Below are 54,964 nucleotides of genomic sequence, written 5' to 3'. Positions count from 1 at the left end.
AGGTTATGTTTTATTGGCCAACTGACCGCAAGCGGCATCAATATCTTTTCCGCGACTTCGGCGTACGTTAACCACAATATTTCTTTTTTCTAAAGCATTAATATAATTGGTAACCGATTCACTTGATGCCTGTTGAAATTCGCCATCATCAATAGGATTATATTCAATTAAATTTACTTTACATGGCACATACATGCAAAATTTAACCAATGCATCAATGTCCTTCTTTTTATCATTAATGCCTTTCCACACCACATATTCATAAGTGATCCGACTTTGGGTTTTTGCATACCAATATTGTAACGACTCCTTTAAATCTGCTAGAGGAAAATTTTCATTAAAAGGCATAATTTTAGTCCGCACCTCATCAATTGCTGAATGTAAGGAAACTGCCAACTGAAATCTAACCGCATCATCAGCCATTTTTTTGATCATTTTTGGCACGCCCGAGGTAGATACCGTAATTCTTTTAGGCGACATTCCTAACCCTTCGGGCGAGGTAATCATAGCAATAGCTTTAGTGACATTGTTATAATTCATTAAAGGCTCGCCCATCCCCATAAAAACAATATTCGAAAGCGGATGATTGTGATACAAACGGCTCTCATTATCAATAGCAACCACCTGATCATATATTTCGTCTGGATTTAAATTCCTCATTCGTTTCAGTCGAGCGGTGGCACAAAACTTACAATTCAGGCTACATCCAACCTGGGACGACACACAAGCTGTAGTCCTTGTTGCAGTAGGGATTAAAACCGACTCCACCACTAAACCATCATGCAAACGTACCGCATTTTTAATAGTACCATCGGCACTACGCTGCATTTGATCCACACGTATATGATTAATAACAAAATGAGTTTCCAAAAGCGTACGCGTTGCTTTGGATAAGTTAGTCATACCCTCAAAACTATGCGCACCCTTACCCCATAACCATTCGTACACCTGATTCCCCCTAAAAGCCTTATCCCCTTGCTCCACAAAAAAATCGCGTAATTGCTCTTTAGTCAATGCACGGATATCTTTCTTTTTGTTTGGCTTATTTTCTGTCATAAACACCGTTTTGTATCTGCCTACAAAGTTCGCCAATTTATTATAAATTATGGCTTTGGTTTTTTATGTAAATTAATCATCTAAAAACATACAAACTTTTCAATGATTTATATCATTACAATTGCTGTAATTGCAGGTATATTATTTGCTATTCTATATAAAAAGAAACCAGTGGAAATAGAAACTCCACCAAAGCATTGGCATCAAATTTTGGACACTCATGTCCTATATTATCATAAGCTTACCCCTAGCGAACAACACCTTTTTCAACAAAAAATGATAGATTTTTTAAGCTACATTACTATTGAAGGCGTACAGCTTACGCTAGAAGATAAAGACCGTATTTTAGTTGCCGCAAGTGGGATTATTCCAATTTTTAAGTTTGATCATTGGCGCTACCCTAATTTAAATACCGTACTATTATATCCTGATTATTTTAATGAGGACTTAGAGTTTAATGCTTCCGCAGAAGGTAAAAAAATAGCTGGCTTAGTAGGAACTGGTCGGTTTAAAAATCAGATGATACTTTCCAAAAAGGCATTATACCATGGTTTTTCAAACAAAACTGACAAAAATAACACTGCTGTGCATGAATTTGTTCACCTATTGGACAAATTAGATGGTGCCACTGACGGCATTCCGGAACGTTTACTTGAGCAAGAAAACATCCTCCCTTGGCTACATATAATGCATTCAAAAATGGAAGCGATCAATAATTATAATTCTGATATTAGAAATTATGGGGGTACTAGTCAAACTGAATTTTTTGCAGTCGCAGCAGAGTATTTTTTTGAAAGACCTCAACTGCTAGAACAAAAACATCCTGATTTATATCAAATGTTATTAAAATGCTTTTCAAAAAGAGAATAATATAAGATTTGCCAACAAAAATGTTAGCTATTAACAGATAGCTAAATTCCAGACAGAAATCAACATATTACTCATCGCCTTTTTTCATAACTTAAAAATTTAAAAACCCTTTCTTTCAGAAAACCAAACTACTTAAAACTTAACATTTGTTGATTTATTCATGTTAAAACTATCACAAAACAAATAATTTTTTTATAAAAAAACTAGTAATAGCCCTCACAAATAGTTAGATTTGTTTAATGTTAAATCGGGAAAGATGAACAAAACGAATCAAGCTTTTAGTATTAAGGATCTGGAGAATATATGTGGGATAAAAGCGCATACCATTCGTATATGGGAAAAAAGGTATCACCTTTTAACTCCGGAAAGAACGGACACGAACATACGTTCGTACAACATGGATAATCTTCAGAAATTACTTAATGTTACGTTTTTAGTAAGTTGCGGATATAAAATTTCTCGCATTTCAAAATTAAAACCTGAAGAAATTTTAGAATACGTAAATAGTATAGTTTCCGACAAAACCACTGTTGACCGCTCAATGAACTCGTTAAAACTAGCGATGTTAAATTACAATACCACTATTTTTTCAGATACATTCAACGAATTAAGTGAACGCTTTACATTTTCGCAAATATTTTATGATGTTTTTGTTCCTTTTTTAGGAGAAGTAGGTATGTTGTGGCAAACCGGCACCATAAATAGTTCGCATGAGCATTTTATTACCAGTTTAATCAAACAAAAACTTTGGGCAAGAACAGATTCATTACAACAACAAGTTACGAAACACGATAAAACATTTGTGCTGTATTTACCTAGTGGAGAAACCAATGATTTGAGTTTACTGTTTATAAATACACTAATATTATCGCAAGGTTATAAAACCATATTTTTAGGTCCTAATGTTTCTATTGACTACCTAAAGGATTTATCTGAATTACAGAACAATCTTGTTTTTGTATCCTACTTTACATTACAACCGCATATTGATGAAGTAAACGAATACATTTCAAACTTTAAAAATGAAATTTGCGCACCAAATGAGCATGAATTATGGGTAATGGGGCGTCAGCTTAAAGAAGTTCCCGTGCCAATTTCCGCTTTAATAAAAATCATACAATCATTTTCTGATTTTGAAAAAATACTAGGTTAGGACTTATATGAAAAAAAGAATTGCTGTATTAGGATCAGGATTTTCCTCATTTTCGGCTGCATGTTATCTTGCTAAAGAAGGATATGATGTTACCATGTTTGAAAAAAATGAGAGTATTGGAGGGCGTGCCAGTCAATTTAAAGCTGAAGGCTTTACTTTTGACATGGGACCATCGTGGTATTGGATGCCTGACGTATTCGAACGCTTTTTTAATGATTTCGGACATTCCGTAGCTGACTTTTATGAGTTAGAAAAATTAAATCCTGCATATTCAGTCTTTTTTTCCGATGGATCATCAATTGATATTGCTGATAATTTGGAAGATATTTTTAACACCTTTGAAACTGAGGAAAAAGGAAGTTCAAAAGCCTTACAAGAATTTATTGCTGATTCTAAAAGTAATTACGATGTAGCTGTCAAAGATCTGGTGTACAGACCTGGAATATCTCCTTTAGAACTTGTTACTCCTAAAACGGTAGCAAAGTTGGGGCAATTCTTTAGTAACGTTTCACGTGAGGTTCGTAAAAAAGTGACTAATCCTAAATTAGTATCCATACTTGAATTTCCAGTGTTATTTTTAGGCGCAAAACCGAGTAAAACACCCGCTTTTTACAATTTTATGAATTATGCGGACTTTGGTTTGGGTACCTGGCAGCCTAAAGGAGGTATGCATCAGGTGATCCTAGGCATGGAAAAATTAGCTAAAAGTTTAGGCGTTTCTATTGTTGTGAATAGTCCTATTTCTAAAATTAATACAAAAAACAACAAGGTTACCGGTATTACCTGTAACGGTCAGGAATTAAAGTTTGACACTGTTTTAAGTGGTGCTGATTACCACCATACCGAAACGTTACTTGAGGAACATCAAAAACAATATTCCGAAAGCTATTGGAATAAAAAAACCTTTGCACCTTCCAGCCTGTTATTTTACGTTGGATTTGATAAAAAATTAAAAAAGTAAATCATCACAATTTGTTTTTTGATACTGATTTTGAAAAACATGCTCAAGAAATTTATGATGACCCACAGTGGCCTACGGAGCCTCTTTTTTATGCCAATTTTACTTCTAAAACCGATCCTAAAATGGCGCCGGAAGGGATGGAAAATGGATTTTTTTTAGTGCCATTAGCTCCAGGATTAAATGATACGGAAGCACTACGAACATCTTATTTTAACAAAATAATAACTCGTTTTGAACATATTACTCAACAAAGCGTTAAAAATAATATTATATTTAATAGGAGTTTTTGTGTAAACGATTTTGTAAGCAGATACAATTCCTATAAAGGAAATGCATATGGAATGGCCAATACCTTGCTACAAACTGCATTTTTACGCCCCAATTTAAAAAGTAAAAAAGTAGAAAACTTATATTTTACTGGGCAGCTTACTGTTCCCGGACCAGGAGTACCCCCAGCACTAATCTCAGGAAAACTTGCTGCTGGTTTAATACTAAATAAAAACAACAATTAATTATGAAGTCTTTATTTGATTCCGTTTCGTACAAGTGCAGTAAAACTGTAACTCAGTCCTACTCCACCTCATTTTCTTCGGCTACAAAAATGTTAGCGCCAAGCATTCGTCAGGATATTTATAACATATACGGTTTTGTCCGCTTTGCTGATGAAATTGTTGATAGTTTTCACGATTATTCAAAAAAAATGCTTTTTGATGATTTTGAACGTCAAATGTACACGGCAATCAATGATAAAATTAGTCTTAACCCTATATTAAATAGTTTTCAGGAAACAGTACACAAATACCATATTGAGCCTGAATTGTATAAGGCTTTTATGAAAAGTATGCGATTGGATTTATCAAAAAAAGTATATCTATCGGATGATGAATACAAGGAATACATATATGGCTCAGCTGATGTTGTTGGACTAATGTGTTTACGCGTGTTTGTAAAAGGCAATAATACTCAATATGAAAATTTAAAGGATAGTGCCATGCGGTTAGGGTCGGCTTTCCAAAAAGTGAATTTTTTGCGCGATTTAAAAGCTGATTTTGAAGGCTTGGATCGTACTTATTTTCCTAATGCAGATTTAAAAAATTTAAATGAAGAAAGTAAGCAACAAATTATTGCTGAAATAGAACTTGATTTTAATGAAGCATTGAAAGGGATTAGTAAATTGCCAATTGAAGCGCGTTTTGGGGTTTATACTGCTTTTTTATATTATCAAAAATTACTTAAAAAATTAAAAAAGACACCATCAGCAGTATTAAAAGAATCCCGTATCAGGGTTCCTGATTATCAAAAATTGAGCTTATTAGCTCAGGGTTACTTAAATTACCGTTTAAATTTAATTTAAATATTTATGGAAATTATTTTTTGGATCATCATATTCATTGGCACATTTGTAGCTATGGAGGGCATGGCCTGGTTTACGCATAAGTATGTTATGCATGGATTTTTATGGTCTTTACATGCAGATCACCATCATAAAAAACACAAAAGCTGGTGGGAACGTAATGATTTATTTTTCGTTTTTTATGCTTTGGTCAGTATTGGTTGCTTTTTATTATGGAAATATGACATTGCTTGGTACGGCTTGCCCATTGGTTTGGGAATTTTAGCTTACGGTATTACCTACTTTTTTGTGCATGACATATTTATACATCAACGTTTTAAAATATTCAGAAACGCAAATAATTGGTATGCAAAAGGTGTACGTAGAGCACATAAAGTACACCATAAACATTTAGGAAAAAAGAAGGCGAATGCTTCGGCATGTTGTTTGTTCCCTTTAAGTACTTTAAACAATAACTAATTATTGGTGAATACAAATACTGATGAAATTCAAACTTTACATTTCGATTATATAATCATTGGTAGTGGTGTTGCTGGTTTGCAATTGGCTGTTGCTATGAGTAAACATCATTTTTTTTGCGCAAAAAAAATTGCCATTATTGATTTTTCTAAAAAAAAAGATAACGATAAAACCTTCTGCTTTTGGGAAAAAGGCATAGGAAAATGGGACAATTTGGTTTCTAAAAGCTGGCATCAGGCGTATTTCTACAGTAGTGAAAACAAAGAATTGCGCATTGATTTAACTCCCTATACGTATAAAAAAATCCAAGCGCTTGACTTTTATAACTATTGTATTAGTGTATTAAAAAAAAACACTCAATTTTCTTTTTTTTATGAAAAAGTTGACACTGTTACCGAAACTGACAACACGGTATGCGTAAATACCAACCAATATAATTTTAGTTGTTCTCATTTGTTTGATAGCCGCATCCCAGAGCATTTTAAAGATCAGAAAAAAGCGTATGCTTACGTAGACCAAAGTTTTAGTGGTTTTGAAATTGAAACCAATACCCCTGTATTTAATAAGGATAATTTTACCATGATGGATTACCGATTTACGTGGAAAAACAGTACAAGTTTTATGTATATTTTACCCGAAAGTGGTTCCAAAGCACTTGTGGAATATACTTTTTTTGCGCCATTTACTATTAGTGCTACTGAATTTGAAACGCAACTAAAAAATTATCTTAACATATTTTTTAAAGGAATTAAATACACTATAAAAAAGAAGGAAACGGGTGTAATTCCAATGACTAATTTTCCATTTAACAAACAACATACTTTACGAACAACGAAAATTGGTACTGCAGGTGGTTGGGTAAAAGCATCAACCGGATATTCATTTAAGCGTTCTGAAAAGTTTGTAAATTCGATTATTCAACAACTTATTGCCCAAAAACCTGTAATTGGACACCAACCAGCCGCTAGATTTCAGTTTTATGATCAACTTTTATTGAAAATATTAGAAAAACAAAATACAAAAGGCCCTGAAATTTTTTATAAAATGTACAAAAACACGCATCCCGCTGTTTTTTTTAAATTTTTAGATGAAGAAACTACCTTATTGGAAGAACTTAAATTGATTTTAAAATTACCATACCTTCCTTTTATAAAAGCATTAATACAATAATCCAGTTCCATGACTCAAATTAAGGCCTTATCAATTTCCGATTTCCAACAAGCAATACATCAAAAAAATACTGTAGTATTAGATGTGCGTCATCAAACAGAATTTGTAAAATCTCATATTCCAAAGTCTATTTTTATTGGACTAGATGGTTTGTTTGAACCTTGGGTGCAACTTTTTATTGACAACAATAATAGTCAAATAGCACTAATTACTCCCGTTGGCAGGGAATTGGAAACCATTGAAAAGTTAGCAAATATTAACTATACAAACATCATTGGGTATTTGCAAGGAGGATATAACATGTGGGAACTGGCACAATTACAAACAGATAGTATTCACTCCATACCTGCTGATGCACTAGAAACACTACTGAAAAAAGATCCCATTACAGTTTTTGATGTTCGAAAGATTAATGAATACAACGATGGACATATTAAAAATGCGAACTTTGCACCATTGAGCGATTTAAAGAGCACTATAAACACTTTTGATCTAAAGGACCAAACTACATATATCCATTGCGGAGGCGGATACCGGAGTGTTATTGCTGCATCCATTTTGAAAAGAAACGGAATTTATAATATTATTGACATTGCCGGCGGTATGGCAGCCATCCGTAAAACCAATATTGAAATACACAAATAAACATACCCTTTTGGTTATTGATTTATTATCAACTGAACAATAAAATTTAGTTTTCAAAATCATGTTTTAGTTTTGCAAATTCTATTTATACCTTCTACCATACCACAATAAAATTCCACTCACAGGTAAGGAAGCACATATTAAACTGGTAAAAAAAGCTATAAACTTTCCTAAAATACCACCTATAGAACCTATGTGTATGTCATAATTCATACGTATAACTTTGTCTGCAAAATCTGCATTTTTGTATTTACCATAAATACTATATGTTTCTATTTCCTCTAAAGTATTTTGATCAAAAAACAGATAGTCCATGTTATAGTATAAGCCTTTAGAATTACTCATCTCTACCAATATTGAAGTACTATCACTAGAGGGATAGTGAAGTTCAAAAGTCTTGGCTTCTTTATATTTTTCATATAATTGAGGTATTAGCTGATCATAAGTATTTTGATTATTTACTGCAAGAATGTTTTTACTATTAGGGGTTACAAAACGAGGATCCTTATTACCTCCAGTGGCTTTGTATGCTATGTAGTAAAACCAATTAAAAGCCATTACACAACCTGTAAAAGCAAAAATTAATGCAAAAGAAGAAATATAAAAGCCAATGATAGTATGTAAATCAAAATTCTTTCGTTTCCAACGGGTGGTTTCTTTCCATTGAAATTTATAACGTTGCGCTCTATTTTTTTTCTTCTTAGGCCACCATAAAAAAAGACCTGTAATTAAAATTGTAAAAAACAGCAATATTGAATAAGATACTATTCTAGATCCTACTGCCTCAGGCAACCATAATCGTATATGTCCCTTCAATACAAAGGCAAAAAAACCAGAATCGTGATTTATACGTTTCAGAATTTCACCTGTATAAGGGTTTAAAAATAAACTTTGATAAAAAAGTTTAGGGGTAGCTTCATAAAAAATTACTTCTAAGGCTTCATTTTTAGCACCATAAACCACTCCATGAATTTCTTTATTAGGAATTTCTTTTTCGGCAATAGCCTTAATTGTAGATGCTGATAAAAAATTCGCTTTTTTAGGAGTTACATTCTTGTATGTGTCGCTAAAACCTTCGATTTCTTCTTTAAAAGCCCATAAGCAGCCTGTTATAGCCACTATAAAAAGAACTATGCCTGTTACTAATCCTAAAATTTTATGGATGTTTAAAATAGTTTTACGTAGGTTCTTTTTTTTCATAGTAAAATTAAAAATAGAAGCAAGTACCATAAAAAAAGTACTTGCTAAAATTATTGATTGATGTAAGTTTATGTTTAGGTGTTCTAGTTTTGATTATCAATCTTAAAGATTCCTTTAACATACAATCCATTGATCTTTGCGCCTTTTGTAGCTGTTGCCGTTGCTGGATCAATAATGTATATGTGTGCTTCTCCATCTGCAACTGTAGTGGCTCCAATACCAATAGGATTACCAACACGTGCGCTTAAATAGGCTTTACCATCTTCAACAAAAAGAGGTGATGTATACCTATTAGCATGTGCCGAAATACCTTGAACATCCGTAACTGTTTTGTTATTAAAATCGATTATTGCTAATTTGAAAAAAGGACCTTGTTCAGCAAAAAACGCCCATTCAGGTAAACTATCGTCTTGAATAATTCTTGCTAATGCTTTCCCATTACCTATGTAATCCATCCAAAATATTTTTCCTCCGTTAGGTGCATTTTCAACATCAAAAAAGTAATCTTTATCAAAGTCTGTACTTCCGTTCTTTATCCTAATAATTCCAGATGGTTTTGTTCCGTCTGCTTTAGCTCCTTTTGAAGATGCTGCATAAGCATAAATATCTCCTGTCTCTGTTTTTTCTATTCCTGTACTGTGACCATTTATACCTAGTACACTTAATCGGTCATCTTCAATTAATTTATCAAGTTTAAAACTAGGGTAATCAAATACAGCTATACATGCTTTATCTGGAGCAGCCTGATTGTATTTATTATCTGGAAATAGTTTATGATAAGAAACGAACAGTTTTCCATTTCTTAAAACCATTCCAGTTACCCATGGTAAATAAGGAGGATTTTCTAAAGTTCCATCTCCTAAATTACTATCGATAGGATGTTCGACTGTTTTCTGTAGCTTACCTGTCTTAGCATCTACAATATAAAAAGTACGATCTGGAACAGACGTAAACATAGTTCCGGCCTCATTTGTAGGAGCAACACCGCTTAATTCAACCCCTATTAAGGTTTCATCATCTACAGCTGAAAAATTATCAAGAGTAGCTTGATAGGTAAAACTAGAAACCTCTTCTAACTCACCATTATTGTCAAGTTGAAAAGCTATTGCTTTTTTATCTTCAGAATAACCTGGAGAAAAAACAGTATTCCCTGCTTGATGAAAAAACCTCCAAGCTTTTAATGGAGTACCTTTTCCTTCTATTGATATTTCTCCTTTGGTAAGAGATTCTATATTAGGCAAACTTAATATATAGTCTACTGAATTAGAACCTCCTATTGGTAAGGCCGAAAAACCTAAAACATACTTAGAAATTTTATTTCCTGCTGTAGGTGGTGTTTCTGGTGGGTTCCCATTATTTATAATTTCACTTTTTTCGTCTTCACAAGCTATAAATGCTATAAGCAATAATGAAAACAACATTGCTTTTTTTGTTAATTCTATAATTTTCATGGTATTAATTTTTAATTGTGTACTTGTTAATTTTAAAAAAGGTTATGTCTGAATTTTATAAAGAAAGCCCTACCTGGCTTTTGTATTGCAAAATTGTCGTAAAGTCTTTCGTTTGTGAGATTACTTATTAGAAATGATATATTGTACCGACCATCTTTTAAACTGTATGAAACATTCAAATTATGTGAAAACTGTCGAGGTATAAATAATCGTTCTTCTGAACTACCATCTATAAAAGACTGAAACGGAAACTCTTCTACATAAAAACTATTTAAATTTATATTGAGAATACCTGAACTCTGAAATAGCTTTTTTAAAGTATATGCTAAACTAAAATTCCCAAAAGTATACGGAATATTGGGAATCCTTTGATCTATGTTTTTATCTTCTATATATTGATAGGTTATATTACCACCTACAGATAATTTATTAAATATTCTTATTAAAATTTCTGTTTCAAAACCTGTATTTAAAACTTTTGATAAATTGATGTATTGAGCTACATTTCCTCTAGAAGACAGGAATAATAAATTATCCGTATCTCTTCTAAAAAAATTAGTATCTAAATTTACCTTAATAAGCCTATTTGAATAATTAAATAATAGCCCCGCATTTGTGTTTTTACTTTCTTCTGGTAACAAATTTGGATTAGCAATTAAGTTATTACCATCTCCAAAAAACTCATACCCTTCTGGTACTCTAATCGTATTTTCATGTGATAATTTCACTTGAAGTCCTTTGGTAATTTTATAAGAAGAAGCAAATCCATAACCAAAATCTTTGTATCGATTTTTAACAATAGAAAATCGAGTATCAATATCATCATTAAATACATCTTCATTTACACTTATAGTATTAATGAAAAAACTTTTACCAAAAGCAGTTAGCTGTAGATTTTGGTTGAAAAAATTAAATGTATGTGAAGCTCCTATAATATGTTTGTTAATTTTATGTGGGGTTTTAAAGGGTGTTGTAAAAGTATTTAGTGGATCATTACCGCTTCTTTCTAAATAGTTATAAGTATAGTTAATACTTGAAGTATTATTCTTATCCAATTTATAGGTAGAAGATGTATTTATTAGTCTTCGACTATCATCTAAACTTAAAATACTTTTAGAACCACCTCTTTCTCCTCTTGTCTTATCGTTTCTTATGATAAACTCACCAAACCAATTGTATTGCCTAGATGAAGTATCGATATTTATAGCTTTTATACTTGCAAGTTCTCCGTATGCTTTTACTTTTAGTTTTCCATTTAATAATGAATCCTTAAGGAAATTAATAGATGCTCTAAATACCTCTTCGTTTCGTTCCATTTCACCAAAAGGGATTTCAGGATCCTGAGAATGCTGAATCTCATTTTCATTAGCTGCAGCTGTAATCCCCACAAGAATTTTATCGGCAAACTTTTTATTAATAAATCCTACTCTGGCCTGTATCATTTGCGATTCGTAGGCGTCATGAAAACGTTTCGCTGTTTTTCTTCTTAATCCCGTATTGTTACCCAACTCATCACGAATAGCAAAACCTTCTTTTCCGAATTCATTTCCATTAATGGTGTAATCATTATCTGAATAATTAAAAAATGATGAAAGCTGGAATGCAAATCCTTTATCGGTGTAATAATGCCCATTTAACGTGGCGCGATGTGTGTTAAAAGAGCCTATATCGTAAGAAACATCCAGAAAGTTTTTTTGCTCTTGATTGCTAATAATATTAATAGCTCCTCCTAAAGCGTCAGCACCTAAAAACACAGGAACTACACCTTTGTAAACTTCAACACGATCTATTAAAGTGGCAGGAAAATTATTAAAACTCAAAGCCGTTCCAAGATTATCCTGTGGTATTCCATCTATAAAAAATTTCACCTGATTTCCTGAAAATCCATTAAGCGAAAAATTAAAGTCAGAACCAAGCCCTCCATTTTGTCTAATGTTAACACCTGGTATCGTTGCTAATATGCCATTAATATCTACACTTGCATTTTTAAGTTGTTTTATTTCTAACGCTTCTACTTCAAAAGCTTGTTCTTTAATAAGATCTACTTTTGTTTTTCCATTAATCACAACTTCATCTAAAGCAGTAATATCTTGTTGTAAAACAATTTTTAAAAAATTATTAGAAGAGGTAACTTGAAAAACTACATTTTTACTTTTATAGCCGATAGCTTTAATTTGAAAGATGTATTTCTTTAATTCTAAATTTTGAAAATTAAACTTTCCGTCAAAATCACTAACTACATAGTTGTTTTGTTGCTCTAAAACCTGAATTGTAGCACTTGCAATAGGTTGAGATTTTTGATCTAAAATCTGCCCCTTTAATACTGTTTGACTAAACAAAAACAGAGGACTTAATACAATAGTTATGAATACTAACCCTTTGTTAATTTTCTTGTTGTTAAGGCACATTTTTTTGAAAATCATTCGCTTTAAATAAAGTATTATTTATATTTGATCTAAATAAATACAGGTACAAAATTAAGCCCTATAAAAGGATAAAAATGACGTATGCAGGATAAAAAAAGACGTAATAATTACAATGCTACACTCTTAAAATCAGAAGGAGATTGTAGGGGTTTTTGGTCCTCTTTACTGTTCGAAATTAGTGCTACATCCACTTGTGGTATCACTCATAAAAAGTATCGGTTTAAAGAAGCTTACGGTAAAGGGTATTTTGAGTTTTATACGTTTGACGGATTGTATTTAAGTGTTACTGATGTAAATCTTGTAAAAGACATCAATGTATTAGGACTTAGAGCATACAGTACACTTGAATTATCTTTTTTATTAGAAGGAGAGCAAATAATTACCTTTGATAATAATTTTGAAGATTTAATTTACGAAAGTGAAGAGTGTTACTTATTGTACATTTCTGAAAATTCAGGGGCAATTTCCTATCATAAGAATAAACCTTTTAGAGAAGTTAAAATCCGAATGGATGACAATTTTATTGATAAGTATAATTTAAATGGAGCATATGATCTCAAAGAAAAATTTACACTAAGTAAGATAAAAAACTTTACAACAACAATATGCTCCAAAAAACAAAGCATACTGTCTGAAATTTTAACTGATACTAAGGAAGGCCTGTTAAAAAGACTATTCTTAGAATCAAAAATTTTAGAGCTACTCACTTTACAACTTGACACTAACGAACGATCTTTAATTAAAAATATAAATAGAAACACGATTAAAAAAATGTATGAAATTCAGAAAATCATTCTTTCTGACCTTTCTACTCAACTCTCCATACAAGAATTGTCTCGCAAAGTGGGTTTAAATGATTTTGTAATAAAAAAAGAGTTTAAGCGTATTTTTGATCAAACGATTTTTGAATATGCTTCAGATCAACGTATACTTCTTGCCAAAAAATTATTAAAACATAGCAAAAAACCCATTTACGAAATTTCAGAAACTGTAGGGTATAAAAATGCAACTCATTTCACCGCTTTCTTTAAAAAAACAACAGGGAAAACTCCTAAAAAATATAGGGATGCTTTGTTATAGAAAATTTCAAAGTTTTCTCTTGTTTTACTTTTATTGCTTGCGGCAGAAAAAAATCACATATCTTAATTACGCTTTCCTAATAAAATTTATACAAAAAAAATATTTTTTTGTAGTTGGTTTGTAAATATGAACATGAAATATCTGATTAACCTTAAATTTAATGTATAGTCATTGCCTTAGATTTTCTTAATTGCGTATTGCCGAGTATTTCCATTCTTCGCAAGTCAAACTTTTTTATTTTAAAACAAGCTTCCACCCAGATATTAGTAATTTCAAGGAGTTCTTTTTTATCTAACGGAAATATTTTCTTTGTACATAGAGCATGATGATATTCAAAATTAAAATGTTCATTTAATCTTGATACGAAATTGAATGCTGCTAGCTCTCCTTCTTCTTCTTTTTTAGAAAAGACAGTATTTATAAGCCCTAAAGATTTTAAATAATTGACTTCAAGAATACGTCCACTTTTTAAAATTTCTGATGCATCACCAGTACTTAGTTTTCTGTGTAATAAACTATAAGCACCCATACCTGGGAAAAGATTAAATTTATTTTCAGGTAAACCAAATTGCGCATCATCCACAGCTAGGATATAATCATGAGCTAAAGCACATTCAAAACCACCTCCGTAAGCTTTCCCTTCGACCAAAGCAATGGTTAACACAGGGAGATCGAAAGAAGTGTAAATATTATAAATAGCATCAACACATAAATGTGCATATTGTCTTAAGTTTTCAATATCCCCTGATTGAATATTCTCAAGAAAAAAAGGAAGATCTCCACCCATATTATAAATACCTTGATGTTCGGAACCTGAAACGATAAATTTTAAAGGGCGATCAGGATGAGAAAAGTATTCTTTTACCCACGAACAAAATTCTTGAAACTCTTTAAGCCCATTTAAACAGAAATTAGGGATTCCAGTATTTTTTATTTTCCAAAATAGCGTTTGCTCTTTAGGAAAATATTCCAGGTTAACACAATGAAACTGTCTCATCCTCGTAGTGTTTTTAAGACTAATTCTTCTTTTTCTTCTTCAGGTTGTACTTTCTTTTTTGAGGTCAAAAACTTATCTAAAACGAATTTCTGAATAAGAAGCGTTACCCCAATTGTAAGTGGCAGTAATGCTAAAATTCCCATCACTCCATATTGCTGATATCCAAAAATGCTCATTCCCCAACAAATAATCGTCCATTGGATTACGTAAATAGTGGTTACCCGTTTACTGCAATAAAAGAAAAATTCGAATACCTTATTGTAGCTTATTTTAGTCACCACAATATTTGCTATCCAAAGTAACACAAGGTTAAAACCTGCCAAGTAAATAGTCCCTCCAGGCCCTAAGTGAAAATAATCTCCAAAATGATATTCAAAATTATATACACATAAACTTCCTCCTATCATCATAAGCGCTACACCTGTTATCCCCATTCGATTAAACATATAGTTAGTACTTGTGTTTTTTTCTTTATACCATAATCCAAAAAACATCCCGATAAGAATAAAAGAAAACCATGGGAAAACGGCGAAATAAACCGTCCATTCTGCTCCCCATAATAAATCAAAGATATAGTCAATTCCTGTAATACCAGGACGGTAACCATGTACTATTTTTGTGGTAAGCGCAATTACCAGAGCTATAGCTAAAGGCACATATTTATTTTTAGAAAATCGATTAATTACTCCCATAAACAGCAACGATACACCTGCTAACTGTAAAATATCACCTGTTCGAAGCATATACATCATATTACTAAACGTAGCAGGAGCTTCCCAACCATAAGCTTGGATAAAGTTATCGGGTACAATTCCTATCGCCGTAGGGATTACAAATTTTAGAAAGTTCATAAAATATCCCATTGCTAAAATATACCCAGCTCTTTTTATAGACAGTACTATACTTTGGTTTCTAGATAAGGTAAATGAAACTCCCATAGCAATTAAAAACATAGGAGTTCCTTTTCCTATAAAATGAATGACTTCTCCTAGCCAAGTATTTGACTGCGTAGGCACATCGGCATACATCCAAAGCGTATGCACTATAATTACCATTAATACGCTAATCCCTCTTGCAAGATCAATAGCAAGAATTCTATTTTGTTTGTTTTCCATGATGTTTGATTTTTAAACCCTTTACCTAGTTATACTGAAGTTCAGGTTTTGGTATACGAAATTTTGTTAAGGGATTTTTTAAGGTGCCGTGGAGTTCTAGACTTTCTATAGGGTCTGCTAAATCCAGCATATGTTTAGTGTTTTTTAGTTGTAATCTGTTTAAGCAACAACGGTCAAATTCGGATGTGAACAAATCGTATTTTTCGTATTTAAATTGAAATTCAGGATGTGCTTCTTGATAATTTTGAACACAAATAGCTACCTGATTCCAAAATTCATCTTGTGTACACGAAGTATGTTTGTGAAGTATGGCAGATAAAAACCTAAAAATGAATCAAATACATCGGTAAAAACAGATAACACTTTCATTTTATCTGAAGTTTTTGTATACAAACGATCTACGTGTTCAGGAAGTGCTAAATCTTCATTAAAAACAATAACTTCTTCTGTAATATCTTTCATTAAAACTTTGACAGGAATATGATTTTCCATCACCATAATTAGATTTTCGCCATGTGGCATAAACACAAGTTCATATTTATAAAAACAGTGTACTAATGGTGCTAGATAACAATCTAAATATTTAATAATCCAATCACTACCAGTTAATTGAGATTTACTAATTAATTGCGATACAAAAGCATCTCCTTTAGTATCTAAGTGAAGAAAAGATGCCATCGCCATTAATTGTTGGTTGGATTCAATTTTACTATGAGGACTTTCTCTCCACAATGCCGAAAGCATTTTATTGTGTGCGCTTGATTTTCCTAAAGCCTCAAAAGTTAAGTTGCGATAACCTACTGTAGCGACTTCTCCTAGCATGGTAAATTTCTTTTCCATTAGATATGCATCATTTTCAAATAGGCTCGTAATCCATTTAGTTATAGGAGGGGTACTTTGCATATAGTAAGGAGACAACCCCCTCATAAAGCCCATATTTAATATAGAAAGTGCTGTTTTAGTATATAATTTTTTAGGATTTGAAATATTATATAGCGTTCTTATAGATTGTTGTGCAGAAAATAAATCATTACTTTTTCCTAGATAGACTAAATCCGCATTCGCAATATCATTGGCAAAAATGTGAATGAGTTTATTATTCCATTGCCAAGGGTGCACGGGAATGAAAATGTAAGATTCAACACTTAAACCTAAAGATTCTAGTTTAGTATTGAATTTTGTAATCTTTTTAACACCAAGCTCTTGATGCATTAAAGTCCGATATTCATATCCTGAAACTGAACTAAAAGTAGTTCGATCTTTTTTACCTGCCAACCAAATAATTTGAAATGGTTGATCCGCCTCAGGAGCGTATTTAAGATATTCATCGGCATTAAAACCAATACGTCCATTATTTGCTACAAAGCATGGATGCCCTTCCGATAACGCATGCTCTATTTCTTGAAAGTTTTGATTTACCAATTCTTTGGATGTATACTTTTGATGTTTACGTTTATAACATGCGCCTGAAAGTGTACTTGTTATTTCTTCTAGATAAGTTTGTAACATGTGTTGAGGAATTCCTAAAACCTCTTTAAATTCCAAGATAAATTCTATCGCATTAATTTGAACCGGAATTCCATTTTTTTCTTTTCGCAGTGTTTTTTCATTAAGTTCCCAGTGATCTAAATACAATCGTTCCGCTTCAAAAAAATAGTTAATATCACAATTCTCAACATCAAGCTGATAGGTGTGTGTTTTATTTATTGTAGAAATTAATTTTGGTTGCAAAAGTAGTTCATGTGAAAATTCGCTAATTGCCTTTTTTACCAAACTTTTATTCACTTTTTTTCCAAATTTTAGCTTCAAGATGGTTGATCTTTTTTTCCTCTATTTCTTCACTATTCGAGATCTGAACTAGTGCTTTGTTGTAACTAATACGATCACAAAATGCTAATGCTGCTTTTTTATGAGGTAATTGAATTTCTGAATGATACCTAAACCCTGCTTTTTTATTAAGCACATGAATTTTATCATTATTTACATCAGGCTCAACTACTATTCTTTGAATAGTAATATCACTAAAAAAATATTCTAAAATGGTTGTGAAAATATACCAGGTAAAATGGGGTATTTTCCGTTTTAGCGGAGCAACTAATACATGCATCCCATAATCTCCTTCGCTACAATCATAATACTTCGCTATTTCATTTTCGGAAGCTTTATATTTTTCCATTAAAAAAATAGGCTGATTTCTATACATGCCTACAAATGCTTTATGATCGGCTGATTGGCTTAATGCTTCGTATTCTTTATATACTTCTTCAATAGTACTTTTTTGCATTCCCCAATAATGAGCGTAAGGCATTGTTACCCAACCATGAAGTAATAAGGCATCCTTTTCCAAATCCAGTTCTCGTAACTGAATTTCTCCAAAACCATCAATAATTTTTGAATAAACCATTACATGTTGTTTTTAAATAGATTGTACAGCATTTTCTTTTTTGAAAGTAGCAATAGGGTTTCTTAATATTCCTGCAAATTGTAATAAAGCCACAGGATCATCTAAATCTATCATTTGCTTATTGTCATTTAGCTGAAGCCTATTAAGACACGAAAGATGAAAGTCTGGAGCAAATAAATCGTACTGCGCAAACTTGGTCTTATGTTCAGGGTAGCGATTTTGATATTCATGTATTGTTGATGCTACTAATTCCCAAAATTTATCTTCTGAAAAATTAAGATGCTCTTCTAAAATAGACGACATAAAACGAAAGAACCCATCAAAAATATCTGTAAAAATGGATAGTAATTTTACATCTTCAGGTACTTCAGCATACATCCGTTTTAAGTGAGGTGGTAAGCTTACTTCTGCACTTAAAATACAGGCTTCTTCCGTAATATCTTTAAGTAAAATTTTAACAGGAATATTATTTTCCATTACTATAATTATATTTTCACCATGTGGCATAAATACCAAGTCAAAATGATAAAAACAATGCAATAAAGGGCTTAAGTAGGCTTTAAAATAGTTGCGTAACCAGTCCTCTGTTGATAGTCCAGAAGTTTTAATAAATTCAGGCAACAAAGCATTTCCTTTATCATCAATATGTAAAAACGAAGCCATAGTGACTGGCTTTTCATTTTCGTTAATAGCAGAAATAGGGCTTTCTCTCCACAACGAAGCTAACATTTTGTTATAATCATTATGTACGCCAAATTCTTCAAAATAAGGATTTACATAACTTACAGAGGCGACTTCACTGAGCATTCTAAATCCTGTTTCTTGTATAAACGGATCAGAGTACAATAGTGCTTCTAACCAAACAGCCATTTTGGGAGCAGTACCTAAATAGTAAAGTGGTAAACCTCTCATAAAGCCCATATTTAAAATAGACAAGGCTGTTTTTGTGTAGAATTTGGTAGGGAAGGAAGTGTTGAATAACGTACGTATAGATTGCTGTGCCATATATTGATCAGGTCCATAGCCTAAGCAAATTAAATTTTGAGTGGCAATTTCTGGTGAAAAAATATTAGCCAGCTTATTAAACCACTGCCAAGGATGCATCGGTATAAATAAATAATCTTCAGGATTTAAGCCCTTATTTTTCAATACTGTATTAAAAGCATCAATCGTATTTGCGTCTAGTTCTTGTTTTATAAGAGTGTCATAAGGTAAATCTTCTAAAGAAGCATATACCGCCTGACTCTTATGACCTGCTAGCCATATAATATGAAATGTGTTTCCCGCTTCGGGAGCATACGATCGGTAGTCACTACTATCAAAACCAATACGTCCGTTATTAGCAATGAATCCCGGATGACCTTCGGTCATGGACTGTTCTATAGTTTGAAAATCGGCATGAGCTAATTCTGATACTTCAGGGTTTCCTTTACTAATTTTAAAGGCACTACCGTAAAGTGTACTAATGATTTCTTCTAAATAAACAGGCATTTTTTTAGCATCGATACCTAATTGTTTTTTAAATTCTTTAATAAAAACAATAGCGTCTAATTTCTCCTCAATTCCTGATACTTGCTTTTTTATTGAATTTGTTTTGATTAAAAGATGCCGAAGTGCTAATGGTTTTGCTTTAAATGTATAAGTTGTACCAGAGTGATCAGCTTGTAAACTATAGCTATTCCAGCCATTAGCTAATACTTTAGTTTTGATTGGTGTAATAAGCAATTCATGACTAAATTCGCAGATTGACTTTTTAATTAAAGCGCTATTTACCCTTTCCCAAACTTTAGGTTGTAAATGAGCTATAGATTGCTGTGGCGAAACCGAATTATCTAATGTATTCATAGTGCTTCGTTTATTTAATTTAGATATTTTTTTTAGTTTTTGATACTGAGTTTTTTCCAAAAAAGCCAATTGTGCTGTTTTATGAGGAAGCTCAACAACTTTATCCAGTTGAAAGCCGATACGTTGGCACAACGCAAACATCTTTTTATTCCGAATATCGGGTTCAACCAAAATCCGTGTGATTAGAGGGTTTTGAAAAACAAAATCCATTATAAATGAAAATAGATGCCAGGTAAAATTGGGCGTTTTTTTACTGGAAGGTGGTGCAACGATTACATGAATTCCGCAATCTCCTTGTTGAGGTGTATAGTAATCATTGATTATATCGAAGTTCGGATTATAACGCTCTAAAACAAAAGCAGGGTGATCTTTGTAGATGCCTACAAAAACATCATAATGCTTTCGCTGTGTGAATGATTTATATTCTTTTTCTACTGTTACTAGTGTAGCATTTTGCATTCCCCAGAAAACAGCATAATCCCGATTCACCCAATCGAGAAGCATTTCACTATCTGTCGCAACATTAAAAGCACGAATACTTAAGTTTCCAAACTCCTTTACAGACTGATTATATATGATATGCGCTTGTTCTTTCATTTATACGTTTTTCACTAGTTATTAGGAAGTTTTTTTATAAAGGATAGACTCTTCTTGCTTGTAAAAACACTTAATTTTACTTTAAAGAGAAGTATATATACCAGTGTAGTTAATAGAAATCCTATAATTGCAATTAAAAAAGGAATTTTCAACCCTTGGTTTTCGACCAAAATTCCTACAGAAAAAGAAGCTATTAGGACTCCGAAACTTTGGCAAAAATGTACTTTACTGTAGTCTAAAGCATAAGATTCAGGAGTACTTACTTCAAAGAGTAATACATCAAATTGTACTACTCCTTGAAAAATAGCCCATCCATAAATTAAACGTCCAATAATTACGGTAGCTTCGGTCGGAATTCCTTGAAAAATCAATCCAATAACTCCTAAAAGCAATACAGATACAATACGATGTTTTTTAGATTGGTTTCTATTATTTATCCATAAAGCGATTAATGCTACAAAACCAGGTATGGCATAGATAAGTCCTGAAATTAGCTTACTATCTAATGCTGAAATGCTTTCCCAATACCTGGAAAAGAAAGGACGAATTAAGAAGTCACTGAAATACAAAATCATCGTAATTAAACCCACTTTTAGAATGAAGCCTTTAGGCATTAATTTTTGATCAGTATCCGTCTTTGTTTCTTCTACTATTATGTTGGTATTGTAACGTTTACTTTTTAGCAAATAAGCACTCATTCCCATTTGAATAAAATCACCTAAAGCCATAAACAAAAAAATATTACTCGCATCAATTAGATCAACTGTAAGTCCACCAATTACAGCTCCAAAAATTCCACCTAAGTGAACTACGACTGATAAAAGACCAATTGTGGAAGGATGTTCTTCTTTAGTAATTATTTTTAAAATATAAGGGTAGACTAATAAATAACTTCCTTTGAAGAGAATCATGATTAGTGATACCGTCCAAAAATTAATATAAGAAGTAGTCCAGAAACAGTATAGTGCTAAAAGTCCTGCAATGAATTGTGTATAGATTAAAATATGTAACTCTGCTACTTTTTTAGAAACGTATGCCCAAAAAGGAAAAGCAATCATGACCATAAAACAAATAGCCCCAAAGTAATAACCTACATGTTTAGGATCGGTGATGCCAAAACGAGCCTCAAAAAACTGGGGGTAAAAAGGATGCAATAAGTAATCACTCACTACAGCTACTAAGGTCATTATGATAAGTAGTTTTTTCATTAAAGAGATTGTGGTATTTTAATTTCTTCTTCTTCGGTTACTCCAAATTGTTGGAAAGCAATACGCTTTTCTATAGCGTAATGATCTCTCCCTGTTATTTCTTTAATAATGTAGGAGTTGCGATAACATGCCATTCCTAAATCGGGAGTAATAAATCCATGGGTGTGTAATTCTGCATTTTGTACAAAAATTTCATTTCCTTCTACATCAATACTGTAATTACGGTTCACATCATACCTACCTTGATCGTCCCATTTAATTCGATCTAAAATACTACTTATGCAATGGGGTTGCTGGTAAGCATAGCCTGTAGCTAAAACTAAACCTTCTGTTTTATATTGGTAATATTTGTCTTGTTCTGTCTGATGTAATTCCAGGTAAAAGCTTTCTAATGCAGGATCGTAATCTGCTTTTTTCAATTCTGAATTTGTACGGAGATTAATTTTTACATCACTTATTAATCTTTTAGCATACATAAGGTCAAAAATTTCACCTATTAAATCTTCATTGATTCCTTTATATAAATTCTTCTGACTTTTGTTTAATTGATCTCTTTTGTTAGCAGGTAAATTGTAAAAATAGTCTACATACTCAGGAGAAGTCATTTCTAGCGTAAGCTTAGCATATTCCATTGGAAAAAAACGAGAGGAACGCGTAATCCAATTTAATTCATAACCATACACATCAATATCTTGTAAGAGGTCGTAAAAAATTTCAGCCGCACTTTGACCACTTCCTACAATGGTAATGGACTTTTTTTGTTGTAATTGTTTCTTATTTTTCAAATAAGATGAAGAATGAACTGCTGTTTTCTTCAAATTTTCACAACATTCTGGAATACAGGGTTGTGTACCTGTACCTAATACAATTTTTTTCGTTTTAAAAATACTTTTTTCAGCAGTTTTTGTATTAGAAACGATTACCTCATAGTATGCGCCATTTTCATTGTATACAATTTCTTTGACCTCTGTTTGAAATTGAATATTTGATAGATTTTTAACTACCCATTGGCAATACTGATTATACTCGTTACGCAGTAAAAGAAAGTTTTCTTTGATGTAAAAAGAATAAATTCTCCCTTGTTGTTTTATGTAATTTAGAAGACTATAAGGATTTGTAGGATCAGCTAGTGTTACTAAATCTGCCATAAAGGGAATCTGTAATGTAGTGTATTCCATTAACATTCCTGGATGCCAATTGAAACGTTCGCTTTTATCTAAAAAAATACCCTTTAGATTTTCTATAGGCTCTGTTAAGCAAGCCAAGCCTAAGTTAAAAGGACCTACGCCTACGGCAACAAAATCTAATATTTCATTTTTATTTATTTCCATCGTTTATGTCTTTCTTTAGTTTGAGGTTCTGTATTCTTTGCCTTTTTCTTTGATCATACCTATAATATTTAAAAGGTCTTGAATGGTAGATGAAGGGTTAAGGAGTGTGAATTTCAGAAATATTTTTCCTTCATATTTAGTGCTTGCTACAGAAGCTTGACCTGTTTTAAAAAGTGTGTTTTTAATATATAGGTTTACGGTATCTTGCAATTGATCATCATGAATACCATGTACTTTATATCGAAAAACAAGTGTACTTAGCTCTGGTTTGTGAATTAATTCAAAACAAGGATCATCTTTCAAACTATGGTATAAATCCAAGGCTAAAAAGTGTACTTTTTCTAAATATGAAGCTAAAGTACTTTCGCTAGTCATTTTTAAAGTAAACCATAACTTTAAAGCATCAAATCTCCTTGTGGTTTGTATTGATTTTTCAATAAGATCAGGACATTTATCATTCCTGTTTTCTAACGGGTTTAAATAATCTGCGTAATATGAAACATATTGAAAATACTGTTTATTTTTAGCTAAAAAGGCACTAGAACATACGGGTTGAAAGAAAGTTTTATGAAAGTCTACGGTTATGGAATCAGCAAATTCCATGCCTTCTAAAACTTTTTTATGAGTTTCAGTTAATTTATAACAACCTCCATAAGCCCCATCGATATGAAACCAAACATCTTCTTCCTTAGCTATTTTGCTTATGACTTGAATAGGATCAAAACTTCCAAAATCAGTAGTTCCTACCGTAGCAACTATGGCTATGGGGATATTCCCTTTTTGTTTTTCTCTTTCAATTTCAAAAACTAGAGAAGAAGCATCCATTTTCATTCTTTCATCAGTTTTTACAGGAATAACGGCATCATATCCCATTCCTAATAAAGCTGCATTTTTCTTCATGCTAAAATGTGCTTTCTCTGAGCAAAATATTCTGAATTTACTTACTACTTCTGACCATCCATTTTGTTTAATATTTATCCCATAATTTTTATATGCATAATGATCTCTTGCCATTAATAGTGCCATGAAATTAGATTGTGTTCCTCCACTTGTAAAAACCCCATCAGCATGGCAATCATAACCTATAATAGTATTTATCCACCGAATCATTTCTTGCTCAATTAAAGTAGCTGAAGTACTCTGATCCCATGTTTCAACAGCTGTATTTACTGCTGAAGCAATCATATCACCAACTAATGCTGGAATGAGAACTGGACAATTTAAATGTGCTACGTAATTGGGATTATGAAAAGAAATAGCATGATCTAAGTACAATTCCTTTATTTCACTAAGAGCTTCATCCAAACTTAAAGCTATTTCTGCTTCAGCTTTAATCATTTTTCCCTTTGACCGAAGATTGGACGGTGTTTCACCACTATAAAAATTGTTGTTTTCAAGAAATGAGTCTATACAGCGGGTAGTTTTTTCGATGTACTTATTGTAAACCTCTTTAGAGGCTGTACCAAAAAAAGCATCAATTGTAGTTGCTTCTTTAAGAATAGTTTGAGGCTGTGTTAGCATTTTGTTTTTATTTAATCTAAATAAGTTTTTACAAATTTAGATTAGATAAAAAGGAATTATATGACGAAAACTGGATTAAAAATGACGGGAGATTAGTTTTTGGGTATTGAATAAATATTTGTGCAAATAATTAAACAAGATTAATTCAATTGTACTGATTTTTACAACTTGTTTTTCTATATTGTCAACTCCATTTATTTTCAAATAATTCTGAAAACTTTCTCAACTAATAATAAAGGGTTCATCAAGGTAAAATCTCGAAGTAATCTATCGTGTAATTCTTTAAAATGAGGTACTTTAGCTAAAGCTTCATCAACTAGTGTTACTTTTTTTTGAAATCATAATAACAAATTTTAATATTTGACCTTTCAAGGTAGTAAAAAGCTCACGACTGGTAAGGAGGTTTAGTTCAACATATTGCATTAGAAAAGAAAGTGCGTCAAAGTAACTAAATGTTTTACATACAACTATCTGTGTTGAGTTGTATCAGTTGTATGTAATGATGAATACATACAACTACAATAGAATTATATACTTATTACTACTTGAATAACATAATGGACTACCCAATAAATTTGGTAGTAATGTACTCTATTAGTAAACAAAATAGAAAAATATTCAGTATCAAAATTCTTCTGTAATACTGAATTAACCATAAACCAACTAACCTTGATAGTTTTATTTATTTACTAAAATACTCTTCCATATTTTCTCTATCCAAAGGAATAGAAGTAATGATCAGTTTACCTAAGTCTATTTGTCCAAAATCTGAAAGGCGATATAAATAATATCCCTTTGTATCTTTCTTGCTTTACTTTTTTAAAACCTGATAAATATCATATTTTAAAACATCCATAAAGACCAAATTTGTTCGAGGTATATAGAGCAAATTAGTATAATATGGAAACCTGTTTTCACTGTGGAGACCCTTGTTTAGACAATGTAATAGCGCATCAACAAAAGAATTTTTGTTGTCACGGCTGCAAAACGGTTTTTGATATTTTAAATGATAACGACTTATCCTATTACTACGATTTAGAGCAAACTCCTGGAATTAGTCCATTACAAATTGAAGGGAAATTTGACTTTTTAGACAATAAAGAAATTGCTACAAAATTTCTAGAATTTGATGAGCAAAACACACAAATTGCTTCTTTTTTAATTCCATCAATACATTGTAGTTCTTGTATTTGGGTATTGGAAAACCTAAACAAGTTAAATTCAAACATAAAAACATCACAAGTAAATTTCCCTGAAAAAACAGTACGGATTACTTTTGATTCCGATGTTTTAGATTTAAAAAAAGTAGTACTACTCTTGTGTAAGATTGGTTACGAACCTTATATTTCTTTAGAAAATTTTAATGCTAAATCAAGTGCCAAAGACTACTCTTTAATTTACAAATTAGGAGTTGCAGGTTTCGCTTTTGGAAATATTATGTTTCTTTCTTTTCCCGAGTATTTTGAGGTTACTGAATTTTGGTTAGAAAAATTCAAACACGTTTTCCGTTGGTTAATGTTTGCTTTTTCGCTGCCCGTAGTTTTTTATAGTAGTCGCGACTATTTTGTTAGCGCTATTAAAGGTCTACGCTCTAAAATATTGAATATTAATATTCCTATAGCACTGGGTATCTCGGTACTGTTTATCCGTTCAACTTTAGAAATTGTAATGGATTGGGGAACTGGCTTTTTTGATAGTCTTTCAGGCTTAGTTTTCTTTTTGTTATTAGGTAAATTTTTTCAGCAAAAAACCTATTCCTTTTTGTCTTTTGAAAGAGATTATAAATCCTATTTCCCAATAGCGATTACTCGGATTATTAATTCAGCTACAGCTAAAAAAACGGAAGAGCAAACACCAGTTTACGAACTCAAAAAAGGCGATCGAATTATAATCCGTAATTCCGAGCTAATTCCTGTAGACGCTATTTTATTAAAAGGAAACGGTCTTATTGATTACAGCTTTGTAACTGGTGAAGCTATTCCTGTTACTAAAATATCAGGAGATAAAGTCTTTGCTGGCGGGAAACAACAAGCAGGGATTATTGAATTAAAAGTCCTTAAACCTGTAGAGCTAAGTTATTTAACTCAATTATGGAGTAAAGATGTATTTAACAATCAACAACAAACTCCTTTTGAAACTATTACGGATAGTATAAGCAAACGTTTTACAGTTGGAATTTTAAGTATTGCTTTTTTAGCTTGTATTTTTTGGTTGGTTTACGATCCTAGTAAGGCATTAAATGTATTTACAGCAGTACTCATTGTAGCTTGTCCTTGCGCTATAGCACTTGCTGCACCATTTACTTTAGGGAATTTATTACGTTTTTTTGGTAAAGAAAAGTACTACCTAAAAGAAGCAAACGTACTCGAAAAAATGGCTTTGGTCGACACGGTGGTTTTTGATAAAACAGGAACACTAACACATAACCATAATAATATAATTACTTACGAAGGAATCCCGTTAACTGCGGATGAAGAGCAATTACTATACAGTACACTAAGAGTTTCAAATCACCCATTAAGTCGATCGTTATATGCTATTTTAGAAAAAAATAACATTAGTACTTTAGACGATTTTTCAGAACGCATAGGTGAAGGAGTCAAAGCCACAGCTAGCTCACATACAATTAAAGCAGGAAGTTATGCTTTTGTTACCAAAGAAGAAATACTTGCCAAATCAAACGAAAAAAGTCCTTCAAAAACCACCGTTCATATCAGTAGTAATAACCACTATAAAGGCTTTTATGTTTTCCATAATGAATATCGAAAAGAAATAACCGAAGTATTTAAAAGCTTATCGCAAACCAAAGAGGTAATGGTGCTCTCTGGAGATAATGCTGGAGAAAAATCAACTTTAGAAAAATTAGTCCCTACAAATACCAAATTGTTTTTCAATCAAAAACCAGAAGATAAACTCAATTTTATTAAAAAATTACAAGCACAGGGTAAAAATGTGATGATGATAGGAGATGGCTTAAACGATGCTGGAGCGATTAAACAAAGTGATATAGGCATTGCCATTTCAGAAAATGTAAATGTATTTTCTCCAGCTTGTGATGGTATTTTGGATGCCTCGAAATTTAAGAATATTCCACAGTTTTTTAAACTTTCAAATAAAGGAACACAAATTATTAAATGGAGTTTTATACTGTCCCTATTTTATAACTTAATCGGGCTTTCATTTGCTGTTACAGGACATTTAAAGCCTATTGTTGCAGCCATATTAATGCCCTTGAGTTCTATTAGTATTGTTGTTTTTACAACACTGAGCACTTATTATTTTGGAAATAAAATTTTAAAAAAATAGCTATGATAAATTTTGCCGATCCTAATCCAATGCAACATTTTAATAATTGGTTTTATAGTGTGAAAAATGCATATCCTGAAATCGAAGTCAACGCAATGTCATTAGCTACTATTGGTAAAAATAGACTTCCTAAAAGCAGAGTGGTTTTATTAAAACAATTTGATTGGGAAGGCTTTCTGTTTTACACCAATTATAAAAGTGAAAAAGGAAAAGCTATAGACAATAATAATAGCGTCTGTCTTTCTTTTGATTGGAGTATGGCAGATAAAGAAGTTTGTATAACAGGTCGCGCTATTAAAATTGAAAAATTTATTTCTGAAGCCTATTTTGAAAACCGTCCCACTGGTAGTCAATTAGGAGCTTGGGCTTCCGAACAAAGTGAGGTAATATTTAGTAGAGAAGATTTAGAAGTTGCACTTCAGTTTTATGAAAAAAAGTTTAATGACAAGCCCGTTTCAAAACCTGAACATTGGGGTGGATATAAAGTCTTTCCTGAAATCATCCAATTTTTTACAAAAGAAAGTCAACAAACACAATTAATAACAAGCTATAAGCTACAAAGCAACTTTTTTTGGGGTGTTACAACGCATTACGAAAAAAATGATTTTTAAACATAAAAAAATGAACAAACACACCTTTCACATCCCAGTAATGGGAATTGGCTTTACCATTGATACCCCTTTAAAGGTAGCTCATTTAGGTATTGATTCCGTAATTTCATTAGTAGATGACTCACTAATTGAAAAAATTCGTAAAAAAATAAGTAACACTTTTGGTATTAATTATACTGAAATTAATGAAACTACGACCGATCATAGAGCCAAACGCATTACAACCTATTTAGATTTACTCCAAGGTTTAACGCAGAAAAAGTTTAAAGGATTACAGGAAAATTTAAGCAAAAATTCTCAGGCATTGTTAGATTACTGTAATATGTTTCCTAATAATGAAACTTCATTGATTGAAGAGTTTTCAGGTTTATTTAGCACCGATTCTACATCAAGTATTAAAGAATGGGTATTAAAAAACACTCGTTTAGGAAGTATTGATGTAAACATTATGACCAAAGTGGATAAAGAGAATTTTAAAGATAATGAAAAACTAGCTTCGATTTATAAAGATGCGCACGCAGCCCTACGTGGTTTTGCACAAAGTAATTTAAATTCATCGGTAGTACTCTCGGCAGGTTTGAATCCTCGTTTGTACAGCTATATACAAGAATTTGATAATTTTTTTCCTGATGTAAATGGTCTGATCAAAAAACGTATTATTTTAAAAGTTAGTGATTTTAGATCTGCATTAATACAAGGAAAGTTCTTAGCCAAAAAGGGGATTTGGGTTTCCGAATTTAGAATAGAATCGGGTTTAAATTGTGGCGGACACGCTTTTGCAACCGATGGATATTTAATGGGACCTATTTTAGCTGAGTTTAGAGACAAAAAACAAGAATTAATCGATGAGTTAGATGCTATCGTTAAAAAAGCACTTCTGCAATTAGATAAAACGGTTCCTACCAAAAAAATGACTCTTAAATTAACTGCTCAAGGTGGAGTGGGTACTGAAAAAGAGCATCAATTTTTATTGGATCATTATCAATTAGATTCAATTGGCTGGGGAACTCCATTTTTATTAGTACCAGAAGCGACCACTGTAGATCAAAAAACCTTAACTCAGTTAGCTTCAGCAAAAGAAGAAGATTTATATTTAAGTGATATTTCTCCATTAGGGATTCCTTTTAATAATCTAAGAGGAAATACAAAAGATGCCGAAAAGCAACTAAACATCGATAAAAACAGACCTGGTAGCTCCTGCCCTAAAAAATATGTTGCTATGAATAAAGAGTTCGACGAAAAAGGATTGTGTACAGCCTCGCGTCAATATCAACATTTAAAAATAAAAGAGTTAGAAACCAAATACTTATCCAAAGAAGCTTACGCTAAACAATTTTCTAAAATAATTGAAAAATCATGTACCTGTGTGGGTTTAGGGACATCTGCACTTTTAGCATACGGTATTGAAACCAAAAAAGAAGGTACAGGTGTTTCTGTTTGCCCAGGGCCAAATATGGCATACTTTAATCAAATTACCGACTTAAAAACTATGATTGCTCATATTTATGGTGAAGTCAATTTAGTAACCACTAAAAATAGGCCTCATATGTTTGTAAAAGAATTAGGCATATATATAGATTATTTAAAAGAAAAAACTAGCTGTTTTATAGATGACTCTAAAAAGAAATACTTTTTGAAATTTGCCAATAACCTTGAGGAAGGAATAAAGTATTACCAAGAAATAAGTAGTTCTCTATCTAAAACCTCTCTGCACTTAGAAACAGAATTAAACGAAAGTATCGCGAAAAACAAACAGTTATTAATAGTCTTAAAAAGTAATTTATCTAATATCTAAATAAACAAAATACACCTCATTTTCCCAATGCCTTTATCAATAAAGTATAGAGGCTTTTTTATACTTAATAAGTTTACTGAAAAAACAATCAAAAAAAGTCAAAACCTGATAAATATCATCTTTTATGATTTACTCAAATCATAGTTTTACACTATAATTCAGGTAGTGGTATGAGTATTATTTATATGCTTTTAGCAATTAGTATTGTAGTAGCAATTGTGTTTTTTATAGCTTTTATAATCTCCGTTAAAAACGGGCAGTATGATGATATCTATACGCCATCTATCCGAATGTTGTTTGAAGACGAATTAAGCAAAGATGACGACAATATCAATCCTAAAAATTAAACTGAACTAATATCAATACATTAATAATATGAACGTAGAAAAGTTTTATTATGATAACAAAATCGTCCAAAAATTCATTGTAGCTACCATGTTATGGGGAATTGTAGGGATGAGTGTAGGTTTGCTACTTGCTTTTATGTTTTTATACCCCAATTTAACCGAAGGTATATCATGGTTAAGTTTTGGTAGATTACGCCCATTACACACCAATGCTGTAATTTTTGCCTTTGTAGGTAATGCTATTTATGCAGGAATATACTATTCAACACAGCGATTATTAAAAGCTCGTATGTGGAAAGATTGGTTAAGTAATTTTAATTTTTGGGCTTGGCAGGCTATTATTGTCGGTGCAGTAATTACACTTCCATTAGGGTATACAACCTCAAAGGAATATGCCGAATTAGAATGGCCTTTTGATATTGCGATAGCCTTGGTTTGGGTAGCTTTCGGAGTTAACTTAATAGGAACAATATTGAAACGTAGACAACGACATCTATATGTAGCCATTTGGTTTTACTTAGGAACATTTGTTACTGTAGCCGTATTACATATTGTGAATAGTATGGAGCTTCCAGTAAGTGCATTAAAAAGTTATTCCGTTTATGCAGGTGTTCAAGATGCTTTAGTACAATGGTGGTATGGCCATAATGCTGTTGCTTTCTTTTTAACAACGCCATTTTTAGGATTGATGTATTACTTTGTTCCTAAAGCAGCGAATAGACCCGTGTATTCTTACCGTCTATCTATTGTTCACTTTTGGTCATTAATTTTTATTTATATCTGGGCTGGTCCACACCACTTATTATACTCAGCCTTGCCAGATTGGGCGCAAAATTTGGGGGTGGCCTTTTCTATAATGTTATTAGCTCCATCTTGGGGAGGAATGATAAATGGGTTACTAACATTACGAGGTGCGTGGGATAAGGTGCGTACCGACCCAGTTTTAAAATTTATGGTCGTAGCCATTACGGGTTATGGAATGGCCACATTCGAAGGGCCAATGCTTTCGCTGAAAAATGTAAATGCGATAGCTCACTTTAGTGACTGGGTGATTGCTCACGTACACGTAGGTGCCTTAGCTTGGAATGGTTTTTTAACTTTTGGTATGATCTATTGGATAATTCCTAAAATGTATAAAACTACTTTGTGGTCGACTAAGCTGGCTAATATTCATTTCTGGATAGGTACACTAGGTATTATTCTATACGCACTTCCAATGTACGTAGCAGGTTTTGTACAAGCTTCGATGTGGAAACAATTTAATCCAGATGGTACACTTACTTATGGGAATTTCTTAGAAACTATAAGTGAGATTATACCAATGTACTGGATGCGAGCCATAGGAGGAAGTATGTTTATTATAGGGGCATTAGTGGGTATCTATAATTTAATTATGACCGCTAAAAACGGCAGTACCGTTACCGATGAACTAGCTGAAGCTACCCCATTACAAAAAGTAACAAGAAAACGAACCAAAAAAGAAGGCTACCATACTTGGTTAGAAAGGCGCCCAGTGCGATTGACTCTTTTTGCAACTATTGCCATATTAATTGGTGGAATGGTGCAAATTATTCCTTCGCTAATTGTAGACGATTACATCCCTGTAATAACAAGTGTAAAACCATATACACCTCTAGAGTTACAAGGTCGAGATCTATATATCCGTGAAGGTTGTGTAGGGTGTCACTCACAAATGATCCGCCCATTCCGCAGTGAAGTAGAACGCTATGGAGAGTATTCGAAAGCGGGAGAATACATTTACGATCACCCTTTTTTATGGGGAAGTAAGCGGACAGGTCCAGATCTAATGCGCGTTGGAGGAAAATATTCGGATAATTGGCACTTGAATCATATGTATGATCCACAAAGTACTTCATCGGGTTCCATTATGCCATCGTACAAATGGCTTATAAAAAACGAACTAGATAAAACCAATACTCAAACTAAAATGCGAGCTATGGTAGCTCTAGGTGTGCCGTATACATCTGAAGAAATTGAAAGAGCCGAAGCTTGGATGATAAAACAGGGAACCAAAATTGAAAAAAACTTGTACGACGATCCTGATTTTGCTAAAACATATGATGCCGATAAAAAGTACGCAAAAGAAAATGGCAAAGAGTTTATAGAAATGCGTAATCGCGAAATAGTAGCCCTTATTGCTTATTTACAACGATTAGGTACAGATATTAAAGTGAAAAATGCTAAAGAAACCACTTCAAATTTAAATGAATAGTTATGCTAAAATTTATAAAAGGAAACTTGGAAAATATAGAAGGGGTACAAGTATATCCCATCATTTCATTACTCATATTCTTCCTCTTTTTTGTGGTGCTTTTTTGGTGGGTGTTTACCGCTAAGAAGTCTCACATTTCAGAAGTAAGTAATATTCCATTGGACGAAGGATTAATCAATAAGCCTAACTAACTATGAAAACAACAGCATCATATTTACGAGTTATAGGAATTACAATAATTGCTTTTTTTCTATTTGAATACATTGCAGGTACCGATGAAGAATTTGCTTTCATTTCTCAACCCATTGTTGGAGCTATTATAGCAGTTGTAGTTATAATATCAATATCAGCAGAAATATGTTTTGAAGCCTTTAAAACTATATTATTTAAGACTCTAAGCCCTGAAGCGAGAGGTAAATATTTAGCGTCAGAAGCCTTAAAAAAAGAAAATCAATTTAAGTGGATTAAAGAATTGTATCAACAATCCTTAGGTAGCAGACCTATAGAGGAAGAACACGAAATAATTCTAGATCATAATTATGATGGAATTCAAGAGTTGGATAATAATTTACCACCGTGGTGGGTATATGGTTTTTATGCAACTATTGTTTTTGCACTAATTTATATGGTTCGTTATCACGTGTTTGATGGTGCCAATCAAGCTAATGAGTACGAGTACGAAATAGCGAAGGCTAAAATCGCTATTGAAGAATATAAAAAAACTGCAAAAAATTTAATGGATGTAAATACTGTAGAACTGCTTACCAATGCATCTGACTTAAAAAGTGGGAAAACTATTTTTATGGAAAAATGTGTAGCCTGTCATAAAGCAGATGGTGGTGGTGGAATCGGACCCAATCTAACAGACCCAAATTGGATTTTAGGTGGAGGTATTAAAAACGTATTCCGAACAATCTCAGAAGGTGGACGTCCATCTAAAGGAATGGTTGCTTGGAAAACAGAACTAAAACCCTTGGAGATGGCACAAGTAGCCAGTTATGTGTTGAGTTTACAAGGCACGACACCTGTAGATCCAAAAGAAGCCCAAGGAGATATCTGGGAAAAACCTTTGCCTAAGAACTAATTGTTGTCTGTTCGAGTGCATTTCTTCCAGAATTTTATATCAAGAACAGATAGCAATTAATAATCAAGAAGTAGTTCTCGATACTATTTTCTATCGAAAATAACTCGAACTGAAACTTATTGATTAGCAAAAACATAAAGAAGATTACTAACTAATTTTTAAATCCAAAAGTTATGAATATACACGAAGCTATACGAGATGTTAGGGAAAGTAAAAGTCCAATTATTAAGGGCCTCCATAAAACAGCGGACACAAAAATTTTAATAATTGGACTTAAGGAAGGTGTTGTTCTTAAAGATCATAAAGTACCCTCAAGTGCAAAAATATTAGAATATTATTATTTAAAACGGTAACTCAAAATTTAATATTAAATACTTACGATAGTTACGAAATTCCGTTAGATGTTGTCCATTCGGTTACTGGAGTTGAAGATGCTATCTTTTTATTGATTTTATCTAAATAAAATGGCAGAACAAGGGCAAAATAATTTTAGAGATACTATCGGCACATTAGATAGTGAAGGAAAACGTGCTTGGGTATTTCCTAAAAAACCTTCGGGTAAATGGTATACTTATCGCAAATATGTGAGTTATGTATTATTAGCTTTTTTGTTCTCTGCCCCTTTTATTAAAGTTAATGGAAATCAATTTTTAATGTTTAATGTATTGGAACGTCGTTTTAATATTATTGGATTTCCATTTTGGCCACAGGATTTTCATCTATTTGTAATTATGATGATTATAGGAGTGGTGTTCGTAATTCTATTTACAGTAGCTCTTGGTCGAATTTTTTGTGGATGGATTTGTCCACAAACTATTTTTATGGAAATGGTTTTTCGTAGAATTGAATATTGGATTGATGGAGATAAAGGAAAACAAATAAAACTTTCCAAAATGCCTTGGAATGGGGAGAAAATCAGAAAAAGAGTATTGAAATGGACGATCTTTTTGATTATTTCATTTTTGATAGCGAATGTGTTTTTAGCGTATCTAATAGGTAGTGATCGCTTGATTCAATACATTACGGATGGCCCTAAAAATCATTGGAGTACTTTAGTATCACTAGCTATTTTTACGGGGGTATTCTACTTCATATTCGCTTGGTTTCGGGAACAAGTATGCATTATTGCTTGTCCATATGGAAGATTACAGGGCATTTTATTGGATAATAAATCTATTATTGTTGCTTACAATCATAAGCGAGGTGAGCGTGAAGAAGGACGTTCTAAATTCAAGAAAAATGAAAATAGAGAATCCATTGGCAAAGGCGATTGTATTGACTGTTTTCAGTGTGTAAATGTATGTCCAACAGGAATTGATATTCGTAATGGGACACAGTTAGAATGTATTAACTGTACGGCATGTATAGATGCGTGTGATTCGATAATGGAGTCGGTAAACTTACCAAGAGGGTTGATCCGTTATGCTAGTGAAGATAATATAGAAAAGAAAAAGAAATTTGAATTTACACCAAGGTTAAAAGGGTATAGCGCAGTATTAGGAATTTTAACAGCAGTGTTGTTAGGAATGCTATTTTTAAGAAATGATATTGAAGCTAGGATTTTGCGTTTGCCAGGTCAGTTATATGAACGGAAGGCAAATAATATTATTAGTAACATATACACCTTTAAGTTAGTGAATAAAACTTCCGAACAAATTGACGATGTAAATTTCAAACTGCTTTCTCACAAAGGAACAATTAAAGTAGTATCTCACAATAGATTTAGTGTCCCTAAACAAGATTTAGCTAAAGGGAGTTTATTTATTGAAATTAATAATAGTGCTCTAAACGGAGATAAGGATCAATTAAAAATTGGAGTCTATAGTAACAATAAATTGATTGAAACAACGACGACGGCTTTTTTAGGGCCTAGGAGTTATAAGTAGAATTGAGAATTGAACGGTGAGATCGATTCGCTTTTAGACAATAGAATATTGAGAAGAGAAGCAGGAGGCAAGACTTCTTAATTTTTGGAGTAGAGAAAATATGAAATTATACTTGATACTTTGTACTGAGGACTTAATACTAAAAAATAAACTATGAAATTTAACTGGGGAACAGGAATTGTTATTGGCATAGCACTATTTATGAGCTTTATTCTCTTTTTTGTTATTAAAATGAGTACGAATAAACAATACAGCCACGATTTAGTTACAGAAGAATATTATGCCAAAGAAATGGCGTATCAAACCGAAATTGATGCGGAAACCAATACCAATAATTTAGTTGAAAGTATCAAAGGAAAACGAGTGTCTGAAGGTTGGTTGATAAACTTTCCTAGCTCAGTAAATACTAAAAAAATAAAAGGAAAAGTATTCCTATATCGACCGTCGAATAAAAAACTAGATTTTGATTTACCCATAGTCTTTTCTGGCTCAAATTTGCTCATACCTGAAAATAATTTGATAGACGGTCGTTGGAACATTACTATTGATTGGACCTACGAAGGAAAACCCTATTTGTATAAAAAAGAAATTATGTACTAATGTTAATCTCAGCACTCATATTTGGTTTATTAGGTAGTTTTCACTGCGTGGGAATGTGCGGACCTATTGCGTTTTTACTTCCTTTAGATCGTAAAAACTCAGCCAAACGGGTGTTACAGTTATTAAGCTATCATTTAGGCAGGATTTTCACCTATGCCCTTTTAGGTTTTTTAATAGGCTTGATAGGTAAGAGTCTCAATTTATTTGGGTTTCAACAACAAATATCAATCAGCATCGGAATAGCAATGATTCTAATAGTATTAATACCTACTAAATTTTTTAATAGATATAATTTTTCAAAACCAATCTATAAAGCTGTTGGTAAAGTAAAAAAAACATTAGGTCAAGAGCTCAAAAAAAAGGATCCTTTTACCTTCTTTACAGTAGGTTTCTTAAATGGTCTATTACCGTGTGGATTGGTATATATGGCCATATTTGGAGCTTTAACAGCAGGTAGTGCTTGGCGAGGAAGTCTATATATGGCGCTATTTGGCTTAGGAACCATTCCATTAATGACTACTGCTATTTATTTAGGTAACTTTTTAAATATAAAATTCAAACAGCGTGTTTTAAAAGTGATTCCTGTAGTGGTAGTTATTATAGGTTTATTGTTTGTTTTACGCGGAATGGGATTGGGTATCAAATATATATCTCCATCAGAAAATGTAGCATTGCCTAAAATTTCGACAAAATATAATTGCCATTAAAAATAATTAATTCAAAACTAATATATTATGAATCGTCTTATGTTGCCTTTAGTAAACTGGGGAATGGGAACTACAATTATTGCAGTATTTGCAGTGGTTTGCGTTATAATGGTTTTAGTAGTCTATTCTATGATTAATTCTGATAAATAAAAGAATTATAACCCATAATAGAAAATGAAGTACTTGTTTTTTAAGTTTAGAATCTTCCCTTTTATCAAGATCAAATTGTCATAGAAAATAATTGAGTTTTGGGCATGTTTCGTTGTAAACGTAAATCAAAGGGAAGACATATATTCCGTACAAATGGTCTTCCTTTTTCAGTTACTATCAACTTTTTGTATTGAAATTCTATTAAACCATCTTTAGCAAGTTCTTCAAGTTTTATAAGTACCTCAGGTAATTCATTGAAGTATGTGTTTTGTGTATCCCAGGAAGTTTCAAACTGACACATTAAATTTAGAATATGTTGCCGGATTATTAGGTCCTCTTCGTTTAAAATATGCCCTCGAAATACAGGAAAAATTCTATCATCTACTAGCTTTTGATATTCCTCAACATTTTTTACATTCTGCACAAAGCTATACCAACTATCACCGATTGAAGAGACTCCTAAACCAATCATAAGCTGTGTTTTATTAGAGCTGTACCCCATAAAATTACGATGTATTGTTTTCTCTTGTTGTGCTATATAAAGATTATCTGTTTTTAAAGCAAAATGATCCATTCCAATTTCAATATAATCTGCTTTTAGTAACATTTTTTTACCCAACTTGTATTGCATTGCTTTTTGTTGTGGAGTAGGAAGATCTGTTTCATTGTAGCCACGTTGTCCGTTACCTTTAATCCAGGGAACGTGTGCATAACTGTAAAAGGCAATGCGATCTGGAGATAATTCTATTGTTTTTTCGATCGTGTTTTTTACATCCACTTCTGTCTGAAAAGGTAAGCCATAAATAATATCGTGCCCTACTGATTTGTATCCAATTTTCCTTGCTGTAATGGTTGCTCGCGCTACGTTTTCAAAAGGTTGAATTCGATTAATAGCCTCTTGTACTTTTGGATTATAATCTTGTACACCGTAACAGACTCTCTCAAAGCCATTCTTATATAAGGTTTCTAAATGCTCTTTAGTTGTATTATTGGGATGACCTTCAAAACTAAATTCAAAAACATCCGCTTTTTTAGCCCTTGAAAAAATACCAAGTAGCAAATACTCCAAATGCTCTGGCGAAAAAAAAGTGGGAGTTCCTCCTCCAAAATGAATTTGTTTGACAATTGGTTTCTTTCCAAATAAATCGCAGTACAACTCAAATTCTTTTAAGATCGAATTTACATAAGGGATCTCCACTGTATGATTTTTAGTAATCCGTTTATTACACCCACAAAATGTACACATACTTTCACAAAAAGGGAGGTGGATATAAAGACTTATTCCTTCAGAGGAGTTACTTTCTTCAAAGCTTTTAAGTAAAGTTTGTTTCCATAACTTTAAGGAAAATGTATCGTTTTCCCAATAAGGAACAGTTGGGTAACTGGTATATCTTGGGCCAGCTACATTGTATTTTGAAACAAGTGTATTACACATAAAAACTGTTTTACAGATTAGTTTTTTGTAGTTTCAAAACTAAAATTTAGTATCTGTTTGAAATATGATATTTATCAGTTTAGTAATAGTAAAAATTAACAATTATTGTATTTTTATTATTAATAACAGTTTATTTTCCATAGTATGAAAACAGTCCTTTTAATTGAAGATGATATTGCTTTAAGAGAAAATACAGCAGAACTTATTGAACTTGCTGGCTATAATGTAATTATTGCCCAAAATGGAAAGATTGGTATTGATTTAGCTAAGCAAAATATTCCTAATATTATTGTATGTGATATTATGATGCCTGAAGTTGATGGCTATGGAGTTTTAGAAGCGCTTACCAATACTCCAGAAACTAATCAAATTCCGTTTATTTTTCTTTCAGCAAAAACAGAACATAAAGAAATTAGAATGGGAATGGATATGGGGGCTGATGATTATTTAACCAAACCCTTTGAGGAAGATGAATTGATGAGTGCTATTGAAAGTAGATTAGCTAAAGCCGAATTAATTTCTTCTCTTTTTAAAGAACAATCAAATTCAAATAGCAAAGAAAATACTGATAGTTTAAGAAACTTGAATGAACTTAAAAACTTTTTTGATGATAATGGCGAAGAATTAAATTTTAAAAAAGGTGAGTTAATATATGCTGAAGGAGATCATTCTAATAAGGTATATTTGATAAGTAGTGGTGTTATAAAAGGACATAAAATGGATGAGAGTGGGAAGCAATTAATTACAGCATTGTATGAAGCTGATTCTTTTTTAGGATTTACCTCTTTTGTAGATAATATACCTTATCAAGAATCCGCTACAGCTATTGAGGATACTCAACTCACAGCGATTACGAAAAATAGTTTAAAAGATATTTTAGAAAAAAATAAAAATATCTCGATAGAATTTATGGGTTTATTAACAAATAATTTATCTGTAATCAAAGATCAACTTTTACAAATGGCCTATAGTTCTGTGCGTAAAAAAACAGCACAAACCATTATTCAATTTGTAGAGGTACTAAATAAAAAGCCTAATGAAACTATTAAAATTTCCCGTAATGATTTAGCTAGTGTAGCAGGAATAGCTACCGAAAGCCTTATACGTACCTTATCTTCATTTAAAAAAGATGGATATATAGCAATTGAAGGTAGAAATATTAGAATTATTGATATCGAAAAACTGAAACTAGTAGATTAAACTTTTTTAGCCTTTATTTTTTTAAAGCTGAGAAATATCATAGTTACCCTTTTAGAGAAGAGCTAATTTTATTCCATTAAATCGAATAAAATTATACTCTATGAAAAATATTCTAGTTACAACAGATTTTTCAAAAAATGCATATGATGCTTTATTTTATGCGACACGATTATTCAAAAAAGAGCCCTGTCAATTTTATATATTAAATACATTTGAGGTTAAAACTCCAATTTTCACGAGTAGATTGTATCTAGAAAAAGGAGCAGCCCTTTATCATAGTCTAAGTGAAAAATCGGAGTGTGAATTAAAAGAAGTATTACACAGTATAGTTAGAGATACTGAAGATTTTGAGCATCAATTCGAAATTATTTCAATATCAAAACCACTTATAGAAACTATAGCAAAAACAATAGTATCTAAGCAAATTGATCTAGTTGTTATGGGTACTAAAGGAGCCTCAGGAATCAAGGAGATTTTTATGGGTAGTAATACGGTTAATGTTATTGAGGCTATTAATTCTAGTCCTATACTTGTTGTACCCGAAAATATAGATATATATCCATTATACCATATTGCTTTTGCCACAGATTTTACTAACAAGTATAATTTAAATGTCTTACAAACATTAAAGTCTTTTTGCAAGTTAGATGATGCTATTTTAAAAGTAATTCATGTAACAGATACAAAAGAATTAAGTAATTCTCAACAAGAAAACAAGAGGTCTTTAGATACTTATTTTGATGATGTAAAGCATAGTACAATAAGTATTGCCAAAAATAAATCCGTAGAAAAACATATTTCTACAATGGTAGATTGTTTAGAGTTTGATCTTTTAGCAATGATTAAATATCGTCATGGATTTTTCGAAAAAATGACTCACGAAGCAATAATTAAAAAAATAGGACATCACACTAAAAGACCTTTTTTAATTATTCCAGATGAGCTGATAAATGTCATTTATTAATATTATAAAACCCGATAAATTTAAAGTATAAATTAAATAAATCGTCATGAAAAAAAAGATATTATTACCAACCGATTTTTCAAAATATGCATGGAATGCTATTAATTATGCAATAGAATTATTTAAAGATGAACCCTGCGACTTTTACATATTAAATACATTTAGAGAAAGTGGTTATGTATTAGAAAGTATGATGGTACCAGAGCCAGGAGAGCGTTTATATGAACTAGCAAAAGAAGAAGCCGATAAAGGTTTAGAAAAAGTTTTTCAACAAATAATGGTTACTAAAGGTCAAAATATTGATCATAAGTTTATTATGAATAGTAAGTTTAACTTTTTAAAAGAAGCGGTAGAACAATTGGTAGAAAGAAATGATATTGATTTAATTATAATGGGAACCAAAGGTGTTACAGATGCTACTAGAACCATTTATGGTAGTAATACGGTAGATATTATGGAACAAATTCGTAGTTGTCCTGTAATTGCAGTTCCTGCAGATGCTAAAGTGGAATTACCTAAGGAGATTGTATTTCCTACAAACTATAAAATTTTTATTAAAAAAAAGGAATTAACCAGCCTTATAGATATTGTTAAAAAAACAAATGCAAGTTTAAAGATTTTACATGTAGTTGATGGTGAAGAAAAATTAAACGATAAACAATTAGATAATAAGCATTTATTAGAAGAGTATTTTGAAGATGTTGATTACACATTTCATACCCTTGATCATAGCGATACTCATAGTGCAATTACATGTTTTGTAGATAGTAGAGATGCTAATATGATCGCGTTTATAAATAAAAAACACAGTTTTTTTGGAAGTATTTTGTCAAAACCATTAGTTAAGAAACTTGGGTATCACTCAAAAATACCAGTACTCGTACTAAGAGATAAGTAACCTTTAAAATTTAAGAAAATGAAAACAGGAATTTAGATTGATAAGCAAAAAGCTCATATAATGACCTTAAATAAAGAAGAAATAGTGTTAAAAACAATTTTTTCAAATATTGAAGATTTTCATATACACGGTGGTTCAGGGACCAAATTTAAAGGAGGTCCGCAAGATGTTGTACATGATAGCAAGTATTTGCTTCGCGAAAAGCAACAGTTTAAAAAGTATTTTAATGAAATTATAGAAGAAATAAAAGAAGCGAAAGCTATCGTAATTTTTGGACCAGCCGAAGCAGGAGAAAAATTACAAAAAGAGCTTATTGTTAATCATCCGAACATTTCTTCAAAAGTAAAAGGACTAGAAAGAGCAGATAGTATGACAGAAAATCAAACAAAACAATGGGTTAGAAAATATTATGAAAATACCTATCAAACATCATAAGTAGTAAAACACAATGAAACGTGTTCATTTTAAAATCAATCATTAATATTTAAATTTTTAAGTTATGTATATAATGAAATTTGACAACAGACGCTTTCCATGGTTTACAGATAATCTTTCGGCATGGTTAGACACAGACGATTTATTTTCGGATGATTTTTTTGTAAATAGAAGAAAATTGCCTGCAGTAAACATTAAGGAGAATGAAAAGGACTTTTCGCTAGAACTAGCCGTACCAGGATTTTCAAAAAAAAATTGAAATATCAATGGAAGATGGTTACCTAAAAATAACTGCAGAAAAAAAAGATGAAGAAGCAAAAAATGATGAAGGCTATACCCGAAAAGAATTTTCATTTCACAGTTTTGAAAGAAGTTTTAAACTTCCAGCAAATGTAGATGATGATCAAAAAGTTAAGGCTAATTACAAAGATGGTATATTAGGGTTATGTTTAACAAAAAAAGAAATTCCAGCTGAAAAACCTAAAAAAGTAATTGAAATTGCTTAATCTTAAATTTATTAAACCAAAATGTTAAGAGGCTAATTTGTAATTATTTTGGCCTCTTTTTAATTATTAATGAAAATTGTGGTGTTTTATAGAGATCTAAATATTAATGTAGCAGGTATAGAAACAGTAATGCATTTGTTGCAGCGTATTGAAAATATGCAGCAAGAAATACAACAATTAAAAAATGAATTGAATTTGTATAAAAATTAAAGAAGAACCATTATATAACGATAATAGAAAATTAACTAATTATCCTTGATAACCAATTTTCCCATTATTCATAGGCAATTCCCACAGGATCATTTCTTTTAAAAAGTCGTCAATTTTTTCTATAATAAATTTCTCTGTAATTTCTTTAGGAAGGAAAAAGCCAAGTTCTTTCATTTCGTTTTGTTGTGCAGAATTTTGAAGTATAGGAAAGGCAATAAACACATATACATCTCCATTATAAGATTGAGAAAAAATAAGTGCACCGCCTTGGTAAAACTGAAAAGTAGGGATTTGATTAGTAGAATTTATAAGCTCTGGAGGAAAAGAATCAAAAGTAATATTAACAGCTTCGTTATTGTGAATCCAGTTAAGTTCCTGAACTTTCCAACCAACATCATATAGTTTGGTAGCGCTATTGAGTATTTTTAAAAGCAAAGGTTTGATACTTTTATTCCAAAGGTTCTTTTTTTCGACTACGGTTTTTATGGAGTTTCTGTAGTCATTAATACGTTCTTCCAAGTGTTCTATTTTCATTATTTTTAATTTATAAATTAGACAGAATACTAGCTATTCCAATTCCTAGAATAAGAAAGAGTACAATATTTCTAAACTGATTCTGCGACATTTTATTTAAAATACGCTTTCCAAGCCAAGTACCTAAGATGCTAACTGATAATAGTATAGGGATTAAAAAAAAGTGTTCTTTGTGCATATAACCGTTGTTAAAGTAAACTACAGCACGACTAGAGTCTACCCCCATATCAATAATGGCAGAGGTAGCTATAAATTTATTTTTATCCATTCTAAAAGCACTAAGAGTAATTCCCCTAATAGCACCTCCAGTTCCTAATATGCCCGCACTTAATCCAGATAAGGAGCCGCCTATAAAAGCATTTTTTACCGTAGGCTTAATTTTCAGGGTTTTAAAAATTAGAAAAACCAAACTTAAAAACACTAAAAAACCTCCTAAAATATAATTGAGAATACTTGGGTCTAAAAATTTACTTACGTAGGCCCCAAAAACTACGAAAACAATAGCGGGGATACCAAGATTAACAACCAATTTTTTATCAAATCCTTTCCTAAACATTGCAATTTTAGATAGATTACTTGCTAAGTGAAACAAGGCGGTAATTCCTAAAACAGATTTAAAATCAAAAAAGAAATTGGCGATTGGAACAAAAAACACAGACGATCCAAAACCACCTACTGTTCCTAAAATTTCAGCTACAATTGAGAGAATAATAAATATTGGGATATAACGAGAAAGCATGCTTCTAATTTTTTATTAAGATATACTTAAAGAAAAATTTCAACTATGATATTTATCAACTAAAAAGAAAGAAACATACTTTATTTTTGACAAAAAGTAACAACTTTAAAATCAATTCATTTATTTTATGTTAGAAATTAACCCACTTAATGATTTGTCAATTTATTTAGACCGTTTTATAAAAGGACGTTTATGGTTAAAAGTAATTATTGGATTAATTTTAGGGGCCTGTCTGGGAGTTTTAATCAATCCATCCACAGGTTTAGTTTCAGAAAGCCTTAGCTTATGGTTATCAAATTGGTTGGATTTACCAGGGCAAATATTTATGAGATTGGTACAAATGGTAATGATTCCATTGGTGTTTGCATCTATTATTTCGGGAATAGTAGGCAATGCGTCTGAGAATTTAAAAACTATGGGGTTAAGACTATTACTATATTTTATTTTTACGACTACTATGGCCATTTTAATAGGGGTATTTATAACGCTTATTATGAAACCAGGACAATATATTCTTGAAATTGGTGGATTTCCAAATAGTAGTGAGAAAAGTTTTACTCCTAGTCAACAAAACAATTTTATTGAGAATATTCCTAATGCTATTTCTAATCTTATACCTAACAATCCGTTAGAATCTATATTAATGGGAGAAATGCTAGGTGTTGTAATATTTACAATAATAATTGGTGTAGCAATTACTCAACTCAATAAGGATACAGCAAATCCTATTATCCGTTTTACTGAAGCTATTCAGAAGATTTGTATGATTGTAGTATCATGGGCAATGACACTAGTACCTTTTGCTGTGTTTGGATTAGTGGCTGCATTATTATCTAAAATAGGCATCGAAATATTTTTGGGTTTAGGCTATTACATCATTGTTGTTATTTTAGGTTTAATAATCTTAATGCTATTCTATTTACTATTAGTATTTACGATCACTCATAAAAATCCCTTTAAATTTTTACATCTAATACGAGAGCCACAATTATTAGCATTTTCTACAGCTAGTTCTGCGGCCGTAATGCCTATGTCCATGAAAACCGCAGATGAAAAATTAGGAGTATCATCAAATATTAGTGATTTTGTAATTCCTATTGGGGCAACTATTAATATGGACGGAACAGCTTTATTTCAGTGTGTGACCACTTTATTTATGGCGCAAGCCTATGGTATAGAATTAACAGTAATCAACTTATTATTAATTACTACTACAGTGGTGGCAGCATCAATTGGAACACCTGCTATTCCTGGAGGTGGTGTAATTATTCTAGCATCAGTATTACAAGGAGCAGGAATTCCAATAGACGGACTAATTATTGTTATTGGTATTGATCGAATTTTGGGAATGTTTAGAACGGCTGTTAATGTGAGTGGAGATTTAACCGCAAGTGTGATTTTTAATAAATTTTATGGAGTCAATAAAAAATAATAATACAACTATTGTGCTATTGCAAAGCTAAATCTGTAGCAAATAATGTATTTTAATTGTTTTTTTGCTTCTAAATACCCAAGTTCAAAAATTTCATCTAAATGGTTTGAGAATATACTATAATTGGCGAGAGCTAATGGTTTATAATCAAATCACAGTCGGTATATTTTCCTTCAGAATTTGGGATTCCTCTTAAGTAATAAGCCCTCTGAATAATATCGTAAGAATGTTTGAGATCCGATTTTTGAAGTTTGGCCATAGGCATTATATCTACTCCAATAATAAAATCACATTTATCTTTAATTGCATTTACAGGAAAGTTATCTAAAACACCTCCATCAGTATATAAAGATTCATTAATTTCAACTGGCGAAAATACTCCAGGGAAAGCAGCAGAGGCTATTAAAGGTTTAATTAAGTTACCAGAATTAAATATTTGGGTACATCCTTTTATCAAATCCGTTGTAGTTACAAATAATGTTTTTTTTAAACTTAAAAATGAATTTTCAGGAAAGTAAAAATGTAAGTCTGTGTAAAATTTTTCAGAGTCTAATAAACCTGGTTTATTTGTACCCAACCGAGAAAGTTTGAAAATAGATGTTTTTTTAAAAAACTGCTTCATCGTTTCAATAGAATAATCTGCAGCATAGAATGCTCCAACTAAAGCACCAGCACTGGTCCCCGAAACATAGTTAGGGGAAATGTTATATTCTTTCAAAGCTTTTAAAACTCCCACATGAGCAATTCCCTTATAACCACCTCCGGATAGTACAATACCTATTTTTTTTAGATAGGATGCTGTTATTAGCTATGGAATGCTTTGTTTTCATGTAAAAATAATAATGGTATACGGCTATTGTAGTTTATATCATCAGTTTCTGAACCTAATAGGAGCCTTTCTATAAAGGTTTCTTTTTTAAGCAAAATAAATCCAAACTGAATATTTTTTAACCGTACAATAGTGTTTATAGCATCCGCTACAGGAACATCAATAATAGATTGAGATGTGATTTTAAATTTACGATAGAGCTTTTTAATTCCTTCTAAATTATTTTTTTGGAGTATGCTCATTTGAGCTTCAGATTCCGTTTGTAAAAAAAATAGTTCCGAATTAAATTTTACACATAAATCCATCAATGGCTCTAATAATTTAGAAGTTAATTTAACGTGCGAATTACATAAAAAAAGTATTTTTTCTGGGTTTTGATACTTAATGTTTTCAGGAATAGTAATTGTTGGACAATAAACATTGCGAAGTACTTTTAAAGTATTACTCCCAAAAATAGCTTCACTAGCACCAGTTGCCCCATTAGTACCCATTACAATAAGATCTATTTTTTTAGAAGAAACCACTTGGTTGATAGCATCGGTAAGTGAATCATAATCAGCCAATTCTTTATAAATATGAGAATTGGTCTTACGCTCTACACGTAAACGATTTACATAATCTATCAACTCTTTTTTAGAATTCACCAAAACAGATCTATAAATACTTTCATTTGAATGAGCCGTCATCAAATCATCTGTAATGTAGTTTGAAGCTTTTTGCACATGTAAAAAGTAAAACGTACATAGCTCATTTTTAAAAAGTTTCAAAGCATAATCAATTGCATTTTTCGAATTTTCGGAAAAATCAGTGGGTAATAAGATATTTTTCATTTTCTTAATTTTTAATGTAAAACCAATACAGGAACTTTGGAATATTCACCCATAGTTTTTACTAAAGGTTTTGAAAATATATTTTCGAACAGGCTATGTTTTTTTGAGAAAAAAGCAACTAAATCACTGTTTCTACTTTGCACAAAACAACTTAATGAATTATGAATATCTCCATTGGATAAAAATCGTATTTCATAGGCTACTTTAGATAAATAATCTTGTAAAATTGCCCTATTATTTTCTTGTTCAACTATTAATTTTTCTTGTTTATTAATATGCAGTACACATATTTTAGCATTGTGTAAATGGGCTATTTCAATGAGTACTTCTAATTTTTTGTAGTCATCTATTTTGTTAAAATCTGTTGCAAAGACCAATTCTTTTGGGATTTGAAAATTTACTTTTTCAGGAATGGCTAATACAGGACATTTCGTAATATTTTGTAAGATATCTATGGTATTACTTCCGTAAAGGATATCTGTGCTATTGGTTTCTCCTTTAGTTCCCATAACAATTAAGTCTATGTTATTATTTAACACAAAATCTTCTATAAAACTGAATAGTGAATTATGCTCGGAAATAGAATGATATGTATGTAGCTTATTTTTGAATTGAGTCTTAACCTTCTCAATAGTTTTATTTAATTGAGTAATCGAAAGCTTTCTAATTTCATTATAAACATCAGTACTAGGTATAGTTACAAAAGCACTTTCGGTTATATATCCAGGGAAATTATAAACATTTGCAAAGTGAATTTCACAGGGTATTTGACTATATATTTCTGAAATATAATTAATGGCTTCCCAGGCATTTTTTGAAAAATCAGTAGGTATTAAAATGTTCTTTTTCATAATATTGTTTTTACAGTTAACAGCTTAACAGCTACATCTATCGATATTTTGTAGGACTAAAAATGGAATTTTAGTTGTTAGTCCAATTTTATCAATAGTAGTTTTATGCAACATATCATCTAAATATGATTGATGAGAATTTACCATTACTAGTAAATCTATATGATGAACTTCTATAAAATTGTTTATAGTTTCTACAAGGCCAGTTCCTGATTCAAAATGAAGTTCTTGCTTACAACTATGCAACATCTCTTGAATTAATTGTTTATTATCTTGTTTACGATTAGTTAATTTTTTGGATGTCGCTTGGATCAAAAGATGAATAGTTGCTCTAAAGTCCATCCCCATATAATTTAAGAGCTTTAATTCTCTTCGGTTATATGGAATCATAAAATTGGTAGGAAAAAGTATATTTTTAGGTCTATTAAAAACATAACTTTCTGGAATAACTAAAACAGGTGATTCTACATGACGAATTACTTGTAAGGTGTTACTACCAAAAGTAATACCAGGTGCATTGGTTGCTCCTTTAGTTCCCATAACGACAATATCGGCTCCTTCTTGGTTTACCATGTCATCTATAGCATCTATAAGTGACTGAAAAATAGATCGTATCCTGAAATGATGTTTGGGACTGGGAGTGGTATCTTGAGCATACTCCAAAACCGCCATCAATTTTTCGTTTGATGCTGCTTTTGCCTTTTCTTTTATATCATTAAAAAGCGCTCGAGCTAAGTATGCATTATTATCGTATACCTCGTCCGCATAGGCGTGTATAATAAAAAACTCACAACTTTCTTCTCTAAAAAAATCAATTGACTGAGTTAATGCATGTTTTGCATTTTCGGAAAAATCGGTGGGAATAATAACCTTTGTCATCAGTATAGCTTTTATAATTTATGTCAAAGCTAAAAGATGTTAGAGGTACTAAAAATGACATTTGTCAGTTACAGTTAGTTTATAGTTGTTTTTGAAGGAATGTTAATGCTAAAAGTAGAACCTTTATTTTCTTCGCTAACAAAACTTATGGTGCCTCCTAAGTTTTCTAAATGGGATTTCAATATATTCAAACCAATTCCTGTTCCTTGATTTAAAATAGCATTTTTTGCTCTAAAATAGCGATTGAAAATAAACTTTTGTTCATCTGTTGGGATACCGATTCCTTGATCTATAACATCTATTTGGAATTCGTTTTTATCAGAAACTATTTCTATTTTAATTAAACAGTTTTCAGAAGAATATTTTATAGCATTATGTATTAGGTTAAAAAGTATTAGTTCTAATACTTTTTCGTCAAATTCAATGGTTAATGATTCAATATCTGAAACACAAACAATTTTTTGCCCTTTTTTTAAGCATCATTTCTGCTTCATAAATAACATTATCTAATAAATCTTTGAATAAAATATTTTTAAAATTGTAATTCACTTTTCCTGACTCTAAACGTTCTACAGATAAAAAATCATTTAATATCGAATCCAAGTATTTTACTTTACTCTTTATTGTATTTAAGTGTTTTTCTCTTTTTATTTGTTGTTCTGTGTCTACATATTTGCCAATAAGTGTTGCTGAGGTTAATATACCACTTAAAGGTGTTTTAAACTCATGAGAAACTAAGGATAAAAATTTTGTTTTTAACTCATTAAGCTCCTTTTCCTTATCAAGTGCTTTTCTTGTCTTTACTTCAGCTATAATTCTTTTCTCAATTTCACTTTCTAAGGATTTGATAGAATCATTTAACTGTTCTGTACGCTGTTCAATTTTTTGCTCTAGACTACTGTTTAATTCTTTTATTTCTTTTTCATGCTTTTTCCTTTCTGTAACATCCATAATCAAAGCCATCACATATTGTTTTTCGTATATGTTAAAGGGGTTCAAGCCTGCTTCAACAGCAAATTGGGTTCCATCTTTTCGTAAACCAAAAAGATCTTTACTACCTGCCATTTTACGTTTTTCTCCATGAGCTACAAAGCCTTCTACGTGACTAGAATGATTGTGGCGAAATTGTTGTGGAATTAAAACATCTAATGGTTTTCCAATTAACTCTTCTTTATTATAACCAAACATTTGATTAGTTGCATTATTACAGGCAACTATAATTTGCTCTTGATTTACAACAATAATTCCTTCGGAGACAGCTTCGGATAACAACTGAAAAATGTTACTATTTTCTTTAAAAACTTTCATAAGTGTCAAATATAATTTTTTACCCTAAAAAAGATAGACTGTTCACAATACGTAATTTATCAAAAATTGCTTAATAAGCTAGATCAACAAAACTAGACATTCCATTAAGAATAAAGCTTATTAAAAAATATTATATCCATAATGATAATTATCATAGTTGAAAACATATACTCAGAGTAATTTTAAAGTCTTAAAACCAGAATTATGAAAACAGCTATCTTATTAATAACACTCTTTACACTAAGCATGTGTCAGGAGCATTATGATCCAAAATTAATTGATAAAAAAGAAATAAAACCTATAAGTAAAACCAAACCCGAATTGAAAAAAATAGATAATACTGCTCTTACAATTGAAGATAAAATTTTTGAGAAAAGCATACAAATATCTTCTATAAAGGATTATGAATCTCAACAAACAGGAGTTGTTATTGCAAAATCGTTTCACATTCTCGAAGATTTATTTGAACTAAACTATAGGTACCCTTATTTGGACGATGAAAGTTATGAAGCATTTAACAGATATATAGCAGATAAATATTTGAATATTAAAAAAATAACAAATCAAATTTTAGATGACAAAGAAATGATCTGTGACGTTACAGCAGGAGGTTGTGAAAGAGATATAAAGTTTTTAGATTTCAAAGTATACTCGTTACAAGAAGACATAGTTAGTATATTATTATATCAAGAGAACTACTATTCTGGAGTAGCACATTCTTCCTACGCTTTTGAATGCTTAAATTTTAATTTAGACAAAGGTGAATTCATAAAATTTGATGACTTTTTTATTACAGGAGCAGAATCATCTATTTTAAAAAAAATCAATGAGAAAATTTCAAACGGACTTCGAACAGGTGATTTATACTACGAATGTTGGGAGCTGACAAAAGAGGATTTTGAAACCTACAAAAATAATTTTGTAGTTAACGAAGATTATATAGTCTATTATTTTGATGACTGTGTAGTATGCCCCTCCTTTACAGGTACCTATTATGTTGAAATTTCTTTAGAAGAGATTATTGGGTTTTTGAATTTATATAATGAAAAACCAACATTGGGTTAATTAAATTTTAAACATAGAATTATGAAAACGAGGATTGAAATTCAAAATTTAAAATGTGGGGGATGCGAAACAACCATTCTTAATAAACTATTAGGAGTTGAAGGAGTAGAAACAGTATCCATAAATGTACCTACAAATAGGGTTATTATAGAATATACAGAAGAATCTGTATTACTAAAAATAAAAAAACACTTTCTAGTATCGGCTATCCAGCAATTGATGATGAAAATAATTTAGGGAGTAAAGCAAAATCGTATGTAAGCTGTGCTGTAGGAAAGTTGAATAAGAAGTATCTAGGTATTACGAATAGTTAAATAGAGTACCCAATTGAACAACTATCTAAAAATACCGCCATTTATGACTGCTTTTTTTTATGAAATAGGAGGTTTAACTTCTTTCTCAAAAGATTTTTTTAAACAACTAGCAAAGGGACCTTTTGAATTTAAGGAATTACTCAGACAATGTTATAATACGGGAAATAGATCATTGTTTTTAGTTGGTGTTACTGGGTTTATATTAGGATTGGTTTTTACATTATAATCAAGACCAACACTTGCCGAATTTGGTGCAGAATCTTGGATGCCCTCTATGATAAGTATTTCTATAGTTAGGGAAATTGGCCCAGAAATTATATCACTTATTTGTGCGGGTCGTATAGGGTCTGGTATTGGAGCAGAACTAGGATCTATGAAAGTTACAGAGCAAATTGATGCTATGGAGGTTTCTGGAACCAATCCTTTTAATTACTTAGTCGTAACTAGGATATTAGCTACTATATTAATGTTGCCTCTACTTATTATAGTTGGTGATGCGCTTGCATTAATAGGATCTGCAATCATTGAGAATTTAAAAGGCGGAGTTTCTTTTGTATTGTATTTCAATAAAGTTTTTGATGCTTTACACTACAATGATATTATACCAGCAATTACCAAATCCTTTTTTTTTGGTTTTACCATAGGTCTTGTAGGGTGCTATAAAGGATATACCTGTAAAAAAGGGACTGTAGGTGTAGGATTAGCTTCAAATACATCTGTAGTATATGCTTCACTACTACTTTTTGTTATTGATTTTATAGCCGTATTTGTTAACGATGTATTGTTTTAATTATGGAAGCAGAAAAAACAACAGACAGAACAGTATTAGAAATTAAGGGCTTGAATAAAAGCTTTGGTAATAACCACGTACTAAAAGGGTTTTATTTAAAACTAAATAAAGGAGAAAACTTGGTAATTATGGGTAAGTCGGGTTCAGGAAAATCTGTAATGATAAAATGCCTGGTAGGCTTATTGGCTTTGGATAGTGGGGCTATAATAATTAAAGACAAAAATATTACCACTTTGAGTCAGGAAGCCTTAGATATATTGAGAACTGAAATTGGTTTTTTATTTCAAGGAAGTGCTCTTTATGATTCTATGACTGTTCGGGAAAATATAGAATTTCCTTTACGGAAGCATAAAAAGAAATTAGGAATTATAGAATCTACTGAAACTCTAGTATTAGAAGCCTTGGAAAGTGTGGGTTTAGCTGATGCTATTGATTTAATGCCAAGTGAACTTTCGGGAGGTATGAAGCGTAGAGTAGCCTTAGCAAGAGCATTGATATTAAAGCCTAAAATAATGTTGTACGATGAACCTACAACAGGTTTAGACCCTATTACTGCTAAAGAAATTATTCAATTAATGAGGAACATACAAAAAAAATATAAAACCTCTTCCTTAATTATAACACACGATGTGGATTGCGCTCGGGTAATTTCGAATAGGATTATACTATTAATAGATGGTACAAATTATATCGAAGGAACATTCGACGAATTATCAAATTCAGAAGACCCAAAAGTAAAAGCCTTTTTTAAATAATAAATAACAAATGTAATGAGGGAAAATACAGGAGAAAAAATAAAACTAGGACTATTTGTAAGTATAGGAACATTCTTGCTTTTAATAGCAGTTATATTAATTGGACGCAAACAAAACGTGTTCAATAAAAATATAATTATTAATACCGTATTCACCGATGTTAACGGTTTGCGATTAGGAAATAATATTTATTACTCAGGTATTAAAATTGGAACGGTAAAAAATATTGAAATTATTGAATATGCCAAGATATTAGTGCAAATGAATATTGATTCTGATAATGCAAAATACATTACTAAAAAAGATATAGCAACAATTAGTTTAAGTGGTTTAGTAGGAGATATGGTAGTTAACATATTACCTACAAAACAAGAATCTCAAGTTATAAAAGAAGGTGATACTATTGCTTCTTTCGCAAAAACCAGTACCGAAAATATGTTAAGCACTTTAAATACTATTAACGAAAAAGTAGGGGTTATTACCGATAACATACTACATATTACAAACCAGATTATACGCGGAAAAGGAGCGTTAAGCCAGTTGATTAATGACGAAACTGTTGCTATTGATTTAAAAAAAACTATGCAACAATTGAATCAAACAACCCATTTAACCAATACGACATTTCTTGATTTAAAAAAAAACTAAATCTATCAGCCTATGAATCCAGTGTAGCTGGAGTATTATTAAGTGATAGTATAACAGGAAATAAAGTCAAAAAAATAATTTTAAACTTTGAAGAGTCCAGTAATAACTTAAAAGTATTTTCTGATCATTTAAATCAACTCGTGTTGGATATGCAATCTGATGAGAGTGCAATACATTATTTAAGTAAAAATCCAGAATTAGTAAAAGATATTGATGCTTCTATACAAAGTATAAAACAAGGAACAGAAAGTTTTAATCAAAATATGGAAGCTTTAAAGACAAACTTTCTATTCAAAAAATACTTTAAAAAGTTAGAGAAAAATTAATTAAAAAAAATAATAATTATGAAAACAAATGTTCATTTCGTTCATATGGAAACAAGTCCAACACTTAATGCGTATGTACTTGAAAAGATAAATAATCTATTTAAAAAATACGATTGGATTATTAAAACAGATATCAGTTTTATAAAAAAGAATGACTCTAAAGGAAAGGGGAAAGTTTGTGATATTGAAGTGAGTATACCTGGCGCTTTACTTTATGCAACAAGTGATGAGGACAAATTTGAGTTTGCTTTCAAAAATTCGTTAAGTGATATTGAAGTTCAACTTAAAAAAAGCAAACAGCAAAGAAAACCACATATCTAAAAAATACGATTATGCAATATTACTCTAACACTATCCGAACCAATATTAGTTTTAAAAAGGCAATTTCAGAAGTAAATGACGCATTGAAAAAGCAAGGGTTTGGTGTGTGCTTACTGAAATTGATTTAAAACCT

The 54,964-nt window shown here is 31.4% G+C and carries 52 protein-coding genes and 4 pseudogenes; 35 read left to right on the top strand and 21 right to left on the bottom strand.

Annotated elements, in window-relative coordinates; translation table 11 throughout:
- Positions 1 to 3 precede the first annotated feature (3 nt).
- Complete coding sequence (rlmN, locus tag GMC_RS0103305; protein WP_010520795.1) at positions 4 to 1,056, bottom strand: dual-specificity RNA methyltransferase RlmN; 1,053 nt, start codon at positions 1,054 to 1,056, stop codon at positions 4 to 6.
- Positions 1,057 to 1,158: 102 nt separating this feature from the next.
- On the opposite strand from rlmN, the gene GMC_RS0103300 reads away from it, so the two are divergent.
- The 7 genes and pseudogenes from GMC_RS0103300 to GMC_RS0103270 all read left to right on the top strand — a co-directional run bounded on the left by GMC_RS0103300 (position 1,159) and on the right by GMC_RS0103270 (position 7,668).
- Entirely contained in the window at positions 1,159 to 1,926 is a 768-nt protein-coding gene (locus GMC_RS0103300; RefSeq protein WP_010520794.1) for a M90 family metallopeptidase, read from the top strand.
- A gap of 256 nt (positions 1,927 to 2,182) precedes the next feature.
- The gene (locus GMC_RS0103295) at positions 2,183 to 3,079 is read left to right on the top strand and encodes a MerR family transcriptional regulator (RefSeq protein WP_010520793.1); all 897 of its coding nucleotides are present in this window, start codon (positions 2,183 to 2,185) and stop codon (positions 3,077 to 3,079) included.
- A gap of 7 nt (positions 3,080 to 3,086) precedes the next feature.
- A pseudogene (gene crtID, locus GMC_RS18905) lies at positions 3,087 to 4,552 on the top strand (bifunctional phytoene desaturase/3,4-desaturase).
- Between the two features lie 2 nt (positions 4,553 to 4,554).
- Complete coding sequence (locus GMC_RS0103285; protein WP_010520792.1) at positions 4,555 to 5,394, top strand: phytoene/squalene synthase family protein; 840 nt, start codon at positions 4,555 to 4,557, stop codon at positions 5,392 to 5,394.
- A 6-nt stretch (positions 5,395 to 5,400) separates the two neighbouring features.
- Positions 5,401 to 5,849, top strand: a pseudogene (locus GMC_RS18900) (sterol desaturase family protein).
- A gap of 10 nt (positions 5,850 to 5,859) precedes the next feature.
- On the top strand, positions 5,860 to 7,023 hold the full coding sequence (locus GMC_RS0103275) for a lycopene cyclase family protein (RefSeq protein WP_238527909.1): 1,164 nt from the start codon (positions 5,860 to 5,862) through the stop codon (positions 7,021 to 7,023).
- A 9-nt stretch (positions 7,024 to 7,032) separates the two neighbouring features.
- Positions 7,033 to 7,668 carry a rhodanese-like domain-containing protein gene (locus GMC_RS0103270; RefSeq protein ID WP_010520789.1) on the top strand — a complete coding sequence of 212 codons (636 nt, stop codon included), beginning with the start codon at positions 7,033 to 7,035 and terminating at the stop codon, positions 7,666 to 7,668.
- Positions 7,669 to 7,749: 81 nt separating this feature from the next.
- On the opposite strand, the gene GMC_RS0103265 is transcribed toward GMC_RS0103270, so the two are convergent.
- The 3 genes from GMC_RS0103265 to GMC_RS0103255 all read right to left on the bottom strand — a co-directional run bounded on the left by GMC_RS0103265 (position 7,750) and on the right by GMC_RS0103255 (position 12,658).
- On the bottom strand, positions 7,750 to 8,868 hold the full coding sequence (locus tag GMC_RS0103265) for a PepSY-associated TM helix domain-containing protein (RefSeq protein WP_029489576.1): 1,119 nt from the start codon (positions 8,866 to 8,868) through the stop codon (positions 7,750 to 7,752).
- 83 nt (positions 8,869 to 8,951) lie between these two features.
- Positions 8,952 to 10,319: a DUF4374 domain-containing protein gene (locus tag GMC_RS0103260; RefSeq protein WP_010520787.1), complete on the bottom strand. Its 1,368-nt coding sequence runs from the start codon at positions 10,317 to 10,319 to the stop codon at positions 8,952 to 8,954.
- A gap of 32 nt (positions 10,320 to 10,351) precedes the next feature.
- Entirely contained in the window at positions 10,352 to 12,658 is a 2,307-nt protein-coding gene (locus GMC_RS0103255; RefSeq protein WP_238527908.1) for a TonB-dependent receptor, read from the bottom strand.
- A 168-nt stretch (positions 12,659 to 12,826) separates the two neighbouring features.
- Between GMC_RS0103255 and GMC_RS0103250 the strand changes: the two genes are divergently transcribed.
- Positions 12,827 to 13,825, top strand: a complete 999-nt coding sequence (locus GMC_RS0103250) for a helix-turn-helix domain-containing protein (protein WP_010520785.1) — start codon at positions 12,827 to 12,829, stop codon at positions 13,823 to 13,825.
- A 157-nt stretch (positions 13,826 to 13,982) separates the two neighbouring features.
- Here GMC_RS0103250 and GMC_RS0103245 read toward each other — a convergent pair whose 3' ends face one another.
- The 8 genes and pseudogenes from GMC_RS0103245 to GMC_RS0103210 form a co-directional block, all read right to left on the bottom strand.
- Positions 13,983 to 14,822 carry a crotonase/enoyl-CoA hydratase family protein gene (locus GMC_RS0103245; RefSeq protein ID WP_010520784.1) on the bottom strand — a complete coding sequence of 280 codons (840 nt, stop codon included), beginning with the start codon at positions 14,820 to 14,822 and terminating at the stop codon, positions 13,983 to 13,985.
- Positions 14,819 to 15,937: a heparan-alpha-glucosaminide N-acetyltransferase domain-containing protein gene (locus GMC_RS0103240; protein ID WP_010520783.1), complete on the bottom strand. Its 1,119-nt coding sequence runs from the start codon at positions 15,935 to 15,937 to the stop codon at positions 14,819 to 14,821. The genes GMC_RS0103245 and GMC_RS0103240 overlap by 4 nt, the downstream gene beginning before the upstream one ends.
- A 25-nt stretch (positions 15,938 to 15,962) precedes the next feature.
- A pseudogene (locus tag GMC_RS18895) lies at positions 15,963 to 17,446 on the bottom strand (IucA/IucC family protein).
- 268 nt (positions 17,447 to 17,714) lie between these two features.
- Positions 17,715 to 18,341, bottom strand: a complete 627-nt coding sequence (locus GMC_RS21880) for a GNAT family N-acetyltransferase (protein ID WP_202945878.1) — start codon at positions 18,339 to 18,341, stop codon at positions 17,715 to 17,717.
- A gap of 12 nt (positions 18,342 to 18,353) precedes the next feature.
- Complete coding sequence (locus tag GMC_RS0103225) at positions 18,354 to 20,783, bottom strand: GNAT family N-acetyltransferase (RefSeq protein WP_010520782.1); 2,430 nt, start codon at positions 20,781 to 20,783, stop codon at positions 18,354 to 18,356.
- 14 nt (positions 20,784 to 20,797) lie between these two features.
- Entirely contained in the window at positions 20,798 to 21,991 is a 1,194-nt protein-coding gene (locus tag GMC_RS0103220; protein WP_238527907.1) for an MFS transporter, read from the bottom strand.
- Positions 21,991 to 23,322, bottom strand: coding sequence for a lysine N(6)-hydroxylase/L-ornithine N(5)-oxygenase family protein (locus GMC_RS0103215; RefSeq protein WP_010520780.1), 1,332 nt, complete (start codon positions 23,320 to 23,322; stop codon positions 21,991 to 21,993). The genes GMC_RS0103220 and GMC_RS0103215 overlap by 1 nt, the downstream gene beginning before the upstream one ends.
- Positions 23,323 to 23,337: 15 nt before the next feature.
- Positions 23,338 to 24,843 carry a pyridoxal phosphate-dependent decarboxylase family protein gene (locus tag GMC_RS0103210; RefSeq protein ID WP_010520779.1) on the bottom strand — a complete coding sequence of 502 codons (1,506 nt, stop codon included), beginning with the start codon at positions 24,841 to 24,843 and terminating at the stop codon, positions 23,338 to 23,340.
- Between the two features lie 900 nt (positions 24,844 to 25,743).
- Between GMC_RS0103210 and GMC_RS0103205 the strand changes: the two genes are divergently transcribed.
- The 12 genes from GMC_RS0103205 to GMC_RS22510 all read left to right on the top strand — a co-directional run bounded on the left by GMC_RS0103205 (position 25,744) and on the right by GMC_RS22510 (position 37,562).
- Positions 25,744 to 28,149, top strand: a complete 2,406-nt coding sequence (locus GMC_RS0103205; protein WP_010520778.1) for a heavy metal translocating P-type ATPase — start codon at positions 25,744 to 25,746, stop codon at positions 28,147 to 28,149.
- Between the two features lie 2 nt (positions 28,150 to 28,151).
- Positions 28,152 to 28,760, top strand: a complete 609-nt coding sequence (pdxH, locus tag GMC_RS18890) for a pyridoxamine 5'-phosphate oxidase (RefSeq protein ID WP_010520777.1) — start codon at positions 28,152 to 28,154, stop codon at positions 28,758 to 28,760.
- 10 nt (positions 28,761 to 28,770) lie between these two features.
- Positions 28,771 to 30,555: a hypothetical protein gene (locus GMC_RS0103195; protein ID WP_029489575.1), complete on the top strand. Its 1,785-nt coding sequence runs from the start codon at positions 28,771 to 28,773 to the stop codon at positions 30,553 to 30,555.
- A 170-nt stretch (positions 30,556 to 30,725) separates the two neighbouring features.
- Entirely contained in the window at positions 30,726 to 30,902 is a 177-nt protein-coding gene (gene ccoS, locus GMC_RS0103190) for a cbb3-type cytochrome oxidase assembly protein CcoS (protein WP_010520775.1), read from the top strand.
- Positions 30,903 to 30,930: 28 nt separating this feature from the next.
- Positions 30,931 to 33,135 (top strand): cytochrome-c oxidase, cbb3-type subunit I, encoded by a 2,205-nt coding sequence (gene ccoN / locus GMC_RS0103185; RefSeq protein ID WP_010520774.1) that lies wholly within the window; start codon positions 30,931 to 30,933, stop codon positions 33,133 to 33,135.
- A 2-nt stretch (positions 33,136 to 33,137) separates the two neighbouring features.
- Entirely contained in the window at positions 33,138 to 33,326 is a 189-nt protein-coding gene (locus GMC_RS0103180; RefSeq protein ID WP_010520773.1) for a CcoQ/FixQ family Cbb3-type cytochrome c oxidase assembly chaperone, read from the top strand.
- A gap of 2 nt (positions 33,327 to 33,328) precedes the next feature.
- The gene (locus GMC_RS0103175) at positions 33,329 to 34,219 is read left to right on the top strand and encodes a cbb3-type cytochrome c oxidase N-terminal domain-containing protein (protein WP_010520772.1); all 891 of its coding nucleotides are present in this window, start codon (positions 33,329 to 33,331) and stop codon (positions 34,217 to 34,219) included.
- A 173-nt stretch (positions 34,220 to 34,392) separates the two neighbouring features.
- Positions 34,393 to 34,572, top strand: a complete 180-nt coding sequence (locus GMC_RS0103170) for a hypothetical protein (protein ID WP_029489574.1) — start codon at positions 34,393 to 34,395, stop codon at positions 34,570 to 34,572.
- A gap of 111 nt (positions 34,573 to 34,683) precedes the next feature.
- Positions 34,684 to 36,105: a cytochrome c oxidase accessory protein CcoG gene (gene ccoG, locus GMC_RS0103165; protein WP_010520771.1), complete on the top strand. Its 1,422-nt coding sequence runs from the start codon at positions 34,684 to 34,686 to the stop codon at positions 36,103 to 36,105.
- A gap of 153 nt (positions 36,106 to 36,258) precedes the next feature.
- Positions 36,259 to 36,705 (top strand): FixH family protein, encoded by a 447-nt coding sequence (locus GMC_RS0103160; RefSeq protein ID WP_010520770.1) that lies wholly within the window; start codon positions 36,259 to 36,261, stop codon positions 36,703 to 36,705.
- Positions 36,705 to 37,412: a sulfite exporter TauE/SafE family protein gene (locus GMC_RS0103155; RefSeq protein WP_010520769.1), complete on the top strand. Its 708-nt coding sequence runs from the start codon at positions 36,705 to 36,707 to the stop codon at positions 37,410 to 37,412. The genes GMC_RS0103160 and GMC_RS0103155 overlap by 1 nt, the downstream gene beginning before the upstream one ends.
- 27 nt (positions 37,413 to 37,439) lie before the next feature.
- Positions 37,440 to 37,562, top strand: a complete 123-nt coding sequence (locus tag GMC_RS22510; RefSeq protein WP_262481994.1) for a hypothetical protein — start codon at positions 37,440 to 37,442, stop codon at positions 37,560 to 37,562.
- A gap of 70 nt (positions 37,563 to 37,632) precedes the next feature.
- Here the strand turns inward: GMC_RS22510 and hemN are convergent, their stop codons facing one another.
- Positions 37,633 to 38,997 (bottom strand): oxygen-independent coproporphyrinogen III oxidase, encoded by a 1,365-nt coding sequence (hemN, locus tag GMC_RS0103145; RefSeq protein ID WP_010520768.1) that lies wholly within the window; start codon positions 38,995 to 38,997, stop codon positions 37,633 to 37,635.
- Positions 38,998 to 39,141: 144 nt separating this feature from the next.
- Here hemN and GMC_RS0103140 point away from each other — a divergent pair, with 144 nt between their 5' ends.
- The 7 genes from GMC_RS0103140 (at position 39,142) to GMC_RS21050 (ending at position 43,210) form a co-directional block, all read left to right on the top strand.
- The gene (locus GMC_RS0103140; RefSeq protein WP_010520767.1) at positions 39,142 to 40,197 is read left to right on the top strand and encodes a response regulator; all 1,056 of its coding nucleotides are present in this window, start codon (positions 39,142 to 39,144) and stop codon (positions 40,195 to 40,197) included.
- 100 nt (positions 40,198 to 40,297) lie between these two features.
- Complete coding sequence (locus GMC_RS0103135; RefSeq protein WP_010520766.1) at positions 40,298 to 41,161, top strand: universal stress protein; 864 nt, start codon at positions 40,298 to 40,300, stop codon at positions 41,159 to 41,161.
- 46 nt (positions 41,162 to 41,207) lie between these two features.
- Entirely contained in the window at positions 41,208 to 42,059 is an 852-nt protein-coding gene (locus GMC_RS0103130) for a universal stress protein (protein WP_010520765.1), read from the top strand.
- 60 nt (positions 42,060 to 42,119) lie between these two features.
- Positions 42,120 to 42,494 (top strand): hypothetical protein, encoded by a 375-nt coding sequence (locus GMC_RS0103125; RefSeq protein WP_010520764.1) that lies wholly within the window; start codon positions 42,120 to 42,122, stop codon positions 42,492 to 42,494.
- Between the two features lie 64 nt (positions 42,495 to 42,558).
- Complete coding sequence (locus tag GMC_RS20470) at positions 42,559 to 42,753, top strand: Hsp20/alpha crystallin family protein (protein ID WP_138940550.1); 195 nt, start codon at positions 42,559 to 42,561, stop codon at positions 42,751 to 42,753.
- A 7-nt stretch (positions 42,754 to 42,760) separates the two neighbouring features.
- A complete protein-coding gene (locus GMC_RS20465; RefSeq protein WP_010520762.1) occupies positions 42,761 to 43,000 on the top strand; it encodes an Hsp20/alpha crystallin family protein in 240 nt (79 codons plus the stop codon).
- Between the two features lie 78 nt (positions 43,001 to 43,078).
- Entirely contained in the window at positions 43,079 to 43,210 is a 132-nt protein-coding gene (locus GMC_RS21050; RefSeq protein WP_157998133.1) for a chaperone modulator CbpM, read from the top strand.
- Between the two features lie 39 nt (positions 43,211 to 43,249).
- On the opposite strand, the gene GMC_RS0103110 is transcribed toward GMC_RS21050, so the two are convergent.
- Both GMC_RS0103110 and GMC_RS0103105 read right to left on the bottom strand, forming a co-directional pair.
- The gene (locus GMC_RS0103110) at positions 43,250 to 43,744 is read right to left on the bottom strand and encodes a hypothetical protein (RefSeq protein ID WP_010520760.1); all 495 of its coding nucleotides are present in this window, start codon (positions 43,742 to 43,744) and stop codon (positions 43,250 to 43,252) included.
- 10 nt (positions 43,745 to 43,754) lie between these two features.
- Positions 43,755 to 44,483 (bottom strand): sulfite exporter TauE/SafE family protein, encoded by a 729-nt coding sequence (locus GMC_RS0103105; protein ID WP_010520759.1) that lies wholly within the window; start codon positions 44,481 to 44,483, stop codon positions 43,755 to 43,757.
- A gap of 127 nt (positions 44,484 to 44,610) precedes the next feature.
- On the opposite strand from GMC_RS0103105, the gene GMC_RS0103100 reads away from it, so the two are divergent.
- Positions 44,611 to 45,915, top strand: coding sequence for a dicarboxylate/amino acid:cation symporter (locus GMC_RS0103100; protein WP_010520758.1), 1,305 nt, complete (start codon positions 44,611 to 44,613; stop codon positions 45,913 to 45,915).
- A 133-nt stretch (positions 45,916 to 46,048) separates the two neighbouring features.
- Here GMC_RS0103100 and GMC_RS18880 read toward each other — a convergent pair whose 3' ends face one another.
- From GMC_RS18880 to GMC_RS18875, 6 genes are all read right to left on the bottom strand, one after another.
- Positions 46,049 to 46,690 carry a patatin-like phospholipase family protein gene (locus GMC_RS18880; RefSeq protein ID WP_262481995.1) on the bottom strand — a complete coding sequence of 214 codons (642 nt, stop codon included), beginning with the start codon at positions 46,688 to 46,690 and terminating at the stop codon, positions 46,049 to 46,051.
- A gap of 29 nt (positions 46,691 to 46,719) precedes the next feature.
- Positions 46,720 to 47,574, bottom strand: a complete 855-nt coding sequence (locus GMC_RS0103090; protein WP_010520756.1) for a universal stress protein — start codon at positions 47,572 to 47,574, stop codon at positions 46,720 to 46,722.
- Positions 47,575 to 47,585: 11 nt separating this feature from the next.
- Positions 47,586 to 48,425, bottom strand: a complete 840-nt coding sequence (locus tag GMC_RS0103085; protein ID WP_010520755.1) for a universal stress protein — start codon at positions 48,423 to 48,425, stop codon at positions 47,586 to 47,588.
- 24 nt (positions 48,426 to 48,449) lie between these two features.
- Complete coding sequence (locus tag GMC_RS0103080; protein ID WP_010520754.1) at positions 48,450 to 49,304, bottom strand: universal stress protein; 855 nt, start codon at positions 49,302 to 49,304, stop codon at positions 48,450 to 48,452.
- Positions 49,305 to 49,378: 74 nt separating this feature from the next.
- Positions 49,379 to 49,672, bottom strand: coding sequence for a sensor histidine kinase (locus tag GMC_RS22700; protein ID WP_316928955.1), 294 nt, complete (start codon positions 49,670 to 49,672; stop codon positions 49,379 to 49,381).
- 67 nt (positions 49,673 to 49,739) lie between these two features.
- The gene (locus tag GMC_RS18875; protein WP_010520753.1) at positions 49,740 to 50,612 is read right to left on the bottom strand and encodes a PAS domain S-box protein; all 873 of its coding nucleotides are present in this window, start codon (positions 50,610 to 50,612) and stop codon (positions 49,740 to 49,742) included.
- 204 nt (positions 50,613 to 50,816) lie between these two features.
- On the opposite strand from GMC_RS18875, the gene GMC_RS0103070 reads away from it, so the two are divergent.
- From GMC_RS0103070 to GMC_RS0103045, 7 genes and pseudogenes are all read left to right on the top strand, one after another.
- On the top strand, positions 50,817 to 51,677 hold the full coding sequence (locus GMC_RS0103070; RefSeq protein WP_029489572.1) for an RsiV family protein: 861 nt from the start codon (positions 50,817 to 50,819) through the stop codon (positions 51,675 to 51,677).
- A 21-nt stretch (positions 51,678 to 51,698) separates the two neighbouring features.
- Positions 51,699 to 51,914, top strand: coding sequence for a heavy-metal-associated domain-containing protein (locus tag GMC_RS18870; protein ID WP_010520751.1), 216 nt, complete (start codon positions 51,699 to 51,701; stop codon positions 51,912 to 51,914).
- Positions 51,915 to 52,034: 120 nt separating this feature from the next.
- A pseudogene (locus tag GMC_RS18865) lies at positions 52,035 to 52,781 on the top strand (MlaE family ABC transporter permease).
- Positions 52,782 to 52,783: 2 nt separating this feature from the next.
- Positions 52,784 to 53,536 carry an ABC transporter ATP-binding protein gene (locus GMC_RS0103055; protein ID WP_010520750.1) on the top strand — a complete coding sequence of 251 codons (753 nt, stop codon included), beginning with the start codon at positions 52,784 to 52,786 and terminating at the stop codon, positions 53,534 to 53,536.
- A gap of 15 nt (positions 53,537 to 53,551) precedes the next feature.
- On the top strand, positions 53,552 to 54,184 hold the full coding sequence (locus GMC_RS18860; protein WP_094766246.1) for an MlaD family protein: 633 nt from the start codon (positions 53,552 to 53,554) through the stop codon (positions 54,182 to 54,184).
- Between the two features lie 149 nt (positions 54,185 to 54,333).
- The gene (locus GMC_RS21620) at positions 54,334 to 54,510 is read left to right on the top strand and encodes a hypothetical protein (RefSeq protein WP_157998132.1); all 177 of its coding nucleotides are present in this window, start codon (positions 54,334 to 54,336) and stop codon (positions 54,508 to 54,510) included.
- Between the two features lie 18 nt (positions 54,511 to 54,528).
- Positions 54,529 to 54,831 carry an HPF/RaiA family ribosome-associated protein gene (locus tag GMC_RS0103045; protein WP_010520749.1) on the top strand — a complete coding sequence of 101 codons (303 nt, stop codon included), beginning with the start codon at positions 54,529 to 54,531 and terminating at the stop codon, positions 54,829 to 54,831.
- The last annotated feature ends 133 nt before the right edge of the window (positions 54,832 to 54,964 follow it).

This window comes from Aquimarina agarivorans (assembly GCF_000218485.1).
Lineage (GTDB): Bacteria > Bacteroidota > Bacteroidia > Flavobacteriales > Flavobacteriaceae > Aquimarina > Aquimarina agarivorans.
Note: the sequence above shows the minus strand (reverse complement) of the source record. Positions and strands in the feature narration are given on the sequence as shown.

Bases quoted from the DNA above. Each gene is read 5' to 3' on its own strand.
- rlmN (WP_010520795.1), bottom strand. From the start codon at position 1,056: ATGACAGAAAATAAGCCAAACAAAAAGAAAGATATCCGTGCATTGACT.
- GMC_RS0103300 (WP_010520794.1), top strand. From the start codon at position 1,159: ATGATTTATATCATTACAATTGCTGTAATTGCAGGTATATTATTTGCT.
- GMC_RS0103295 (WP_010520793.1), top strand. From the start codon at position 2,183: ATGAACAAAACGAATCAAGCTTTTAGTATTAAGGATCTGGAGAATATA.
- GMC_RS0103285 (WP_010520792.1), top strand. From the start codon at position 4,555: ATGAAGTCTTTATTTGATTCCGTTTCGTACAAGTGCAGTAAAACTGTA.
- GMC_RS0103270 (WP_010520789.1), top strand. From the start codon at position 7,033: ATGACTCAAATTAAGGCCTTATCAATTTCCGATTTCCAACAAGCAATA.
- GMC_RS0103265 (WP_029489576.1), bottom strand. From the start codon at position 8,868: ATGAAAAAAAAGAACCTACGTAAAACTATTTTAAACATCCATAAAATT.
- GMC_RS0103260 (WP_010520787.1), bottom strand. From the start codon at position 10,319: ATGAAAATTATAGAATTAACAAAAAAAGCAATGTTGTTTTCATTATTG.
- GMC_RS0103250 (WP_010520785.1), top strand. From the start codon at position 12,827: ATGCAGGATAAAAAAAGACGTAATAATTACAATGCTACACTCTTAAAA.
- GMC_RS0103245 (WP_010520784.1), bottom strand. From the start codon at position 14,822: ATGAGACAGTTTCATTGTGTTAACCTGGAATATTTTCCTAAAGAGCAA.
- GMC_RS0103240 (WP_010520783.1), bottom strand. From the start codon at position 15,937: ATGGAAAACAAACAAAATAGAATTCTTGCTATTGATCTTGCAAGAGGG.
- GMC_RS21880 (WP_202945878.1), bottom strand. From the start codon at position 18,341: ATGGTTTATTCAAAAATTATTGATGGTTTTGGAGAAATTCAGTTACGA.
- GMC_RS0103225 (WP_010520782.1), bottom strand. From the start codon at position 20,783: ATGAAAGAACAAGCGCATATCATATATAATCAGTCTGTAAAGGAGTTT.
- GMC_RS0103220 (WP_238527907.1), bottom strand. From the start codon at position 21,991: ATGAAAAAACTACTTATCATAATGACCTTAGTAGCTGTAGTGAGTGAT.
- GMC_RS0103215 (WP_010520780.1), bottom strand. From the start codon at position 23,322: ATGGAAATAAATAAAAATGAAATATTAGATTTTGTTGCCGTAGGCGTA.
- GMC_RS0103210 (WP_010520779.1), bottom strand. From the start codon at position 24,843: ATGCTAACACAGCCTCAAACTATTCTTAAAGAAGCAACTACAATTGAT.
- GMC_RS0103205 (WP_010520778.1), top strand. From the start codon at position 25,744: ATGGAAACCTGTTTTCACTGTGGAGACCCTTGTTTAGACAATGTAATA.
- pdxH (WP_010520777.1), top strand. From the start codon at position 28,152: ATGATAAATTTTGCCGATCCTAATCCAATGCAACATTTTAATAATTGG.
- GMC_RS0103195 (WP_029489575.1), top strand. From the start codon at position 28,771: ATGAACAAACACACCTTTCACATCCCAGTAATGGGAATTGGCTTTACC.
- ccoS (WP_010520775.1), top strand. From the start codon at position 30,726: ATGAGTATTATTTATATGCTTTTAGCAATTAGTATTGTAGTAGCAATT.
- ccoN (WP_010520774.1), top strand. From the start codon at position 30,931: ATGAACGTAGAAAAGTTTTATTATGATAACAAAATCGTCCAAAAATTC.
- GMC_RS0103180 (WP_010520773.1), top strand. From the start codon at position 33,138: ATGCTAAAATTTATAAAAGGAAACTTGGAAAATATAGAAGGGGTACAA.
- GMC_RS0103175 (WP_010520772.1), top strand. From the start codon at position 33,329: ATGAAAACAACAGCATCATATTTACGAGTTATAGGAATTACAATAATT.
- GMC_RS0103170 (WP_029489574.1), top strand. From the start codon at position 34,393: ATGAATATACACGAAGCTATACGAGATGTTAGGGAAAGTAAAAGTCCA.
- ccoG (WP_010520771.1), top strand. From the start codon at position 34,684: ATGGCAGAACAAGGGCAAAATAATTTTAGAGATACTATCGGCACATTA.
- GMC_RS0103160 (WP_010520770.1), top strand. From the start codon at position 36,259: ATGAAATTTAACTGGGGAACAGGAATTGTTATTGGCATAGCACTATTT.
- GMC_RS0103155 (WP_010520769.1), top strand. From the start codon at position 36,705: ATGTTAATCTCAGCACTCATATTTGGTTTATTAGGTAGTTTTCACTGC.
- GMC_RS22510 (WP_262481994.1), top strand. From the start codon at position 37,440: ATGAATCGTCTTATGTTGCCTTTAGTAAACTGGGGAATGGGAACTACA.
- hemN (WP_010520768.1), bottom strand. From the start codon at position 38,997: ATGTGTAATACACTTGTTTCAAAATACAATGTAGCTGGCCCAAGATAT.
- GMC_RS0103140 (WP_010520767.1), top strand. From the start codon at position 39,142: ATGAAAACAGTCCTTTTAATTGAAGATGATATTGCTTTAAGAGAAAAT.
- GMC_RS0103135 (WP_010520766.1), top strand. From the start codon at position 40,298: ATGAAAAATATTCTAGTTACAACAGATTTTTCAAAAAATGCATATGAT.
- GMC_RS0103130 (WP_010520765.1), top strand. From the start codon at position 41,208: ATGAAAAAAAAGATATTATTACCAACCGATTTTTCAAAATATGCATGG.
- GMC_RS0103125 (WP_010520764.1), top strand. From the start codon at position 42,120: ATGACCTTAAATAAAGAAGAAATAGTGTTAAAAACAATTTTTTCAAAT.
- GMC_RS20470 (WP_138940550.1), top strand. From the start codon at position 42,559: ATGTATATAATGAAATTTGACAACAGACGCTTTCCATGGTTTACAGAT.
- GMC_RS20465 (WP_010520762.1), top strand. From the start codon at position 42,761: ATGGAAGATGGTTACCTAAAAATAACTGCAGAAAAAAAAGATGAAGAA.
- GMC_RS0103110 (WP_010520760.1), bottom strand. From the start codon at position 43,744: ATGAAAATAGAACACTTGGAAGAACGTATTAATGACTACAGAAACTCC.
- GMC_RS0103105 (WP_010520759.1), bottom strand. From the start codon at position 44,483: ATGCTTTCTCGTTATATCCCAATATTTATTATTCTCTCAATTGTAGCT.
- GMC_RS0103100 (WP_010520758.1), top strand. From the start codon at position 44,611: ATGTTAGAAATTAACCCACTTAATGATTTGTCAATTTATTTAGACCGT.
- GMC_RS0103090 (WP_010520756.1), bottom strand. From the start codon at position 47,574: ATGAAAAATATCTTATTACCCACTGATTTTTCCGAAAATTCGAAAAAT.
- GMC_RS0103085 (WP_010520755.1), bottom strand. From the start codon at position 48,425: ATGAAAAAGAACATTTTAATACCTACTGATTTTTCAAAAAATGCCTGG.
- GMC_RS0103080 (WP_010520754.1), bottom strand. From the start codon at position 49,304: ATGACAAAGGTTATTATTCCCACCGATTTTTCCGAAAATGCAAAACAT.
- GMC_RS18875 (WP_010520753.1), bottom strand. From the start codon at position 50,612: ATGAAAGTTTTTAAAGAAAATAGTAACATTTTTCAGTTGTTATCCGAA.
- GMC_RS0103070 (WP_029489572.1), top strand. From the start codon at position 50,817: ATGAAAACAGCTATCTTATTAATAACACTCTTTACACTAAGCATGTGT.
- GMC_RS18870 (WP_010520751.1), top strand. From the start codon at position 51,699: ATGAAAACGAGGATTGAAATTCAAAATTTAAAATGTGGGGGATGCGAA.
- GMC_RS0103055 (WP_010520750.1), top strand. From the start codon at position 52,784: ATGGAAGCAGAAAAAACAACAGACAGAACAGTATTAGAAATTAAGGGC.
- GMC_RS18860 (WP_094766246.1), top strand. From the start codon at position 53,552: ATGAGGGAAAATACAGGAGAAAAAATAAAACTAGGACTATTTGTAAGT.
- GMC_RS21620 (WP_157998132.1), top strand. From the start codon at position 54,334: ATGCAATCTGATGAGAGTGCAATACATTATTTAAGTAAAAATCCAGAA.
- GMC_RS0103045 (WP_010520749.1), top strand. From the start codon at position 54,529: ATGAAAACAAATGTTCATTTCGTTCATATGGAAACAAGTCCAACACTT.